Here is a 57,671-nt window from a genome sequence, read left to right on the forward strand (position 1 = left end):
CCCCCCCCGCGGCAAAGTCCTCGGCCGTGGCCGGGTTGTGGTCGACTCCGACGATACGCAGGTTGCGGTCGAGCAGGCCGTCACGGCTGAGGTTGTACAGCGCCGGCATCAGCAGGCGCTTGACCAGGTCGCCGTTGGCGCCGAACAGGAACAAGGTGCATGGCGGCGCCGCGGGGATGGTCGGTTTAGTCATTTAGTCCTTCTTTTTCTCGACGTGGCCGCCGAAGCCCAGGCGCATGGCGGAGAGGATCTTGTCACCGTAGGTGCCCTGCTGCTGGCGCGAGCGGAAACGGGCGAACAGCGCGCTGGACAGCACCGGCACCGGCACGGCCTGTTCGACGGCGGCGTCGATGGTCCAGCGCCCTTCGCCGCTGTCGGACACCGAGCCACTGAATTCGGTCAGTTGCGGGTCGGCGACCAGCGCGTCGGCGGTCAGGTCCAGCAGCCAGGAAGTGACCACGCTGCCGCGGCGCCACACTTCGGCGATTTCGGCCACATTGAGGTCGAAGCGCTGCTCTTCCGGCAACTCCGGGCCACCCTTGCTGCGCAGCAGGTCGAAACCTTCGGCGTAGGCCTGCATCAGGCCGTACTCGATGCCGTTGTGCACCATCTTCACGTAGTGACCGGAGCCGGGCGGGCCAGCGTGGATGTAACCGTGTTCGGCGCGCTCGTGCTCGCCGCTGCGGCCCTGGGTGCGCGGAATGTCGCCGACGCCCGGGGCGAGGGCCTTGAACAGCGGTTCCAGGCGCTCGAACACCTCTTTCTCGCCGCCGATCATCATGCAGTAGCCACGGTCCAGGCCCCACACGCCGCCAGAGGTGCCGACGTCGAGGTAGTGCAGGCCACGCTTGCCCAACTCGGCAGCGCGGCGCACGTCGTCCTTGTAGAAGGTGTTGCCACCATCGATGATGGCGTCGCCCGGCTCGAGCAGGTCGGCCAGTTGCGCGATGGTCTGCTCGGTAATTTCGCCGGCGGGCAGCATGACCCACACCGCGCGCGGCGCCTTGAGTTTCTGCACCAGCGCCCCGAGGTCGTGGGCGCCGACGGCCCCCTCGCCTTCCAGGGTGGTGATGGCTTCGCGGTTGCGATCGTGGACCACAGTGCTGTGACCTGCGCGCATCAGGCGCCTTGCGATATTGCCGCCCATGCGGCCAAGCCCGATGATTCCCAGTTGCATGTGCCGACGCTCCCGTTGGTTTTGCTTTACAACAATTGAAGATTTCAGATTAGTCCAGCGTTCTGGCGTAGGGTTCACCGACGAACGGGGCGACAACGATAAACAAAAAAGTTCCCAAGGGCCTGCAAAGAATTCAGAATGCGCGCCGCGTGAAGCGTCTACGCTTCAAAATGTCACCAGCCATGCGAGGTGTGCCCATGGGAACCCTGATGCCTGCCATTCCCACCCAGACCCTCTATGTCACCGTGCGCCGCGACGAGCTGCGCCAGTTGAAGGATGAGCGCGATCACCTGCGCCAGCAGGTCGCCCAGCTGAACCTGCTGCTCGAGCAGGCCCGTGTGCAAGGCAAGGCCGCCGGCCTCTGATTCACCGCCCCTCTGCGTGGGAGCTGCCAGGCTCCCACCTCGTCACAGCTTCCCTTCCTGATTGCGTTGTGCCGCGTCTGTCGCCAATCCGCTGCGCCTACGCTGGCTAGCCTCATATTTTGCAACAACTCGCCAACGTTTGCGCGGGTAAACCGTCGCGACAAAAATGACCAACGGGTCACTTTCTTTGCGTTTCGTCCCCTACACTCCAGATTCGGCCCGCGTTTTGCTCGGAAAAAGTGACGTAAAAAAGTCGAACTTTCCAAAACACGGGCAGGTCAGGACTTAAGTAGGGCCGACGCAAAAGGACTTCCTCACGCCAGGCCCGCACACCCCAACCAGTCCATACGTCTTTCGGCGGGAATGCCGAGCGTGCCGTGCCTGCGCGCACGAATCTGGGGCAAGGACGCACTACGAAGATGCAACAACGATCAGAGAGCAGACCCACGAGCCAACGCCAAGCAAACAGAACAAGGGACGGAGAGAAGTATGATCAGTGCCGCTGTCGAACCTCACGTAGAGTCATTCAACCCGGATAACCGCGAGCCGCTGCCTGCGTCCCTCGCCCCGACAGTCAAGGCACCCGGCGCGCAGCGCCAGCACAACCCGAACAAGCGCAAGATCCTGTTCGTCACCTCGGAGATTGCCGACCTGGTCAAGACCGGCGGCCTGGGCGACGTGTCCGCTGCCCTGCCCCGTGCCCTGGCGCACCTGCACGATGTGCGCGTGCTGATCCCCGGCTACCGCCAGGTGGTCGAGAGCGACAACCCCATTCACATCGTCGGCGAACTGGGCGGCCACGCCGCGCTGCCGCCGTGCAAGATCGGCCGCATGGATCTGGCCGACGGCCTGGTGATCTATGTGCTGATCTGCCCCGAGCTGTACCAGCGCGACGGCACGCCCTACGGCGCCAACAACGGTCGCGACTGGCCCGACAATCATATCCGCTTCGCCCGCCTGGGCCTGGCCGCCGCGGAAATCGCCGCCGGCGAAGGCATGGCCCACTGGCGCCCCGACCTGGTGCACGCCCACGACTGGCCGGCCGGGCTGGCCCCGGCCTACATGCACTGGCGCGGCCTGAGCACCCCGACCCTGTTCACCATCCACAACCTGGCCTACCAGGGCGTTTACAGCCGTGGCTGCAGCCCGGAACTGGCGATCCCCGACCACGCCATGCAGCAGGAAGGCATGGAGTTCTACGGCAAGCTGTCGTTCCTCAAGGCCGGGCTTGCCTACGCCAGCCACATCACCACGGTCAGCGCTACCTACGCCCGGGAAATCACCACCCCCGAGTTCGGCTGCGGCCTGGACGGTTTCCTCGCCAGCAAGGCCCAGCAGGGGCTGCTCGGCGGCATCCCCAACGGTATCGACGAGAGCTGGGACTCGGCCACCGACCAGCACCTGGACCACAACTTCAGCATCAACGACTGGGACGGCAAGGCTCGCAACGCCGACCAGGTGCGCGCGCTGTTCGGCCTGGAAGCGAGCGAGGGGCCGCTGTTCGCCGTGGTTTCGCGGCTGGTCTACCAGAAAGGCCTGGACCTGACCCTGGGCGTTGCCGACTACATCGTCGAACAAGGCGGCCAGATCGCCATCATCGGCCGTGGCGAACCCGAGGAAGAACAGGCCATGCGCGAACTGGCCCTGCGTCACCCGGGCCGCATCGGCGTGCGCATCGGCTTCAACGAGACCGACGCCCGGCGCATGTTCGCCGGCAGCGACTTCCTGCTGATGCCATCGCGCTACGAGCCCTGCGGCCTGAGCCAGATGTACGCCCAGCGCTTCGGCTCGCTGCCGGTGGCGCGCAACACCGGCGGGCTGGCCGACACCATCGAGAACGGCGTGACCGGTTTCCTGTTCGACGACTCCAGCGTGGACAGCTACCGCGAGGCCCTGGGCCGTGCCTTCTATGTGTACGGCAAGAAGCACCTGCTCAATGCCATGCGCTGCCTGTCGATGACCCAGCCGTTCAACTGGTGCCAGGCGGTGGAACCCTATGCGCGCCTGTACGAAGACCTGGTGAAGCAGACGCAGCACGCCCATTACTGAGCGGAGAGCCGACGATGCACAAGCATGGCGCACAGTTGCTGGACGCCACGTCGGCGCGCTTCGCCCTTTGGGCGCCGGATGCGCGCAGTGTGAGCGTGGCGATCGGCCAGCAGCCGCCCGTGGCACTGCTGCCCGACGACGATGGCTGGTACACCGGCGTCGCCCCCTGCCAAGCGGGCGAACGCTATCAGTTCGTGATCGACGATGAACTGCGGGTGGCCGACCCGGCCTCGCGCTGCCAGCCCGAGGGCGTGCAGGGCCCCAGCGAACTGGTCGACCTGGGCGGCTACCCGTGGCGCCATCCCTGGCAGGGGCGGCCCTGGCACGAGGCGGTAATCCAGGAGCTGCACGTCGGCCTGCTCGACGGCTACGCCGGCGTGGCCAAGGTGCTGCCGCGCCTGGCTGAGCTGGGGGTCAGCGCCATCGAGCTGATGCCGCTGGGGCAGTTCCCTGGCGAGCGCAACTGGGGCTACGACGGCGTGCTGCCGTTCGCCCCGCAGCACAGCTATGGCCGCCCGCAGGACCTGTGCGCGCTGGTCGACGCCGCCCATGGCCAGCGCTTGATGGTGCTGGTGGACGTGGTCTACAACCACTTCGGCCCGGACGGCAATTACCTGCACCGCTACGCCAGCCCGTTCTTCCGCGAAGACCGCCAGACACCGTGGGGCGCGGCCATCGACTTCCGCCGCGCCGAGGTGCGCGAGTTCTTCATCCAGAACGCCCTGATGTGGCTGTGCGACTACCGTTGCGACGGCCTGCGCCTGGACGCGGTGCACGCCATCGACCAGCCGGACTTTCTCGTCGAACTGGCCCAGCGGGTACGCGCCACGGTCGAGCCCGGGCGGCAGGTCTGGCTGGTGCTGGAGAACGAGCACAACCAAGCGACGCTGCTCGAGCAAGGCTTCGACGCGCAGTGGAACGACGACGGCCACAACGCCCTGCACGTACTGCTGACCGGCGAAACCGAGGGCTACTACGCCGATTACAAGGACCGGCCGATCGAGCAGTTGGCGCGCTGCCTGGCCGAGGGCTTCGTGTTCCAGGGCCAGCCCGACCGCCACGGCAGGCCGCGCGGCGAGCCCAGCGGCCACCTGTCGCCCAGCGCGTTCGTGCTGTTCCTGCAGAACCACGACCAGGTCGGCAACCGCGCCCTGGGCGAACGGCTGTCCCGACTCTGCCCGCCGCAGGCGCTGAAGGCCGCCACCACCCTGCTGCTGCTGGCACCGATGATCCCGCTGCTGTTCATGGGCGACGACGACGGCAGCCGCAAGCCGTTCCTGTTCTTCACCGACTTCCACGACGCCTTGGCCGATGCCGTGCGTGAAGGCCGGCGTGGCGAGTTCGCTCATTTCGAGGCCTTCGCCGACCCGCAGAAGCGCGAGCAGATACCCGACCCCAACGCCGAGGCCACCTTCGAGACCTCCAAACCTCGGCAACAGGAGGTGCTGGCCGGCTGGCACGGCCTGTACCAGCAACTGCTCGAACTGCGCAGACGCCATGTCATCCCGCACCTGCCCGGCACCCGCGCCGAGGGCTGCGAGGTACTCGGCGCCAAGGCGCTGACCGCCCGCTGGCGCCTGGGCGACGGCCAGCAACTGCGCATCGACCTGAACCTCGATGCCCAGCCCCAGCCGGTCACCTTGCCGGCCCAGCCCCGCCGCCTGTTCGACAGCAGCGACAACGCCCACCCCGACTCGACGCTCGCCGCGCACAGCTGCGTGGTGAGCCTGCTGCCCCCCGACCAGGAGACGCCATGAGCGCAGAGCCCCTTCACCGCCTGGCCGCCCGGGTGGGCCTGGCCCGCGACTGGATCGATGCCAACAACCGCCCGCAGCAGGTCAGCGATGACGTGCTGCGCCAGGTGCTCGCAGGCCTTGGCCACCCGGCCGGCAATGCTGCCGAGATCGACGCCAGCCTGCGCACCGTGGAGCAGGCCGAAGACAGCGAGCACCTGCCACCGTTGCTGACCGTGGACATCGACCAGCCCCTCGACCTGCAGCGTTACTTCAGCGCCGCCAGCCAGGTGCGCTGCACCCTGGAAGACGGCAGCCAGCGCAGCCTGACCCTGGACGCCCAGGCAAGCCTGCCGGCAGGCTTGCCCCTGGGCTATCACCGCCTGGATATCGATGGCCGGACCTGCACCGTGGCCGTGGCACCGGCGCGTTGCCATGCCCTGCAAGACTGCGTGGAGCAACCCCCACCCCGTTGCTGGGGCCTTGCCGTGCAGCTGTACAGCCTGCGGCGCCCCGGCGATGGCGGCTTTGGCGACTGCCTGGCGCTGGAACAACTGGCGCGCCACGCCGCCGAGCGCGGCGCCGATGCCCTGGCGATCAGCCCGATCCACACCCTGTCGGCCTTCGACCAGCACCACTACAGCCCCTATTCGCCGTCCAGCCGCCTGCTGCTCAATGTGCTCTATGCCAGCCCCGGCGTGGTCTTCGGCGAACGCGAAGTGCGCATGGCCACCGAGGCCTGTGGCCTGCAGGCCACCCTCGAAGCGCTGGAGCAGCACACGCTGGTGGACTGGCCCAGGGCCGCCGAGGCCCGGCTGCGCCTGCTCGAAGCGCTCTACCGGCACTTCAGCCAGGGCGAGCACCCCTTGCGCGCGGACTTCGACAGTTTCCGCGCCAGCGCCGGCGAGCAACTGGAACACCACTGCCGCTTCGAAGTGCTGCAGGCCGAGGCGGTGAGTAGCGGCCTGGGCGCGGACTGGCGCAACTGGCCCAAGGCCTGGCACGACCCCTACGACCCCGAGGTCGAGGCCTTCGCCAACGCCTATCCGGCGCGGGTCGAGTTCCATGCTTTCTGTCAGTGGCTGACCGAGCGCAGCCTGCAACGGGCCCAGGACGCGGCGCGCGGCAACGGCATGGCCGTGGGCCTGATCGCCGACCTGGCAGTGGGCGCCGACGGAGCCGGCAGCCAGGCCTGGAGCCGCCAGGACGAACTGCTGGCTGAACTCAACGTCGGCGCCCCGCCCGATATCCTCAACCGCGCCGGGCAAGACTGGGGCATCTGCGCATTCTCCCCCGAAGGCCTGCGGCGCAACGGCTACCGCGCCTTCATCGAAATGCTGCGGGCCAACCTGGCCCATGCCGGCGGCCTGCGCATCGACCATGTGATGGGCCTGCGCCGCCTGTGGCTGATCCCCCGTGGCGCCAAGCCCAGCGAAGGGGCCTACCTGGAGTATCCGCTGGACGACCTGCTGCGCCTGCTGGCACTGGAGTCGGTGCGACACCAGGCGATCATCCTCGGCGAGGACCTGGGCACCGTGCCCGAGGGCTTGCGCGAGCGCCTGGCCGACAAGGCCGTGCTGGGCATGCGCGTGCTGCCGTTCGAGCAGCAGCAGCCGGGCCGGTTCACGCCGATCCTCGACTGGCCGGACAACGCCCTGGCCACCACCGGCACCCATGACCTGGCTCCGCTCGCCGGCTGGCTGACCAGCCGGGACATCGACTGGAGCCATCGCCTGCAGTTGATCGACGCCGCCACCGAACTGCACTGGCGCCACACCCGGGCCCTGGAGCGCGACGGCCTGCGCCGCACCCTGGAGCAGAACTACGGGCCACTGCGCGACGATTCTGCGCTGATCGACGCGGCGATCCGCTACGTCGGCCATACCCGCGCACCGCTGGTGCTGGTGCCGCTGGAAGACCTGCTGGGCAGCGACGAGCAACCCAACCTGCCCGGCACCACCAGCGGCCATCCCAACTGGCGCCGCCGCTTCAAGGCGCCGGTGCGCGAACTACTGGACGACGAGGACGCCGCCCGGCGCCTGGAACTGCTGGCCCAGGCCCGCGAACAAGCCTGGGAGCGTGACCGATGAAACCCTTGACCGCGACCCTGCGCCTGCAACTGCACAGCGACTTCACCCTCGACCATGCGGTACCGCTGGTGCCCTATTTCGCCCGGCTGGGTATCAGCCACCTGTACGCCTCGCCGATCCTCACCGCCCGCGCAGGCTCGCGCCATGGCTATGACGTGGTCGATCCGACCCGGGTCAATCCCGAACTCGGCGGCGAGGCGGCGCTCGAACGCCTGGTGGCCGCCCTGCGCCAGCATGGCATGGGGCTGATCGTCGACACCGTGTCCAACCACATGGCCGTGGGCGGCGCCGACAACCCCTGGTGGCAGAGCCTGCTGGCCTGGGGCCGGCGCAGCCCCTATGCGGAATTTTTCGATATCCAGTGGCATTCCAGCGACCCGTTGCTGGCCGGCCAGCTGTTGCTGCCGTTCCTCGGCAGCGACTATGGCGCCGCCCTGCACAACGGCGAGATCCCGCTGACCTTCGACGCACAACACGGGCGCTTCGAAGTCGCCCACCATGAGCACCGTTTCCCGATCTGCCCACTGGACTATCCACGCATCCTCGGCCAGGCCGAGGACCCGCGCCTGCAGGCGCTGGCCGCGCATTTCAGCGCCCTCGGCGAGGCGGCCGAGCCGCTGGCCGAGGCCCAGCCGCTACACCGCGAACTGGCGCGCCTGGCCGCCGCCGGCGCGGATCCGCAAGCGGCCCTCGCCGCCTTCGACAGCTGCGGCGAAGCAGGCTTCAAGCGCCTGCACTTGCTGCTCGAGCGCCAGACCTATCGCCTGGCCAGCTGGCGCACCGCCGCCGACGACATCAACTGGCGGCGCTTCTTCGACATCAACGAACTCGGCGGCCTGCGCGTGGAGCGTGCCGTGGTGTTCGAGGCCACCCACGCCAAGCTGTTCGAGCTGATCGAGCGTGGCCTGGTCGATGGCCTGCGCATCGACCATATCGATGGCCTCGCCGATCCGCGCCGCTATTGCCGCAACCTGCGCCGCCGGGTCGATTCGCTGCTGGCGCGACGTCCCGTCGATGCCGCGCTGGCACACTTCCCGATCTACGTGGAAAAGATCCTCGGCACGGGCGAACACCTGCACCGCGACTGGCTCACCGACGGCACCACCGGCTACGAATTCATGAACGAGGTGTCGCTGCTGCAGCACGACCCTGTGGGCGAGCCCACCCTGGACGAACTATGGCGCAACACCAGCGAGCGTCCCGAGTTCCCCGAGGAGGTGCGCATCGCCCGCCACCTGGTGCTCAACGCCAGCCTGGCCGGCGACTGCGAGTCGGTGGCCCAGGCCCTGCTGCAGGTGGCCCGCGACGACCTGATGACCCGCGACCTCACCCTCGGCGCCATTCGCCGGGCGCTGCAGGCGCTGGTCGAGCACTACCCGGTGTATCGCACCTATATCAACGCCTGTGGCCGGCCCGCCGAGGACGAGGCGTTCTTCCAGCAGGCGCTGACCGGCGCGCGCCAGTCGCTGGGGGAAGCCGACTGGCCGCTGCTCGATCAGCTCGAACGCTGGCTTGGCGGCCAACCCTGGCGGCACCTGCCGCCAGGCCGCCCGCGCAAGCACCTGCGCCACGCCTGCGTGCGCTTCCAGCAACTGACCGCCCCGAGCGCCGCCAAGGCCGTGGAAGACACCGCCTTCTATCGATCCGCCCGGCTGCTGTCACGCAACGACGTGGGCTTCGATGCCGAGCGTTTCAGCGCCGATGCGGCCTGGTTCCACAACGAAGCCCTGCGCCGCCTGCACGACTTTCCCGACAACCTGCTGGCCACCGCCACCCACGACCACAAGCGCGGCGAAGACTGCCGCGCGCGGCTGGCCGTGCTCAGCGAACGCGCACCCTGGCTGGCCAGCCGCGTCGAGCACTGGCGCGAGCTGGCCGCGCCGTTGCGCGAGGCACTGGACGATGGGCAGGCGCCAAGCCCCGGCGACGAGCTGCTGCTGTTGCAGACGCTGCTCGGCAGCTGGCCGCTGGACCTCGACCTGCATGCCCCACAAGCCCTGAAGCGCTACTCCGAACGCCTTCGCCAATGGCAATGCAAGGCCCTGCGCGAAGCCAAGCTGCGCAGCAGCTGGGCCGCGCCCAACGAACACTACGAGGCGGCTTGCGCGGCCTATGTCGACGGCCTGCTGCTGGACGAGGAAAACCAGCAGCTGCGCCAGTCCCTGCATGAGGCCGCGCAGCACCTGGCCTGCCCTGGCGCCTTGAACGGCCTGGTGCAGTGCCTGCTGCGCATGACCACCCCCGGCGTGCCGGACCTGTACCAGGGCAACGAGTACTGGGACCTCTCGCTGGTCGACCCGGACAACCGCCGCCCGGTGGACTACCCGGCCAGGCGCGCCAGCCTCGACGACGGCACGCCCCTCGCCGAGCTGCTCGCCCACTGGCGCGATGGCCGCATCAAGCAGGCCCTGGTGGCCCGCGTGCTGGACGCCCGCCAGGCCCATCCCGAGCTGTTCCAGCGCGGCGCCTACCTGCCGCTGAGGGTACAGGGCCGCCACGCCGACCAGGTGCTGGCCTTTGCCCGCCTCGGCCAGGGCGAGCGCGCCGTCATCGTCGTGCCACGGCTGGCCAGCGCCCTGCTGGGCGCGGCCACCACCCCGTTGATCCCGGTTCAGAACTGGGACGATACCCGGCTCGTACTGCCGTTTGCCTTGTCGCCTGCCAACTGTTCGGGACTTTTCGGCGGCGGTGCTGTCACCCCTTCAAGGGAGCTGATGTTGAGCACCGTGCTGGCAGAGTTTCCGGTCAATGTGTTGATTGATCATGCCTAACTGTATTCAGGAGCGTCGTGATGAGTGTCGATGAAAAACGTATTCGCGAGTTCGCCTATCAGATCTGGGAGTCGGAGGGTAAGCCCGAGGGGCGCGAGGAGGAACACTGGGACAAGGCGCGCAAGCTGGCCGAAGCCGAGGCGCTGGCCCCCAAGGCGCCGCCACGCAAGAAGGCAGCAGCCAAGCCCAAGCCACCGGCAGAGCCCAAGGTGGCGGCGTTGCCGGGCGTGAAGCCGGCTGCGGCGGCTAAAAAACCGCGAGCGGCGAAGAAACCTGCCGCTGGCTGAGCCTTTTACAAGCCTGTACCGCCCTCATCGCGGGGCCAGCCCGCTCCCACGCCTCAGTCACTGAGTGCTCGTGCGTGTGAGCGGGCTTGCCCCGCGATGGCCCCCTCTCCCCGGACCATGAGGACCGCCATGAGCCCCCGCACCCCGAAGAAAACCCGCTCCGTCGCCCCATCGCGCATCCGCGAAGGCCTGCCCTTCCCCCTCGGCGCCACCTGGGACGGCCTTGGGGTCAACTTCGCCCTGTTCTCGGCCAACGCCACCAAGGTCGAGCTGTGCCTGTTCGACGCCAGCGGCGAAAACGAAATCGAGCGCATCGAGCTGCCCGAGTACACCGACGAGATCTACCACGGCTACCTGCCCGACGCCCACCCGGGCCTAATTTACGGCTACCGGGTACACGGCCCTTACGAGCCCGAGAACGGCCACCGCTTCAACCCCAACAAGCTGCTGATCGACCCCTATGCCAAGCAATTGGTGGGCACGCTGAAATGGTCCGAGGCGCTGTTCGGCTACACCATCGGCCACCCCGACGGCGACCTGTCGTTCGACGAGCGCGACAGCGCGGCATTCGTGCCCAAGTGCAAGGTCATCGACCCGGCCTTCACTTGGGGCCGCGACCAGCGCGTGTCGATCCCTTGGGAGCGCACCATCATCTACGAGGCCCACACCCGCGGCATCAGCATGCGCCACCCGGCGGTGCCCGAGCACCTGCGCGGCACTTTCGCGGGCCTGGCCAACGACGAGCTGCTGGGCCATATCAAGGAGCTGGGCGTTTCGAGCATCGAGCTGCTGCCGATCCACGCCTTCGTCAACGACCAGCACCTGCTCGACAAGGGCCTGAACAACTACTGGGGCTACAACAGCATCGCCTTCTTCGCCCCCCACCCGCGCTACCTGGCCAGCGGCAAGATCGCCGAGTTCAAGGAGATGGTCGCCCACCTGCACGACGCAGGCCTGGAGGTGATCCTCGACGTGGTCTACAACCACACCGCCGAAGGCAACGAACGCGGCCCGACCCTGTCGATGCGCGGTATCGACAACGCCTCGTACTACCGCCTGATGCCCGACGACCGGCGCTTCTACATCAACGATTCCGGCACCGGCAATACCCTCGACATGAGCCATCCACGGGTGCTGCAACTGGTCACCGATTCGCTGCGCTACTGGGCCGGCGAGATGCACGTGGATGGTTTTCGCTTCGACCTGGCGACCATCCTCGGCCGCTATCACGATGGCTACAGCGAGCGCCACGGCTTCCTCGTCGCCTGTCGCCAGGACCCGATGCTCAGCCAGACCAAGCTGATCGCCGAACCCTGGGACTGCGGGCCGGGCGGCTACCAGGTGGGCAACTTCGCCCCGGGCTGGGCGGAATGGAACGACCGCTTCCGCGACACCGTGCGCAGCTTCTGGAAAGGCGACGAAGGCATGCTCGCCGACTTTGCCGCGCGCATCACCGCCTCGGGCGATCTGTTCAACAACCGCGGCCGGCGCCCCTACGCCTCGGTCAACTTCGTCACCGCCCACGACGGTTTCACCTTGCGCGACCTGGTGTCGTACAACGACAAGCACAATGAGGACAACGACGAGAACAACCAGGACGGCACCGACAACAACCTGTCGTGGAACTGCGGTGTCGAAGGCCCCACCGACGACCCGGCGATCAACGCCCTGCGCATGCGCCAGATGCGCAACTACTTCGCCACCCTGCTGCTGGCCCAGGGCACGCCGATGATCGTTGCCGGCGACGAGTTCAGCCGCACCCAGCACGGCAACAACAACGCCTACTGCCAGGACAGCGAGATCGGTTGGGTGAACTGGGACCTGGACGAAGACGGCCAGGCGCTGATGGCCTTCGTCAAGCGCCTGACCCGGCTGCGCCTGGCCTATCCGATCCTGCGGCGCTCGCGCTTCCTGGTCGGCGACTACAACGAGGCGATCGGGGTCAAGGACGTCACCTGGCTGGCTCCGGACGCCAGCGAGATGACCGTCGAGCAGTGGGAAGATCCGCACGGGCGTTGCCTGGGCATGCTGATGGATGGCCGCGCCCAGGTCAGTGGCATCGCCCGGCCCGGCGCCGAGGCGACCATGCTGTTGATCGTCAACGCCTACCACGACGTCGTGCCGTTCACCCTGCCGGCGGTGCCGGAGGGCGACTACTGGAGCTGCCTGGTCGACACCGACCGGCCCGAGCTGCGCAAGGCGCAGCACCTGGCGTTCGACACCGTGTTCGAGGTCAAGGGGCGGTCGTTGCTGCTGATGGTGTTGCAGCGAGAAGAGGACTGAACCCGAAACAGGAAGTCCTGTCCTAGACTGTGTCGAGCCAGTTGAACCTGGGGCTGCTGCGCAGCCCTCATTGAACAGGAGCGGTCGTGAACCTCGAAGCCGGCAGTCCAGGTTTCGCCAGCGTCAGCCAGGCCCCGGCCGTGCACCGGGTCAAGGTGCTGACGGTCAACACCCACAAGGGCTTCACCGCCTTCAACCGACGCTTCATCCTGCCGGAGCTGCGCGAGGCGGTGCGCAGCACTGGTGCTGACATCGTGTTCCTCCAGGAGGTACTCGGCAGCCACGACCGTCACGCCGCGCGCTACCCCGGCTGGCCCCAGACTTCGCAGTACGAATTCCTCGCCGACAGCATGTGGAGCGACTTCGCCTACGGCCGCAACGCGGTCTACCCCGACGGCCACCACGGCAACGCGCTGCTGTCCAAGTACCCGATCATCGAGCACCGCAACCTCGACGTGTCGATTACCGGCCCCGAGCGCCGCGGCCTGTTGCACTGCGTGCTGGACGTACCCGGCCAGCGCCAGGTGCATGCGATCTGCGTGCACCTGTCATTGCTCGAACGGCACCGGCAGAAGCAATTGCACCTGCTGCGCCAACTGCTCGACGCCCTGCCCGCCGACGCCCCGGTGATCATCGCCGGCGACTTCAACGACTGGCAGCTGCGCGGCAACCGCACCCTGCGCCTGCACCGCGACCTGCACGAGGCGTTCGAGCGCCACCATGGCCTGCTCGCCCGCACCTACCCCGCCCGCCTGCCCCTGCTGCGCCTGGACCGCGTGTACCTGCGCAATGCCGACAGCCACGCGCCGAGAATCCTCGGCAACAAGCCTTGGACCCACCTGTCCGATCACCTGCCGCTGGCGGTGGAAGTGCGGTTGTAGCAACGATTCGGCATAGCCACGCGGCGGGAAATCACCATTGTCGATATACCGGCTTGAAACTTGTCATTATTCAACAAGTTAACTAGTCAAACAGGAGTGTCGCGATCATTTCACGCTTTCTTGACGCAAGCGCCGTCCTCTCCTTAGCTGAACAGTAATCACCAGATGGAAAATCTCGTGCCGGGCCTCTAGCTCGCGCCCTCGTGCGCGTTCCAAGAAGCTGGCGCGCTGGTTTGAGTCGCCCCTGTTCTTGTCGTACAGCTCGTGACATCAGGCCAGGTATCGGGCTGTTTACTTCACACAACAACAGGAGATCCGCCATGAAAAGCACCTCGAATCCCTCGCGCTTCGACGCTTTTTTCTGTGCGGTTTCCACGTCGCTGCTCCTGGCAACCCCGGTGGAAACCTTCGCGTTCGAACTGCAGGAGGGCGAACCCTTCGCCCCCTTCCTGGCGCAGCCCGAGGTGCCGCGACTATCGCTCGACCCGGTCAGCGCCAGCGGCCTGAGCCAGGGCATGCTCAACGCCTTTTCCGAACGCATGGGCGAGCGCCACGGCCAACTCGACAACGAACACATCGCCAGCCAGTGGGCGCAGTTCTTCCCCGGCACGCCGCGCCAGGGCGCCCAGCCACCGGCACAGGTGGAGGCACCCAGCCAGCAGATGGTGATCGGCCCGGACCTGTTCGTGCGTGAAACCAACGCGGGCAATGTGCACCGCGCGGGCATCTTCGTCGGCCACAACAACCTGCAGAGCACCTTCAACGGCATGCGCCCGCTGCTTGGCGACAAGCAGCGCAACGCGGTCAACCTCAGTGGCGAAAGCCTCGGCGTGTACTGGAGCATGACTCACGAGCAGGGCTGGCACGTGGACGCCGTGGCCATGGGCACGCGCATCGACGTCAACGGCCGCTCCCAGGCCGGCCAGCGCCTCGACGACAGCGGCCACGCGATGACCTTCTCGGTGGAGGGCGGTTTCCCCATCGGCCTGGGCGCCGGCTGGGTGATCGAGCCCCAGGCGCAGTTGATCAACCAGCAGTTCTTCCCCGGCAGCCAGGTGCAGGAAGAAACCCTGCAGGCCTTCGATAGCCAACCCAGCTGGAGCGGCCGGGTCGGTGCCAAGCTGTCGGCGCGCTACGAGGTGCGTGGCATGCCCATCGAACCCTATGTGCGCACCAACGTCTGGTACGACTTCAGCAACGCCGACCCGGTGAAGCTGGACCAGGTGGACAAGATCTCCAGCTCGCGCAGCGCCGCCACGGTGGAACTGGGGTTGGGCCTGGTGGCCCGGGTGACGCCGAACGTGGCGCTGTTCGTCAGCGCCGACTACAGCTCCGATGTGGATGACAATGACCTGAATGGGCTGATCGGCAGCCTTGGCGTGCGGATGCGCTGGTAGGCAGGCTCGGCCTCATGGCCGGCAAGCCGGCTCCCACAGGGATAGCATTCTGTGGCAGCCGGCTTGCCGGCGATGAGGCCAGGACAGTCGACACATCAGGCCGGCTTCATCACCAGCACCCCCAACGGAGGCAGGTTCAGCGCCAGCGACAATGGCTGGCCATGGCTGGGGAGCTCATCGGCGACCACCGCCCCGAGATTGCCCACGTTCGACCCAGCATACAGCTCGGCGTCGCTGTTGAGCAGCTCCACCCAGTGCTCACCAAACGGCACGCCGATGCGGTAGCCCTCGCGCGGCACCGGGGTGAAGTTGGCCACCACCAGCAACGGCTCGCCCTGGCTGCTCCAGCGCAACCAGGCATACACGCTGTTGTGCGCATCGTCACCGATCAGCCACTGGAAGCCCTGGGGCTGGCAGTCCTGCTCGTGCAGCGCGGGCAGGTCGCGGTACAGGCGGTTGAGGTCGGCCACCAGCTTCTGCACGCCCTGGTGCTCGGAGTACTGCAGCAGGTACCAGTCCAGCTGCTGGTCGTGGTTCCATTCGCGCCACTGGCCGAACTCGCAGCCCATGAACAGCAGTTTCTTGCCCGGATGGGTCCACATGAACGTCAGGTACGCCCGCAGGTTGGCGAACTTCTGCCAACGATCGCCGGGCATCTTGTCGATCAGCGAATGCTTGCCGTGCACCACTTCGTCGTGGGAAATGGGCAGGATGAAGTGCTCGGAATAGGCGTAGATCAGCCCGAAACTCATCTCGTTGTGATGATAGGTGCGGTGGATCGGGTCGTTCTGGATATAGTGCAGGGTGTCGTGCATCCAGCCCATGTTCCACTTGTAGGCGAAGCCCAGGCCGCCCTGCTGCACCGGCTGGCTGACGCCGGGCCAGGCGGTGGATTCCTCGGCGATAATCAGCGCGCCTGGTGCTTCATGGGCGGCGACGCTGTTGAGGTGGCGGATGAAGTCGATGGCCTCGAGGTTCTCGCGCCCGCCGTGGCGGTTGGGCACCCATTCGCCGGCCTTGCGCGAGTAGTCGCGGTAGAGCATCGAGGCCACCGCGTCCACGCGCAGGCCATCGATATGGAAGTGCTTGAGCCAGTGCAGCGCCGAGGCCAGCATGAAACCGCGCACCTCGTTGCGGCCGAGGTTGTAGATCAGCGTGTTCCAGTCCTGGTGAAAGCCTTCCAGGGGGTTGTCGTATTCGTACAGGGCGGTGCCGTCGAAACGCGCCAGGCCATGCTCGTCGGTGGGGAAATGCGCCGGCACCCAATCGAGGATCACGCCGATGCCGCCCTGGTGGCAGGCGTCGATGAAGAAGGCGAAGTCTTCGGCGCTGCCATAGCGCGAGGTCGGGGCGAACAGCGACAGCGGCTGATAGCCCCAGGAGCCGCCGAAGGGGTGCTCCATGATCGGCATCAGCTCGATATGGGTAAAGCCCAGTTCCTGCACGTAAGGCACCAGGCGCTCGGCCAGTTCACGCCAGTTGTAGTAGCGGGCGACCTCGCCGGCGTCGTCCAGCTCGCAGCGCCAGGAGCCGGCGTGCAGCTCGTAGATCGACAGCGGCGCACTGTAGGCGTGGCGCTGGGCCCTGTGTTCCAGCCAATGGCCATCGCGCCATTCGTGGGCCAGGGCGCCGGCCACCTTGGACGCGGTGCTCGGCGGCAGTTCGGTGGCGCGGGCCAGGGGGTCGGCCTTGAGGGGCAGCACGCCGTCCTGGCCGAGCACTTCGAACTTGTAGGTCTCGCCCACGCCGAGGCGCGGCACGAACAGCTCCCACACCCCGGCGCCATGGCGCAGGCGCATGGGGTGGCGGCGGCCATCCCAGTTGTTGAATTCGCCCACCACCGACACCCGTCGGGCATTCGGCGCCCAGACCGAGAAGCACACCCCGGCAACCCCATCCACCTCGGTCGGCTGGGCGCCGAAACGCCCGGACAGGTCGCGGTGGTTGCCCTCGGCAAACAGGTACATGTCCATCTCGCCCAACTGCGGGCCGAAGCTGTAAGGGTCCTCGGTGACCTGTTCGCCGCCGGCCCAGCCGATCTGCAGCAGGTAGGGGGCCGCCTGGTCCAGGTGCGCGGTGAACAGCCCGGGCACGCCACCCTGGCGCATCTCGGCGAGTACCCGGCCGTCGTCGCGGGCCAGCACGCGCACGCTCAGGGCACTGGGCAGGAAGGCCCGGATGAACTGGCCGCCCGCACCATCAGGGTGCGGGCCGAGTACGGCGAACGGGTCGGCGTGCTCGGCGCGGGCCAGGGCATCGAAGTCCCGTTGCCGAAGGCCGCCGTTGTCACGCGTGGTTGCATTCATTTATGACTCTCCCCAGGTACTGATCAGTCCATGCAGGCCATGCAAAGGCACGGCCAGCCAACTTGGCCGGTTCTCGGCTTCATAGGTAATTTCGTAGGCGGCCTTCTCCAGGCAGAACAGCTCCAGTGCGGCGCGCTCGCCCTCGGCCTGCTGCCAGGCGTGGGGCATGGCGGCGGTGGCCAACCCGTAGGCTTCGACGAAGGCATGGCGCGACTGGTGCAGGTACTGCCGGGCGACCCGCTGCCGGGCCTGGCGCGCCGCCTCGGAGAGGTCTACCGCCGAGGCGCTGCGCAGGATCATCGCAGCAGCATAGTCGAAGGAGCGCAGCACACCGCTGACATCCTTGTACGGGCTGTGTTTGGCCCGACGTTCATCCAGCGGCCGCGCCGGCTCGCCCTCGAAATCGATCAGGTAGGCGTCGCCCTGTACCACCAGTACCTGGCCCAGGTGCAGGTCGCCGTGCACCCGCATCAGCAGCCCGCCCTGTGCCTGGCGGGCGAGATTGTCGACATGCTGCTGCAGGCCTTCGCGCTGTTGCTGCAGGTCGTCGACCAGGGCCTGGCTGTCACTGTCGAGGGTGTCACGGTGTTGGGCGAGCAGGTCGAGGGCATGGCTCAGCTCGGCACTGATCTGGCGGCTCCAACGCTCGCTGTCGCGGGCGTCGCTCGGGCGTGAACGGAACGCTTCGTCGTCGCTCGGCGCGGCCAGCAGCAGGTGCATCTCGCCCAGGCGCTGGCCGAGCAAGGCGGCAAAACCGGTCAGCTCGGCCAGGGCATCAGTGTGCGCCTCCTGCTCAATGCTGGCGGGTTCCATCTGGTCGCGGATCGCCCGTTCCAGGGTGTTCTGCGTCCAGTCCCAGGCATCGCCCTGGTTGCTCAGGTAGCCTTGGGCGATCATCAGCAGGTGCGACTGCTCGCTGTCGTCCACGCGGCTGACCCAGGCCAGCAACGGAGAGATATTGGCAAAGCCGGCGGCGGTCAGGTAGGCGCTCATTTCCAGCTCTGGGTGAATGCCCGGATTGACCCGGCGAATCAATTTGAGCACCAGGCTGCCACCGACTACCACCGAGCTGTTGGACTGCTCGGCGCTCAGGTAGCGCACCTCGCTCTGCTCATCGAGCTGCAGCGCGGCCAACTGCTCAGTGCTGTGGAAGCGCAACTCGCCCAGGCCATCGCCACAGGCCAACCGCAGGCCGTCCTGGCAGCCCTGGAGCACAGCGCGAATGAAGGGTTCGAGCACGAAGGCATCGGTGATCAGCCCCACCTGCCGCCCACGGCGTACCCGCGACAGCGCCAACTGCTGGGGCAGCGCGGCATTGATCTGCTCCTCCGGCAGCAGGCCGAAGGGCAGTTGGTAGTGGGTGACCACGCCTTCGCTGTGCACCTCCAGTTCGCCAAGCAGCACCGGCAACGCCGGGGTGGCCATGCGCACGCCATAGCGCAGGCGGACCTGGTCGATCGGCCCTTCCTTGCCGGCGAACCAGCGGCGCTTGGGCAGGTACTGCGGCAGGATCGCTGCCTGCAACGTCTCGCGGGCCGGCGACTCGAGCAGTTCCTCCATGCGCTTGCGCAACACCAGGGTGGTCAACTCGGGCAGGCCCTCGCTGGGCTGGATATGCCAGCTGGGCATGCGGTCGTGGCTGGCCAGCAGGAACCAGTAGAAGCCATAGGGCGGCAACGTCAGCAGGAACGGCAGCTGGCCGATGGGCGGGAAGGCGCTGCCGCCAAGCATCTCCACCGGCACCTTGTCGGCGTACTGCGACAGCTCCAGCTCGGCGGCCTGGGCGGCCCGCGAGACGTTGGCCACGCACAGCACGATCTCGACGTTGCCCTCGGCATCGGTGTATTCGCGGATATAGGCCAGCACCCGCCGGTTGCTCGGCGTGAGCATCTTCAGGCTGCCGCGACCAAAGGCCTTCTGCTGCTTGCGCACCGCCAGCAGGCGGCGATTCCAGTTGAGCAGCGAATGCGGGTCGTGGGCCTGGGCCTCGACGTTGATCGTCTGGTAGCCGTACAGCGGATCCATGATCGGCGGCAGCACCAGGCGCTGCGGGTCGGCGCGGGAGAAGCCGCCATTGCGATCCGGCGACCATTGCATGGGGGTGCGCACACCATCGCGGTCGCCCAGGTAGATGTTGTCGCCCATGCCCAGTTCATCACCGTAGTACAGCGTTGGCGTGCCGGGCATCGACAGCAGCAGGCTGGTGAGCAGCTCGATACGCCGCCGGTCGCGTTGCAGCAGCGGCGCCAGGCGCCGGCGAATCCCCAGGTTGATGCGGGCGCGGCGGTCCTCGGCGTAGTAGTTCCACAGGTAGTCGCGCTCGCGGTCGGTGACCATCTCCAGGGTCAGCTCATCGTGGTTGCGCAGGAAGATCGCCCATTGGCAGTTGGCCGGGATCTCCGGGGTCTGGCGCAGGATGTCGGTGATCGGGAAGCGGTCTTCCATGGCCAGGGCCATGTACATGCGCGGCATCAGCGGGAAGTGGAAGGCCATGTGGCATTCGTCGCCATCGCCCTCGCCGAAGTACGGGCGGGTGTCCTCGGGCCACTGGTTGGCCTCGGCCAGGAGCATGCGGTCGGGGTAGTTGGCGTCGATTTCGGCGCGGATCGCCTTGAGCACCACATGGGTCTCGGGGAGGTTCTCGTTGTTGGTGCCGTCGCGCTCGATCAGGTAGGGGATGGCGTCCAGGCGCAGGCCGTCGACGCCGATGTCGAGCCAGAAGCGCATCACCCCGATCACCGCCTTGAGCACCTGCGGGTTGTCGAAGTTGAGGTCCGGCTGGTGCGAATAGAAGCGGTGCCAGAAGTACTGGCCGGCCACTGGGTCCCAGGTCCAGTTGGACTTCTCGGTGTCGAGGAAGATGATCCGCGTGCCGTCGTACTTCTGGTCATCGTCCGACCACACGTAGAAGTCCCGGGCCTTGCTGCCAGGCTTGGCATGCCGGGCGCGCTGGAACCAGGGGTGCTGGTCGGAGGTGTGGTTGATGACCAGCTCGGTGATCACCCGCAGGCCGCGCTTGTGCGCCTCGGCGATGAAGCGCCTGGCGTCGGCCATGCTGCCGTAGTCCGGGTGCACGGCCTTGTACTCGGCGATGTCGTAGCCGTCGTCGCGCCGTGGCGAGGGGTAGAACGGCAGCAACCAGAGGGTGTTGACGCCCAGTTCGGCGATGTAGTCGAGCTTGCCGATCAGGCCTGCGAAATCGCCGATGCCGTCGTTGTTCGCGTCGAAGAACGATTTCACGTGCAGTTGGTAGATCACCGCGTCCTTGTACCACAGCGGATCGTCGATGAAGGCTGCCGGGCGGGAACGCTTGGCCATTGGGGACTCCTTTGTGTCCGAGGGTTCAGCTTGAAGCCCATCGCGGGGCTAGCGCGATTTCTCGATGCGCCAGATACCGAACGGCTGGTGCCACGGCTCGATGCGCATCCACTGGGTCTTGCCATGCCAGGTCCAGCGCTGGCCGTTCATCAGGTCCTCGCCCTGGGTATCGGCGCTATCGTCCAGCCCCAGCTCCCATAGCGGCAACTCGAAGCTGGCCTCCTGGGCGTTGTGCGGGTCGAGGCTGATGGCCACGAGGATGAAGTTGTCGCGCTCGGGAGTGCGCTTGGCGAAGTAGAGAATGTTGTCGTTCCAGCAGTTGAGGAACACCACCCCCAGGTGAGTCTGCAGGGCGCGGTTCTGTCGGCGGATGCGGTTGAGCTGGGCGATCTCGGCAACGATGTTGCCGGGCTGGGTGAAGTCCCGGGGGCGGATCTCGTACTTCTCCGAGTCCAGGTACTCCTCCTTGCCCGGCAGCGGTGTGCCCTCGCACAGTTCGAAGCCCGAATACATGCCCCACAATCCCGAACCCATGGTCGCCAGCGCCGCGCGGATCAGAAAGCCCGCCCGCCCGGAGGTCTGCAGGAAGAAGGGGTTGATGTCCGGAGTATTGACGAAGAAATTGGGTCGGTAGCACTGGCTCCACGGCGGCTGGTTGAGCTCCTCGAAGTATTCGAGCAGCTCCTGCTTGCTGTTGCGCCAAGTGAAGTAGGTGTAGCTCTGCGCGTAGCCGACCTTGCCCAGGCGCGCCATCATCGCCGGGCGGGTGAAGGCTTCGGCGAGGAAGATCACCTCGGGGTGCTGGCTGCGCACATTGGCGATCAGCCATTGCCAGAACGGCAGCGGCTTGGTGTGCGGGTTGTCGACGCGGAAGGTCTTCACCCCCTCCTCGACCCAGCCGACCACCACGTCGCGCAGCGCCAGCCACAGGCTCGGCACCGCCTCGGGGGCGTAGAAGTCGACGTTGACGATGTCCTGGTATTTCTTCGGCGGGTTTTCCGCGTAGCGGATGGTGCCGTCGGGGCGCCAGCTGAACCAGCCGGGGTGCTCCTGCAGCCAGGGGTGGTCCTGGGAGCACTGGATGGCGAAGTCCAGGGCGATTTCCAGGCCGTGCTCGGCGGCGGCGGCGACCAGGCGGCGGAAGTCCTCGCGGCTGCCCAGCTGCGGGTGGATGGCATCGTGCCCGCCTTCGGGGCTGCCGATGGCATAAGGGCTTCCGGGGTCGCCGGGCTCGGCCTGCAAGGCGTTGTTGCGGCCCTTACGGTGCTTCATACCGATGGGGTGGATCGGCGGGAAATACAGCACGTCGAAGCCCATGTCGCGGATCATCGGCAGGCGCTGGTGCACATCATCGAAGGTGCCGTGGCGTTCGGGGTCGTCGGTGACCGAGCGCGGGAACAGCTCATACCAGCTGGCGAACTGGGCCGCCTCGCGGTCCACGTCCAGCGGGAATTCGCGGCTGCGGGTGAGGTAGCTGCGGTGCTCGGCCTCCCCCATCAGGCGTGCGGCGTCTGGGTGCAGCAACAATTTCACCTGTTCATCCACCGGCAAGCCCGGCAGGCGCTGCTGCAACTGCGCCAGTTGCTCTCGCAGCAAGCCGTCGCTGCGTTCGATGCCCTTGCCCAGCAGCAGGCGGCCCTCCTCCAGTTCCAGCTTTACCTCCACGCCGGCGGCATACTTCTTCTCCAGGTCATGGCAATAGGTGGCCCAGGGGTCGATCCAGGCCTCGATGCTGAACAGGTGCAGGCCCAGCTCGGCAGGCGTGAAGTCGGCCAGCCACAGGTCGTTGCCCGGCGAATGCATGGCCACGCAGTGCCAGCGCCGGCTGTGGGCCTGGCGCCAGTGCAGGGTCACGGCCAGGCGATCGTGGCCGTCGGTGTAGACCTTGGCGCCCACATCGACCTTGTGACCGCGCACGGCCTTGGCGGCGAAGGTGCCGCCGTCGAGCACCGGGCTTGCGTCCTCGATCACGATACGCGGCGCCAGCAGGGCCTGGGACAGGCTGATGGCCTGGTCCGGGTGATCACCTGCCATCGGCACGCTTTCGAACGGCTCGTTACCAGACATCGACCTTGCTCCCCTGGGCTGGTGGCGGTAAGGGTTCAGAGCCGTGCGCAAGCGCGAGGGTTCAAAAAAAATGAGCGCAGGGCGCAGGCTTGGGTCAAAGCCTGCGACACCTCTTCATTCATCCCGCGAGGCCAGGCCCATGAACATTCCCATTCCACCGGAGACACCCGACCCGAACATCGACGACCCGACCTTGCCGCCGCCGGTGCCTGAGGAGGACCCGGACGAGCTGCCGATCAAGCCGACCGTGCCGCCGACGGTGGGCGACCCGCCAAGCCAGGAGCCGCCGGTGAAAGCTTGAGGATAGACAAGACTGCGCAAATCTGACCGCCTTGGCCGGCCTCGTCGCGGGGCCGGCATTCACAGCACAAACCTGGCTCAACCGCACCTGGCATTTCTACCAGTAGCACCTGCCCGCAAAGCCACGTACAGAGAAGCACCACCCTTTGACGATCCCTTGGCATGCGCTCACGCCTCTACATCGCCTTCCACCTGCAATGGCTCCTCTCCTGCTTCCTGGAACAGAGCCTGCACAACATCCGCCCCGGCATCGCCCTGGACGAACTGGGCGCCGACAGCTTCGATTTAGTGGAGTTGCAGGCTATCATGGAGGAAACCTTCGGCATCGTCATCGCTGAGCCCTTGCGAACCTACGTCACCTTCGCCGAACTGGTCGACCTGATCTACAAGACCATGGCTAACCCCCCAGCTCCTCCACACTGATCTCGCGCATGCGAAACTTCTGCACCTTCCCCGTCACCGTCATCGGGAATTCCTCGACAAAGCGGAAATGCCGTGGCGCCTTGAAATGTGCCAGCCGCGCCTTGCACCACTGCTGCAGCTCATCCGCCGTGGCGCTGTGCCCCGGGTGCAGGCGAATCCACGCCACCACTTCCTCGCCGTACTTGCTGCACGGAATCCCCACCACCTGCGCCTCGGCCACCGCCGGGTGGGTATGGAAGAACTCCTCCAGCTCGCGCGGATAGATGTTCTCGCCGCCGCGAATGATCATGTCCTTGTTGCGTCCGACGATGCGCACGTAACCGGCTTCGTCCATCACCGCCAGGTCGCCGCTGTGCATCCAGCCGGCCGGATCGATGGCGTCATGGGTGGCCTGGAGGTTGTCCCAGTAGCCGAGCATCACGCTATAGCCGCGGGTGCACAGCTCGCCGATCTCGCCTTGTGCGACGATGCGCCCGTCGGCATCCACCAGCTTGGTCTCCAGGTGCGGCTGGGTGCGGCCCACGGTGGTCACGCGCAGTTCCAGGCCATCGTCGGGGCCGGTCTGCAGCGACACCGGGCTGGTCTCGGTCATGCCGTAGGCGATCTGCACCTCGGCCATGTGCAACTGGTCGATCACCTTGCGCATCACCTCGATCGGGCAGGTGGCGCCGGCCATGATGCCGCTGCGCAGGGTGGAAAGGTCCATGGCCTGGCGTGACGGATGGTCGAGCATGGCGATGAACATGGTCGGCACGCCATAGAGGATGCTGGCACGCTCCTCGGCCACGGCGCGCAGGGTCAGCTCCGGGTCGAAGGCGTCGTTGGGGTAGACCATGGTGCTGCCGTGAGTGATGCAGCCGAGGTTGGCCATGACCATGCCGAAGCAGTGGTAAAGCGGCACCGGGATCACCATGCGGTCGCGCTCGGTTAGGCCCAGGCTCTGGCCGACCATGTAGCCGTTGTTGAGGATGTTGTAGTGGCTCAGGGTCGCGCCCTTGGGCGCGCCGGTGGTGCCGGAGGTGTACTGGATGTTCACCGGCTGGTCGAACTGCAGGCCCTGCTGTCGCGCCTGATAGGCGTCAACCTCGACCGCCCCTGCCCGCCCGGCCAGCGCGGCCCAGGGCAGGAAACCCGAGGGCGGCTCGGCGGCCAGGCTGATCACGCCGCGCAGGTCGGGCAGGCGTTCGCTGGTCAGTTCGCCCAATGCGTGGGTGGCCAGATCCGGCACCAGTTCCTGCACCATCGCGTGGTAGTCGGAAGTCTTGAAGGCACCGGCGCACACCAGCCAGCGGCAGCCGGACTGGCGCAGCACGTATTCCAGCTCGCCCACCCGGTAGGCTGGGTTGATGTTGACCAGGATCGCGCCGACCTTGGCGGTGGCCAGCTGCAGGATGCACCACTGGGCGCAGTTGGGCGCCCAGATACCGACCCGCTCACCCACCTCCACCCCAAGCGCCATCAGCGCCCGGGCCTGCACATCGACCTCGGCGGCCAGCTCGCGCCAGCTGTAGCGCAGGCCCTGGTGGCGCACCACCAGCGCCTCGCGCTCGCCGTGGCGGGCGACGGTGGCATCGAAGGCCTGGCCGATGGTCAGGGTCAGCAAGGGGTGGTCCTGACGGCCGCGGGTATAGCTTGGTTGAGGCATGGTGATCCCTTCTTGTGGTTGTTCTGGGCATGACTGAAGCAGGCGGCAAATACTCTGGCGCAGATTTACGTTTACGTAAAGGTGATGATCCGATTGACAGCCCCGGAAGGCAGGTTTACGTTAACGTCAACCACGAGCACCGACCCTGTGGGAGCGGGCTTGCCCGCGATGAGGCCGGACCAGACAACATCGCTGGCCGTTCTGACGGGCATCGTGGGCAAGCCCGCTCCCACAGGGTCGGTGCAGTACCTCGAATTTCAAGAACAAGAAGGTGCCCACATGCATTACCCCAGCCTGAACTTCGCCCTGGGCGAGACCATCGACATGCTCCGCGACCAGGTGCGCACCTTCGTTGCCGCCGAACTGGCGCCGCGCGCCGCGCAGATCGACCATGACAACCTGTTCCCTGCCGACATGTGGCGCAAGTTCGGCGACATGGGCCTGCTGGGCATCACCGTGCCGGAAGAATACGGCGGCGCCGGCCTGGGCTACCTGGCCCACGTGGTGTCGATGGAAGAAATCAGCCGGGGTTCGGCATCGGTAGCCCTGTCCTACGGCGCCCACTCCAACCTGTGCGTCAACCAGATCAACCGCAACGGCACTCACGAGCAGAAGCTCAAATACCTGCCCAAGCTGATCAGCGGCGAGCATATCGGCGCCCTGGCCATGAGCGAGCCCAACGCCGGCTCCGACGTGGTGTCGATGAAGCTGCGTGCCGAAAAGCGCGGCGACCGCTACGTGCTCAACGGCAGCAAGACCTGGATCACCAACGGCCCCGACGCCAACACCTACGTGATCTACGCCAAGACCGACCTGGACAAGGGCCCCCACGGCATCACCGCGTTCATTGTCGAGCGCGACTGGAAAGGCTTCAGCCGCAGCAACAAGTTCGACAAGCTCGGCATGCGCGGCTCCAACACCTGCGAACTGTTCTTCGATGACGTCGAAGTGCCGCAAGAAAACATCCTCGGCCAGCTCAACGGCGGCGTGCGCGTGCTGATGAGCGGCCTGGACTACGAGCGCGTGGTGCTGTCGGGCGGCCCGACCGGCATCATGCAGAGCTGCATGGACCTCGTCGTCCCGTACATCCACGACCGCAAGCAGTTCGGCCAGAGCATCGGCGAATTCCAGCTGATCCAGGGCAAGATCGCCGACATGTACACCCAGCTCAATGCCAGCCGCGCCTACCTGTACGCCGTGGCCCAGGCCTGCGACCGCGCTGAGACCACTCGCAAGGACGCCGCCGGGGTCATCCTCTACACCGCCGAACGCGCCACGCAGATGGCCCTGGAAGCGATCCAGATCCTCGGCGGCAACGGCTACATCAATGAATTCCCGGCTGGCCGCCTGTTGCGCGACGCCAAGCTGTACGAGATCGGCGCCGGCACCAGCGAGATCCGCCGGATGCTGATCGGCCGCGAACTGTTCAACGAAACCCGCTGAGCATAAGGAACGGGCGCACATGGCTACCCTGCACACCCAGATCAACCCGCGCTCGGCGGAATTCGCCGCCAACAGCGCGGCCATGCTCGAACAGGTCCAGGCCCTGCGCGGCCTGCTCGCCCAGGTCAGTCAGGGCGGCGGGCCGAAGGCCCAGGAGCGGCATACCTCGCGGGGCAAGCTGCTGCCTCGCGAGCGTATCGACCGCCTGCTCGACCCGGGCTCGGCGTTCCTCGAGATCGGCCAGCTGGCCGCCCATGAGGTGTACGGCGAAGACGTGCCCGCCGCGGGCGTAATCGCCGGCATCGGCCGCGTCGAAGGCGTGGAGTGCATGATCGTGGCCAACGATGCCACGGTCAAAGGCGGCTCCTACTACCCGCTGACCGTGAAGAAACACCTGCGCGCCCAGACCATCGCCCTGCAGAACCGCCTGCCATGCATCTACCTGGTGGACTCCGGCGGCGCAAACCTGCCACGCCAGGACGAAGTGTTCCCCGACCGCGAGCACTTCGGGCGGATCTTCTTCAACCAGGCCAACATGAGTGCCCTGGGCATCCCGCAGATCGCCGTGGTGATGGGTTCGTGCACCGCCGGTGGTGCCTACGTGCCGGCCATGGCCGACGAAGCGATCATGGTGCGCCAGCAGGCGACCATCTTCCTCGCCGGCCCGCCCCTGGTGAAGGCCGCGACCGGCGAGGTGGTCAGCGCAGAGGACCTCGGCGGCGCCGACGTGCACTGCCGCACCAGCGGCGTGGCCGACCACTATGCCGACAACGACGAGCACGCCCTGGCCATCGCCCGGCGCAGTGTCGCCAACCTCAACTGGCACAAGCAGGGCAAGCTGCAGTGCCAGGCGCCGATTGCACCGTTGTATGGCGCAGAAGAGCTGTACGGCGTGGTTCCGGCAGACGCCAAGCAACCGTTCGACGTGCGCGAGGTGATCGCCCGTCTGGTCGATGGCTCGGTGTTCGATGAGTTCAAGGCGCTGTTCGGCACCACCCTGGTGTGCGGCTTCGCCCACCTGCACGGCTACCCGGTGGCGATCCTGGCCAACAACGGCATCCTCTTTGCCGAAGCTGCGCAGAAAGGTGCGCACTTCATCGAACTGGCCTGCCAGCGCGGCATCCCGCTGCTGTTCCTGCAGAACATCACCGGTTTCATGGTCGGCAAGAAGTACGAGGAAGGCGGCATCGCCAAGCATGGCGCCAAGCTGGTGACCGCGGTGGCCTGCGCCCAGGTGCCGAAGTTCACGGTGATCATCGGTGGCAGCTTCGGCGCCGGCAACTACGGCATGTGCGGCCGCGCCTACGACCCGCGCTTCCTGTGGATGTGGCCCAACGCCCGCATCGGCGTGATGGGCGCCGAGCAGGCCGCTGGCGTGCTGGCCCAGGTCAAGCGCGAGCAGAGCGAGCGCAGCGGCGAGGTGTTCAGCAGCGAAGACGAGAAGAAGCTCAAGCAGCCGATCCTCGACCAGTACGAGCGCCAGGGCCACCCCTACTACTCCAGCGCCCGGCTGTGGGACGACGGTGTCATCGACCCGGCGCAGACCCGCGACGTGCTCGGCCTGGCGTTGTCCGCCGCGCTGAACGCCCCGATCGAACAGAGCCGCTTCGGCATTTTCCGGATGTGACCCATGAGCGAATTCGCCACCCTTGAACTGGTCAAGGACCCTCGCGGCTTCGCCACCCTGTGGCTGAGCCGGGAAGACAAGAACAACGCCTTCAACGCGCAGATGATCCGCGAGCTGATCGTCGCCATCGACCAGCTGGGCGAGGACGCCAGCCTGCGCTTCGTGGTGCTGCGCGGCCGTGGCCGGCACTTCAGTGCCGGCGCGGACCTTGCCTGGATGCAGCAGTCGGCGCAGCTGGACTTCAACACCAACCTGGACGACGCCCATGAGCTGGGCGAGCTGATGTACGCCCTGCACCGGCTCAAAGTGCCGACCCTGGCCGTGGTCCAGGGCGCGGCCTTTGGCGGCGCGCTGGGGCTGATCAGCTGCTGCGACATGGCCATCGGTGCCGAAGACGCGCAGCTGTGCCTGTCGGAGGTGCGCATCGGCCTGGCGCCGGCGGTGATCAGCCCGTTCGTGGTCAAGGCCATCGGCGAGCGCGCCGCCCGCCGCTACGCCCTCACCGCCGAGCGTTTCAGCGGCGTGCGCGCCCGCGACCTGGGCCTGCTGGCCGAGGTGTATCCGGCCGCCGAACTGGACGCCCAGGTCGAGGCCTGGGTCGACAACCTGCTGCACAACAGCCCGCAGGCGCTGCGCGCCACCAAGGACCTGTTGCGCGAAGTGGATGACGGCGAGCTGAGCCCGGCCCTGCGCCGCTACTGCGAGAACACCATCGCCCGCATCCGCGTCAGCGCCGAAGGCCAGGAGGGCCTGCGCGCCTTCCTGGAAAAACGCCGCCCTGCCTGGCAAGACAACAAGGAACCGCGCCCATGAGCCGACCCACGCTGACCACCCTGCTGGTCGCCAACCGCGGCGAGATCGCCTGCCGGGTGATGCGCACCGCCAAGGCCATGGGCCTGACCACCGTGGCCGTGCACAGCGCCACCGACCGCGACGCGCGCCACAGCCGCGAGGCTGATATCCGCGTCGACCTCGGTGGCAGCAAGGCCGCCGACAGCTACCTGGTGATCGACAAGCTGCTCGCCGCCGCCAAGGCCAGCGGCGCCCAGGCGATCCACCCGGGCTATGGCTTCCTGTCCGAAAACGCCGGTTTCGCCCGCGCCATCGAACAGGCCGGGTTGATCTTCCTCGGCCCACCGGCCAGCGCCATCGACGCCATGGGCAGCAAGTCGGCGGCCAAGGCGCTGATGGAAGCCGCCGGGGTGCCGCTGGTGCCGGGCTACCACGGTGAGGCCCAGGATCTGGAAACCTTCCGCGCCGCCGCCGAGCGCATCGGCTACCCGGTGCTGCTCAAGGCCAGCGCCGGCGGCGGCGGCAAGGGCATGAAGGTGGTCGAGGAGGAAAGCCAGCTGGCCGACGCCCTCGCCTCGGCGCAACGTGAAGCGCAGTCGTCGTTCGGCGATGCGCGGATGTTGGTCGAGAAATACGTGCTCAAGCCGCGTCATGTGGAGATCCAGGTGTTCGCCGACCAGCACGGCCACTGCCTGTACCTCAACGAGCGTGACTGCTCGATCCAGCGCCGCCACCAGAAAGTGGTCGAGGAGGCCCCGGCGCCGGGCCTGTCCCCCGAGCTGCGCAAGGCCATGGGCGAAGCTGCGGTACGCGCCGCCCAGGCCATCGGATATGTGGGCGCCGGTACCGTGGAGTTCCTGCTCGATGCCCGCGGCGAGTTCTTCTTCATGGAGATGAACACCCGCCTGCAGGTGGAGCATCCGGTCACCGAGGCCATCACCGGGCTCGACCTGGTGGCCTGGCAGATCCGCGTGGCCTGCGGCGAGCCGCTGCCTTTGACTCAAGAGCAGGTGCCGCTGATCGGCCATGCCATCGAGGTGCGGCTGTACGCGGAGGATCCGGCCAACGAATTCCTCCCGGCCACCGGTACCCTGGCGCTGTACCGCGAGTCGGCGCCGGGCGAAGGCCGCCGGGTGGACAGCGGCGTCAGCGAGGGCGACGTGGTATCGCCGTTCTACGATCCGATGCTGGGCAAGCTGATTGCCTGGGGCCAGGACCGCGAACAGGCGCGCCTGCGACTGCTGGCGATGCTCGATGAGTTCGCCATTGGCGGGCTGAAGACCAACATTGCCTTCCTGCGCCGCATCCTGGCGCACCCGGCGTTTGCCGAGGCGGAGCTGGACACTGGGTTCATTCCGCGTCACCAGGATGTGTTGCTACCCCCGCCACAGGCGCTGCCGGCGCAGTTCTGGGAGGCCGCCGCCGAAGCCTGGCTGCAAGGTGAGCCAGCGCAACTGCGCCAGGACGACCCTGCCTCGCCCTGGACCTTGCGCGATGGCCTGCGCCTGGGGCTGCCGGCACGCAGCAGCCTGCACCTGCAATGCGACGGACATGAGCAAGCGGTGGCTCTGGAGCGTAGTGCGCCTTCGACTTATCGCCTGGAGGGAGAGCAACTGTGCCATGACCACGACGGTCTGCGCCGTCGTTACCTGGCGGTTCGCCGGGGCGACACGCTGTACCTGCAGTGGCAGGGCGAATTGCACGCCGTGAGTGTCCATGACCCGATCGCTGCGGCGGAAGCCAGCCACAGCCACCAGGGCGGGCTGGGGGCGCCGATGAACGGCAGTATCGTGCGGGTGCTGGTGGAGCCGGGGCAGGTGGTCGAGGCCGGTACCGCGCTGGTGGTGCTGGAGGCGATGAAGATGGAGCACAGCATCCGGGCGCCCCATGATGGGACGGTGAAGGCGCTGTTCTGTCAGGAGGGGGATATGGTCAGCGAAGGTACGTTGCTGGTGGAGTTGGAGACGCTGTAATGGCGGCGAAGTATTCGCCGAAATTGTTGTTTCGCCCATGAATTATTTACGGCGCTTTTCCTCTGCGACAAAGAACTCCGATGCCAGGCTTCTGGCACCGGAGTTCTCCCACTAATAAGTCACCTAACTGCATTGCGGCATCAGCCACGACTGACCTTCAAAGTGAAAGACGTTTTGGTTGAAGTGCTGGAGCAGATGTAACTCCAAGTGGCGCCACCCGACAAAGTGCGAGTATCGTAACAATCGATATTATTGCCATGTATTGACTGCAGGTAGACGGAATATTCGCTAGTTGATTCTTTCGCCATTTTTGAGATATCGAGACGGTTGCCGGTTTTTGCATCGACCAGGATATAGGCGTGCCCAGTACCTTCGGCAACGTAAAGGTAACCGAGGTCGGTCGTATAGACGCGCGCGTCGTCGATAGCGTAGTAAAGCTTGAAACAGGGCTGGCCGTTGACTTCGGTATGGCAGTAATACAGCCGCGTTTCATCGTCCCAGACATCGGTCGCGCACAGGTACGAAGTTGGCGTATTAACGATGCCTTCCAAAGACTGTATGTCGCCACGTTTCATTTTCGCAGTCCCAGCCATGCCGGACTTATGCTCCAGGTACGTAAAGTTCACCAATGCTCCCTTATTTGTAAAAAGCGAAGCTTTGATACTGACTCCACTTGGCTTAGCCATGACGTCCTGCTCCTGAGATAAGTAATGGAGACTTGAGAGTATGCTCAGGGCCTGAGTGAGTCACCTGGCAAAAATACCAGGTGTCGATAGACGTAGATACTTCATGCTTCAAACCAGTGAAATCAGTTTGGCGCTCGCTTTTTGCAAGCGTGTGCAAGCTATTAGGTGCCCAAATTGCAGTCGTCCCAGAGGCTACAAAATGCCATGCATCCGCACCACGACACCCAGGAATTCACACCCGTGCTCGCATAACACCGTCGGATACGATGTATTGAGCGGCCTGAGCATCCGCTGCCCGCCTTCCTCGATCAACTCCCTGAGCACCGCCGGCCGGCCCGGCTGCCGAGCCACCACCAGCCTGCCCGGCGTCACCTCGACCCCTGCATCCACCAGCACCCGCATGCCCATCGGTACGCTCCTGCCACTGGCGGCGTTCATCGAATCATTCTCGACCGGCAACCAGAATGCGTTGCCTGCGGGCATGTAGTCGGTCAACTCGTGGACTTCACAGGATTGCGGCAGAGGCCCGTCCAGATCGGCCCAGCTCAGCACTGGAAAGCGAAAACTGGCATGGCGCAAGGCATTGACCGAAAGCGGCCGTTCCACGGCATAGACACCCCTGGTCTCGCGAACCGTGGCATCACGCTCGACCACCATCACCCGCGCTTCGAGGTACACCAGCCCGAGCTTTTCCAGCTTCTCGTTGACTGTCACCAGCGTGGGCCTGCGTGTGCCACGCAGCCAATGGCCGACACCGCCTTGGGTCATGCCCAGGCGTTCGGCCAGTTGATGCTGCTTGAGGTTGTGCTCGCGCTGGTAGCGCGACAGAAATTCGATCCAGTTTTCCATGGCTGTGAACGATACGGACTGGATGAACGGCATCAATACACATTCTGAATTATCTCAGAACTCAAAAATAATACAAATTGACCTACTATCAGCGCTCATTGTCCTCGAAGGGATTTCACAGGAGCAGTCATGAGCAATTCGACAAAAGAAGAAACAGATCTCGACGAAGAAGCAGCCCGCCGCGCCCTCGATTTCTACCTCAACCCCACTCCCACGCCCCGCGACCTGGAGCGTTCACTGTGGACCCTGCGCGAAGGCGTCAGCGACGCCCAGGCCAGCGAGCACGCCATGGCCCTGCTGCGCTGCGCCTCGGCCACGGCACAGGAAACCGGCAACCACCTGCAGGGCACGACACGGGAAGTGGTGTTTGCGCTGATGCACATGATCAACATGGCCCGCGCCCTGCTGGAGCAGCGCCACGCCATGGAAAAGGCATCGATCTGAAGGGAGAACGTGATAGCCGACGAACGGCAAAAGCCCCGATTGCCGGGGACGAGGAGTGCGTCAGGAATATTTTTTTAGCCGATCGCTGAAAAATCATTTGACTGGCAAATGATAACGATTATTATTGCACTCAGCAGGTCGCGAGACCCGCTGGATAACCTGCAACGTCCTCAGGTCGGACGCTCAGATTATCTCCTCATCAGGCTAATCACGGTTTTTGACCCGGCTTTTTGCCGGGTCATTTTTTTTGGCTCTTCAGGCTAATGAAGATCGTTTAATGGCCGTGATGATAGCAAAAGTGTGTCAGCTCGTGAATGCTCATTACAAATCTTTGCGGAATCAGCACTTGAGAATCAATCTCGTTTAGCCTAAGCTGGCTCCGCATCAAGGAAGATGCCCCCACCCCTTTCCTTATGAGCAAGGAGCTGTCCATGACCCGCCTGCTGCTGCCCCTCGAGCACGATCCGCGCCCTGCCGAACTGCACGCTGAAGACGCGCTGCTGCATGCACTCAAGCGCTTGCCGCGCCGGGTCCAGCAAGTCTTCCTGCTCAACCGCCTCGACCAGCAGAGCTTCGCCGCCATCGCCGAGCGCCTGGACCTGCCACTGATCAGCATCGAGCGCCACATGAACCAGGCCCTGCAGACCGCCCGCGCGCCCGGCGACGCGCTGGCCAGCATCGCCGGCCAATGGTACGTGCGCCTGCAAAGCCCGCAGGTGACCGCCAGCGAACGCATCGATTTCCGCCGCTGGCTGGATGCCGACCCCGACCACCTGCGCGCCTTCCACGAAACCGAACTGCGCTGGCGCAGCCTGCTCGTCCCGGCGCGGCAATTGGGCCATGACGGCTGGTACCGGCAAGGACGCGCGGCGCTGTCGCTGGGTGGCTGTTCGATTGCCGTCGGGCTTGGTGTTGCTGCGCTTGTGGCGCTGGGGCTACTGACCTGATTCGCAGGGGCGGACTCATCCACGACTGCGTCAATTAACCTGCGCACCCGCACCACCAGGCGGTGTAGAGTACGGTCACAACAACGCCAACAGGAGGCTGGCAATGACCGTGACGCTCTCCCCGCTGCACATCGACTGCGATTTCGACTCCGGCAACATCCTGGTCCTGGACGCCAGCGACCCTGCCCACGTCCACCTGAACATCCGCAAGGACAGTCACAGCGACCACTTCCAGTGGTTCCATTTCAAGGCCAGCGGCCTGACTCCGGGCCAGGTCCATCGCTTCAGCCTGGACAACGCCCACCAGTCCTCCTACAAGAACGCCTGGACCGGCTACCACGCCGTGGCCTCGTACGACCAGCAGACCTGGTTCCGCGTGCCCAGCCAGTTCGACGGCAAGGCCCTGAACTTCGACTTCAAGGCCGAACAGCCACAAGCCTGGTTCGCCTACTTCGAGCCCTACCCCCGTGCACGCCACAACCAGTTGATCGAGCGCGCCAAACAGATCCCCGGCGTCGAACTGCTGGCCAGCGGGCGCAGCGTGCAGGGTCGGGATATCCCGCTGCTGCGCGCAGGCAACAGCGCGACCGGCAAGCGCAAGCTGTGGATCATCGCCCAGCAGCACCCGGGCGAGCACATGGCCGAATGGTTCATGGAAGGTGTGATCGACGCCCTCGAAGCCAACGGCCCGGTCATCCAGCAACTGCTGGCCAAGGCCGACCTGTACCTGATCCCCAACATGAACCCGGACGGCGCCTTCCTCGGCCACCTGCGCACCAACTTCAAGGGCAAGGACCTCAACCGCGCCTGGCAGGACGCCAGCGTCGAACTGAGCCCCGAGGTGTTCTTCGCCCAGAGCCAGATGAAGCTGCATGGCGTGGACGCGTTCATCGATGCCCATGGCGACGAGGAGATCCCCCATGTGTTCACCGCGGCCTGCGAGGGCAACCCTGGCTACACGCCGCGCATCGCCAAGCTGGAAGAGCAGTTCCGCAGCACCCTGTGCAGCCTGACCCCGGACTTCCAGACGAAGTACGGCTATACCCGCGACGAACCGGGCCAGGCCAACATGACCCTGGCGTGCAATGCCGTGGGCCAGGCTCACGACTGCCTGTCGCTAACCCTGGAGATGCCGTTCAAGGATCATGACGATGCGCCGAATCCGCGCACCGGCTGGTCGGGTGAGCGCTCCAAGGCGCTGGCCGGGGCGGTGCTTGAGACGTTGCTGAAGATGGTCGGCGATCTGCGCTGAGCTACGCCAGCATTCAAAACTGCACATCCAGAATCACGCTGTCGGTATAGGTCGCCGCCGGCGGCGTGGCCTGGTCGGTGTACACCTTGGCGTTGTAGTTGAACACCTGGCTGCCCGTGCCGGTCCCCGCCCCGGGGTTCACCTCGGCATCGCTGCTCGAACGCCGCGCCGCGCCCACCGAGCCCCAGCGCACCACGCCTGCGCTCTTGAAGATGTCGTAGGCCAGGTAGTTGTTGGCACTGGACTTCATCCGCCGCCGCCCGCCCGACACATTCTGTCCGTCGTCCAGCCCCACCGTGTAGTTGCTGCCCTTGGTGCACGACACGCTCAGGCTCTGGTTCACCGTGCCGAACCCGGCCACCACCGGTGCGCTGGCGAAGCTGATATTGGGCGTGGTGATCTGGCAGTCGTTGCTTACCGTCAGGCTGACGTTCAGGGTCTTGCTGCCACTGCCGATGTCGCGCCCCAGGCAGATATTGCCGATGCCGATGCCCGAGCAGTAGTTCCAGCTCCAGGCGACGGTCAGCGTTTCCTGGTACAGGCCCGCGGCGACGTTGCTGCCGATCTGTGTACGCAGGTAGAGCGGTACCGACTTGGGCGTCGGGCCATTGAGCAGACCGAGCAGGTCGAGGATGCCATTGCGGGCAAAGTCGAAGGCAACGCCTCGGGTGATCGGGTAGTTGACGCTGTTGTCGGCGTACAACGTGTAGTTGATAACATCGCCGGTCGGGCCAACCAGGCCACCGGAGGCTGGCGTGATGGTTGCGTAGAAGTGGTCGTTGCTGGCCAGCAGGCTGAGCAGCGAACCGGTGCACTGCAAGCCGGAATTGGTGCTCGAGGCAGTCTGCACTGTAGTACGTACCAGCGTCGAATTGACGGTGCCGAACGCCGCCGGCGTGGTGGCCACCGACGAACACAGCGCCCAGGCCGGGCATGGCGCCAGCAACAGGCCAAACAGCAGGCCGTACCGTCGAACATTCACTGGCACACCAGCGGACCGATCAACGGGATCGGCCCCTCCCCTTCAGGCAGGTCGAACGCCACCTGGCACTGCCCGCCGTCGGCCTTGTCCACCTGCAGGCGATTGTGCGGCGCCAGGTTTTCCAGGTAGACCAGCCCATCCCAGCCCACCACCGCCTCGACGCCGCTTTCCTGGTGGCGTACCCGGCTGCCCAGCTTGAGCTCCTGCTGATTGCCGTCGACCAACACCAGGCTCGCCGCCAGCACACGCTTGAGCGGGAATTCCAGCAGGTAGCCGCTGCCGCGGCGCACGGCAACGCGCTGCTCCACCTGCGGCGCCAGCACATCGGCGGGCAGGTCCATGGGGTCGATCTCGTACTTGCCGCGGTAATAGCCGCTGCTGTAGGGCACCAGCAAGTGGCCATTGCGGTCGGTGCGACCGATCTGCTGGTTCTCGTAGCGCACCGGCACGTCGGCGTAGCCGCTGGTGCTGACCACCACAAAGGCGTCGTCGATGCAGTTGGCGGCGAACAGCCCCGCATCCATCAGCACCAGCGAACCGCTGGCGTCGGCCCAGCGGGTCATCTCCCCGCTGCTGCCGTAGGCGCCCACCTGCAACTGCACCGACTGCAGGCGCCAGGTCAGGTCGGCCTGGCGGTAGTCGTCGCGGTTACCGCCGGTGGCGTAGCCCAGGTTGTAACCCACACCACCGCCCACCGGCACTGCCTGGCTGTAGTTGACCCGCTGCAGGTCCTGGCCGTCCTTGCTGCGCTCGGCGCTGAAAGCCAGGGTGCCGCGCAGGTCGAAGGGGATCACCAGTTGCGCCTGCACCGCCCACTGGCTGTCACCGACCTCGCGGTTGGCCGACAGGTACAGGCTGCTGTTGCGCCACAGCGGCTTGCTCCAGCTGAGGTTGATCAGCCGCGTGCGCGTGCCGTCACCGGCGCGCACATCGAAGTAGCCGGCACCTAGGCTGCCGTAACTGTCCAGGTTCAGGCTCAGGGTCGCCTGCTCGCTGCGCTGGCTCAGGCGCGTGTAGGGGCTGTCGACCCGCGACAGGTCGGCGTAGTCGCCATGGCGCTGCACACGCTGGTAGTTGAAGCCGATGCGCCGGCTGTTGTACTGGTAGCCCAGCGCCAGCTGCTGGCCTGTATCGCCTTCGAAGCGACTCTGGGTCACGGCCGCGTTGAGCACGCCGAAGGTTGCCAGACGCAGGTTGCCACCCAGGCCGCCGAGCATCAGCGACTCGGCGCTCTCGGCATGGGTTTCCACGGTGAAATAATCGGACAACCCGTGGCGCAGGGTCGCCGAGGCCACACCCGGGCCATAGGCGAAATCGCGCACGGCGTAGTCGCGGCGCAGGCTGCCGGCGGCCACCGAGAAGTCCGACAGGCCTTTGGCCAACAGGCTGCTGGTGACATAGAACGGCAAGGTCGTCGACACCTGCCGACCCAGGGCATCGGTGGTGACCACCACCGCTTCGCCGGCGCCATTGATGAACGGCACGTTGGTCAGGGTGTAGGGGCCGGGCTGCAATTCGGTGCTGCTGCTCTTGTAGCCGTTGATGAACAGGTCCAGCGAGGTCGGCACGGCGGCTTCGCCGGCAAAGGCCGGCAGCGGATAGGTGACCAGGTCGGGACGGGCGCCGAAGTCGCGGGACAGTTGCAGGCCGCCCACGCGCACCGAGGTGGTCCAGGGCAGCGCGCCGGTCACCAGGTCGCCGGCCTCATAGGTGAGCAGGCGCTGCTCGTCGGTGTAGCGGAAGGTGGTGTCGTAGCGCAGGAAGCCCTGCCGGCCCTGAGCCTGGGCGCCATTGAACGACTGGCGCCACTGCCCGGTGGTGGAAAAGGTGCCCCAGTCGTCGAACAGCCGCAGTTCGTTCCAGGCGGCCAGGTAGCTGCCGCCCTCATCGGTGTCGTTGAGGTAGGCGTCATAGTTGAGCAAGGCGCCGAAGCTGCTGCGGGCGTCGCTGGCCGGGTACAGGTTGCGCTCACCGACCTGTTGGTCGGGCAGCCAGGCCGGCGGCACCTGCAGCAGCAGGCGCTGGTTCTGGCTGTCGTAGTAGCTGTGCAGGCCAGAGATATCGTCCAGGGCCACCTCGCCTTGAGGCTCGCCCGGCAGCCTGACGCCCGCCTCGCGCAGCACCTCGCTGGCCAGGTACAGCCGCCCGGCGCGCTGCTGCACCGGCACAAGCTCAGCCTTGGCCACCTGGTTCACCAGCAGGTCGAGGTACAGCGTGGCGTCGGCGATGGCGGCATGTTCCGAGGGCGGCGGCGGCAGCTCGTCGGCCACGCCCAGGCCGGGCCCCAGCACCGCCAGACCCAGCCACAACCGGTGCGTTGCCACCCGCACCCAGCTCACACACGATTTCCAACCATTGCCGGGTCCTCCCTGGCCCCTGTGATCCGTTCAAGCGTGGTTCATTGCCCCTGTTTGATGGCCTGCGCCACATCCTGGCCGTTGACCCGCCCTTTCAGCACGCTGGCAGCACCCGGCGTGGCCGGTGCCGGCCAGCGCATGCTGGCGCCGGGCAACACATAGCCGAGCAGCCCTTCGACCAATGGCCTGTCCTGGCCAGCCTGCTGCAGCACCACGTCGGTCAGGCGCGCATGCACAGGCCCGGTGTTGCGCAGCTCGACATAGGGCTTGCCCTGTACCGTCACCGCGCGCCAGCTCAACTGCGGCTTGCCCACGCCCTCGGCGCTGCGCTTGCCTTCCGGGTCGGGCTTGCCCCACAGCCCTTCGCCGTAGACGAACAGCGGCACCGAATAACGCATCTGCAGGCGGATCGCCGCCTTCGGCCCTTCGCTGGCGGCATCAGCCGGCAGTGGTGACGGTATTTCGTCGATGATGATGCGGTACGCCTGCTCCTGGCCCGCGGGCGAACTGCCCGTACGGGTCAGGCGGATCAGTTGCTTCTGCCCCGCCGGGATATTGGCCACCGGCGGGCTGCCGATGATCTCGCGCTGGGCCTGGAACTGCTCCTGGTACTCGCCCTGGCGCCAGGCAAACACCCGCACCTGTAGGCTGGCTGGCGCCGTGCCGCGGTTTTCCAGCCACAGCGCACCGGCCTTCTGGTCGGCCTCCAGCACCGGGTCGATCGGCCAGATCAACACCGAAGTAGCCGCGAAAGCCGGTGCGCTGGCCAACAGCAGCAGCCCGATGATTCCACGCGCCCAGTTAGCGCCTGCCCCCATGCCCCTCTCCTTCTCTGTTATCCGCAGTGGCCTTTCACCAGGTCACCGTCACTTGCACGACATCGGTATAGGTTCCTGCTGGCAAGGTGCCGGTCAGGGTGGTACGGCCATAGACCGGCAGTTTGATCGCGGTCGGATCGCTGTAGCTCACCGCCACGCTGCTGCCAATGCCCAGGCTCTGGCTGAACGCGGCGTCGCGGTAAAGCTGGTAGGCCAGCAATTGCGTACCGCCCGAGCGCTTGAGATTGCGCGTGCCGCTGGCGCTGTTCTGGCCGCCGTCCAGGCTCATGCTCAGGGCCACGCCGGGGGTGCACTGGAAAGTCACCGTGCTGCCGCCGAGCGAGGTGCTCAGGGTGGCCGTGGACAGTGCCGAGCTGGTGCCGTAGTCGAGCACGCCATAGGCCGTCACGCCGCCCACCACCAGGCAGCCGGCGACGATCTGCGCCGTCACCTGGAAGGTGCTGGTGGTGACCGCGTGGGCGCCCTGGGTCAACGTCAGGCACAAGCCGACCGCCAGTAGCCGCGCAGTGCCTGGCATGGCTCAGAAACTCAGTTCGACCGCCACCGTATCGGTGTACACCCCGGCCGGCAGGCCGGCTTTACCCCGGGCCTGGCCATACAGGTTGACGGTCTGCGCCACGCCGGTGCTGGTCGGCAGGGTGATGGTGCCGTCGATCGCCAACAGCTGGGTGTGCCCGGCATCGGTGTAGAAGTCGTAGGGCACGAAATTGCCCGCGCCATCGGCCAAGGCCCGGGTCCCGCCGGCGGACTGCGAGTCATGGGCGCCGGCACGCACCTTGATCGTCGGCACCGTGCCTGCCGAGCAGAGAATGCTCATGGCCCCGCCACCACCGCCGAGCACCTGGCCATTGGCGGTGGTGAACAGTGAATCCTGGGTGCCGAAGTTGAGGCTGCCGAAATTCAGCCCGGAGGTGCCGCCGCTGCCGTTGACCTGGCAGGCGGCGGTCAGGGTCAGGGTCGAGCTGATGGTGCCGGTCACGGTGGCGGCCTGGGCCTGGGCCGCCAGGGCGAGGCCAAGGCCGGCGAGGATGCAGCGGGTGAGGTGCTTGGGCATTGCAATCTCCTTGCGTGTTACCAGTCCAGGGTCACCCTGAGGGTGTCGCGATACAGCCCGGCGGCCAGCGCACGCGGTTGCGCGACCACCACGCCGTAGATGGGCACGGGCACTTGCTGGGTACTGCTGATGGTGAAGGTACGGGCCTGGCCGATGCCGTAGCGGCTGTTGCCACCCGGGTCGATGGCCAGCTGGTAGGGAATGAGTTCGCGGCCATTGCTCAGGCGGCGCACGCCGTCACTGCCGTTCTGCCCGCCATTGATGCGCACGCTGAAGGCGCGTACCTGGGGCGAACAGCTGATCTGCAGGCTGCCCTCGCCTCCGGCCTCGTCGACACGGCTGGTCAGGGGTTGGTCCCAGGTCGGCCCCCGCGCACCGAAGTCCATCAACCCCGGGTTGCCCAGGGTGGCCGGTTGCGGGTCGCTGCTGATCTGGCAGGCAGCACTGATCACCAGGCGCGCCTGGATGAAGCCAGTGGTGGTGCCGTGGGCCGCGCCACTGGGCAACAGCAGCGGGCCAAGGGTGAGCAGCAGGATCGAACCACGGTGCAGCACGTCCATGAGCATGAAGCCTCCCTACCAGGTGACCGTGACTTTGAGCAGGTCGGCATACAGGCCAGCGCGGGGCACCCAGGCCAGCTTGTCGATCCGTGCGTAGAGGGGAAGCTCCACCGAGCCGCTGTCCGGCACCCGCGCCGATTGCGCAGCGTCCACCGCCAGCGGCTGGCGCCAGGCGGCGTCGCGGTAGAGACGATAGGGAATCGGTCGGGCCTGGACATCGCGGCTTGCCAGGTAGCGCAGTTCGCCGATGCCGCCGTGCTGGCCGGCATCGACACGCACCTGGTACGGGGTATCGGGGTTGCACTCCAGCCGCGGCGAGCGCTGGGCCAGCAGCACGCCACTCAGCGGCGCACCAGGACCATCCAGGCGCGCCGCGCTGCCCAGGTCGATGCGCCCCAGCGCCTGCGGGCCGGCATCGCGTTGCTGGTTGACCAGCATGCACCCGCGCTGCACGCGCACCTGCACTTCGACGAGAAAATCCGCTGCCATGGCGTTGCCACTCAACCACAGGCCCAACAGCATGGCCACAAAGCGCTCCGTCACCTGTCAGTCCTTCCTGTATAGGTTGAACTTGAGCGTAGCAGCGCGATTGGATCCGGGCCGGGCAAGCCCTACCCCTCTTTGGCATTAATGAAAATGACAGAGTTGGGGGCTGTGCAGTCCATTGCGTGGATTGCGCAGGAGGGGCGTGACACGATTAAATTTTCTCGTCTGGTAACGAAACCCCTGCGCCTGGCACCTTTCAAAACAACCAGATCCCGGCAAAGCGACCGGCATTCTGATACCGTTCACCAGCAACATCCTGTGCAATACGCATGCGCCATGCGTGGACGGACCCTACAGGAGAGTCCCGTGACGACCGAACAGACCTCGCTCGAGCAGGCCATCGAGCGCTGTGCCCAGGAACCGATCCAGGTTCCGGGCAGCATTCAGCCACAGGGTTTCCTGTTGGTGCTGGACGAGACCGACCTGCGTATTCTCCAGGCCAGCGAGAATGCCGAGCGCTGGCTGGGCGTACCTGCCCGCGCGCTGGCGGGCCAGTCCTTCGCCGAGCTGGTCAGCGCCAGCTTCGACCTGCGCGCCCGCCTGGCCAACCTGCCGGACGACGAGATCTTCCCGTTTCACATCGGCGACACACGCCTGCACGACGGTGCGCCTTGGCAAGCGCCGCTGCGGGTCCTGGCCCACCGCCACGACCAGGTGCTGATCCTCGAACTGGAACCGCACCGCGGTGCTGCGCAGGGTCGCGAAAAGGACAACTACTACCCGCTGGTCCGCGCCTTCGTCAGCACCCTGCACCAGGTCACCAGCATCGACGAGTTGCTGCTGCAGTCCGTGCGCCAGATCAAACGCATCACCGGCTTTGGCCGGGTCAAGGCCTACCGCTTCGACAGCGAGGGCACCGGCACGGTCCTGGCCGAGGACGCCGACCCCGGCTACCCGAGCTACCTGGGGCTGTGCTTCCCGGCTTCGGACATCCCGCGCCAGGCCCGCGAGCTGTACCGAATCAACCGCATCAGGGTGATCGAGGACGCCAACTACCAGCCCTCGCCCCTGGTGCCGGCCAGCAATCCGCGTACCGGCAAGGCCCTGGACATGAGCTTCGCCTCGCTGCGCAGCGTATCGCCGGTGCACCTGCAGTACATGCGCAACATGGGCACCCTGGCGTCGATGTCGTTGTCCATCGTGGTCGATGACCAGCTATGGGGCCTCGTGTCCTGTCACCATGACCAGCCAAGGCCGGTGGATTTCCAGACCCGCACCGCCTGCGAACTACTGGCCAATGTGCTGTCGTTGCAGATCGAGGCCATCGAGTCCCACGACAGCACGCGCCAGCTGCTCGACTTGCGCCAGCGCATCGTGCGCATGCTCGGCTCGATGGCCGACCACGACAGTGTCAGCGATGGCCTGCTCGCCCAACCCGAAGTGATGCTGCAGTTCGCCGGGGCCTCGGGGGCGGCGATCATCAGCGCCGAGCGCTGCGACCTGATCGGCGTCACCCCGCCGGCGGCGCTGGTCAATGCCCTGGCGCACTGGCTGGCACGGCGTGACGGCGAGGCGGTGTTCCATACCGACAATGTTCACCGTGACATCGATGAGCTGCCCGAGCTGGCCCGACATGCCGCCGGGGTGATGGCAGTCGCGATCTCGCAGATTCATTCGCACTATCTTGTATGGTTCCGGCCCGAGCAGGCCCACACGGTGAACTGGGCGGGCCGGCCGGAGAAGTCTGTCGGTCCGCAGGGCAATCTCAACCCACGGCACAGCTTCGAGCGCTGGCAGCAGGAAGTGCGCGGTTTCAGTGCGCCTTGGCACCCGCTGATCGTCGAAGGCGTATTGGAGTTGCGCGGCGCGGTGCTCGGCATCGTCTTGCGCAAGGCCGAGGAGCTGGCACAGCTGGCCAACGAGCTGAAGCGCTCGAACAAGGAACTCGAAGCGTTTTCCTACAGCGTGTCCCACGACCTGCGTGCTCCGCTGCGGCACATCGCCGGCTACAGCGAACTGCTCGGCGAAATTGAGGGTGAGCAGCTCTCCGAGCGCGGCAAGCGCTTCCTCGGCCATATCGAGGATGCCGCGCAGTTCGCTGGCTCCCTGGTGGACAACCTGCTCAACTTCTCGCAGATGGGCCGTTCGGCGCTGCGCCTGTCCGACGTCGACCTCAATACCCTGGCCGACACCATCCGCACGGAGCTGGAGCCGGACTATGCCGGGCGCGACATCGTCTGGGAAATCGCCGACCTGCCCAAGGTGATCGCCGACCCGGCCTTCATCAACATGGTCCTGCACAACCTGATCGCCAATGCCATCAAGTACACCCGTGGCCGCGCCCCCGCGCGCATCGAGATCGGCGCAGTGCGTCACCGGCACGAGCTCGAGTTCTATGTGCGCGACAATGGCGTGGGCTTCGACATGGCCTATGTCGACAAGCTATTCGGCGTGTTCCAGCGCCTGCACCGCATGGAAGAGTTCGAAGGCACCGGGATCGGCTTGGCCAGCGTGCGCCGCATCATCGAGCGCCACGATGGCCGGGTGTGGGCCGAGGGCCGCATCAACCAGGGTGCCAGCTTCCACTTCACCCTGCCACTCAACCCAAAGTCTGCCTGAGGCCGGACATCATGCTCAAACCTATCCTGCTGGTCGAAGACAACCCCAGAGACCTCGAACTGACCCTGCTCGCCCTTGAGCGCAGCCAACTGGCCAACGAGGTGGTCGTGGTGCGCGACGGCGCCGATGCGCTGGACTACCTGCTGCGGCGCAACGCCTTTGCCGGACGTGACGGCGGCAACCCGGCAGTGATGCTGCTGGACCTGAAGCTGCCCAAGATCGATGGCCTGGAAGTACTCAAGGTGGTGCGCGAAACCGCCGAGTTGCGCAGCATCCCCATCGTCATGCTGACGTCCTCGCGCGAGGGGCCGGACCTGAGCCGGGCCTATGAGCTCGGGGTCAATGCCTATGTGGTCAAGCCTGTGGAGTTCAAGGAGTTCGTCACCGCCATATCCGACCTTGGCATGTTCTGGGCGGTGCTCAACGAGCCACCACCCGGTTCGCTGCGCCTGAACCGTCGCGGCAGCAACTGAGGCGGACACGATGCAGCTTACTCCGCTGAAACTGCTGATGGTCGAAGACAGCGCCATGGATGCCGAGCTGATCCTGGTGCGCCTCGAGCGCAGCGGGTTTCAGGTGCAATCACGGCTGGTGTTCGACCATGTCGGTGCCGAGCACGCCCTGGGCGAGTCCTCGTACGACCTGATCCTGTGCGATTGCGTACTGCCGAGCTCCTCCGGCGCCGATGTGCTGGCCATCGCCCAACGCCTGGCGCCACACATCCCGTTCATCTTCCTCTCCGGCATCTACGGCGAAGAGCACGCGGTGGAGATGATCCGCCTCGGCGCCACCGACTACGTCCTGAAGAAGAACCTGCCACTGCTGCCCAAGGCCGTGCGCCGGGCGCTGACCGAAGTACATGAACGCCAACGCCGACGCCGCGCCGAAGAGGCACTGGCCGAGGCGGAGGCGCGTGCCCGCATCGCCATCGATGCCGCCGGCATGGGCACCTGGGACTACCGCCCGCAGGACGGGCAGTTGGTCTGGGACGACCGCTGCAAGATGCTGTTCGGCCTGCCCAGCGACACCCGGATGACAATCGAGGTGTTCTACGCCGGCATCCACCCCGACGACCAATCCCGTGTGCGTGACGCCGTCGAGCAGGCCATGCGCCCTGATAGCGATGGCCATTACCGGGCCGAGTTCCGTATCGCGCAACCCGGCGCACTGGAACCGCGCTGGCTGCTCTCCACCGGCCAGACCCAACTCGTCGACGGCCTGTGCGTACGTTTTTCCGGGGTGCTGCAGGACATCCACCAGCAGCGCCAGGCCACCCGAGCGCTGGAGCAACTCAACGAGATGCTCGGCGAGCGGGTCGAGCGCCGCACCCGCGAGCGCGACCGCGCCTGGGAACTGTCCCAGGACCTGCTGGCGGTACTCAACAAGGACCTGACCCCAGTAGCCCTCAACCCGGCCTGGGAAGCCGCGCTGGGCTTTCCCCGTGAGCGGTTGGCGCAGATCTCGCTGCTGCAGCTGCTGCCGGAAGCCGACCAGGAAACCTTCCTCACCGAGCTGGCCGCGCTCTCCCAGGGGCGCACCAGCGCCCGCTTCGTCGGCCGCATCCTGCATGCCGAAGGCCAGCAGCGCTGGCTGTCGTGGGTGGTGGTGCCGGACGACAACCTGCTGCATGTGGTTGCCCGCGACATCTCCAGCGAACGCGAGGCGGTGCTGGACCTGGCCGAGGCCAACGAACGCCTGCGTGAACAGATCGCCGAACGCGAACGCATCGAGGCCGCGCTGCAGCAGATGCAGCGCCTGGAAGCGGTGGGCCAGCTCACCGCCGGAGTGGCGCACGACTTCAACAACCTGCTGACGGTGATCCTCACCGGTGCCAGCTTCCTGCAGAACGACCTGGACAAAGGCCTGCTGGACAAGGCACACAAGCGCCTGCAGCACATTCGCGAGGCCGGCGAGCGCGGGGCCAAGCTGACCAGCCAGTTGCTGGCGTTTTCGCGCAAGCAACGCCTGGAGCCGGTGCCGTTGAACCTCAACCGCACGCTGGCGGGGCTGGAGGAACTGCTGCGCCGCACCCTGGGTGGCAGCGTCGCAGTGCGCCTGGAGCTCGATGCTGGGCTATGGCAAGCCCTGACCGACCCGACCCAGACCGAAATGATCATCCTCAACCTGGCGATCAACGCCCGCGACGCCATGCCCGAGGGCGGGCAGCTGACCCTGGCCACGCGCAACACCCGGGTCAACACCCACCCACAACGCCCGGAGGACCCGGAGCCCGGCGAGTATGTGGTACTGAGCATCCGCGACAGTGGCTGCGGCATGAGCGAGGAAGTGCTGGCCAAAGCCTTCGAGCCGTTCTTCACCACCAAGGACATCGGCAAGGGTTCGGGCCTGGGGCTGGCGCAGGTGTTCGGCTTCGCCAAACAGATCGGCGGTGGCGTGCGCATTGATACAACGCCAGGCCGCGGCACGTTGGTCAGTGTCTACCTGCCAGCGGTGAAAGCCCGTGCCGATGCGCTCACGGCAGGCGAGGACGATGTGCGTCCGCTTTTCGCCCGAGGGACCGAGCGTCACATCCTGCTGGTCGACGACGACCATCTGGTGCGCGAGATGATCGGTGACCTGCTGCAGCGCCAGGGCTACGAGGTACACCAGGCGCACAACGGTAAGCAGGCCATGGCCCTGCTCGACGAACGCATAGACCTGCTGCTCACCGATTTCGCCATGCCGGAGTTCAATGGTGCCCAACTGGCACTGGCGGCCCGCGAGCGCTTTCCGCACCTGCCCGTGGTGTTCCTCACCGGTTACGCCCAACTGCAAGGGCTGGAGTTGCCGGGATGCCAGGTGGTGCAGAAACCGGTGCACGAACACATCCTCGCCCAGGTGCTGGCCGAGTCGCTGGAAAACAGGTAGGCAGAAACGAAAAAATCGCCTAAAGGCGATTGAGGAGAGAATACAGCTTGAAAATGGCAGGGGCGGCTGGATTCGAACCAACGCATGGCAGGATCAAAACCTGCTGCCTTACCGCTTGGCGACGCCCCTGTATCGGATCTGGCGAATGACTGATCACCGCCTCACTGACAACCCCTGGCAGCTCCGTGTGTTGCTGCTCGGGAATGGCCGGCACTTTAACAACCTTTTTTCGAGGTGGGAAGCTTTTTTTTAAAAAAAACGCAGGAAAACAGCAGGTTAGTTCTGTCAGCTCGCTTTCGAGAGGGTTCTCGCGGCGCATCCGACAACCGCTCGTCGCAATTCCACCGCCTCGCTTCAACACAATCGCATTCCTCCCTTCAAATCAGATAGAGCCCATCGGCGCATCACAAGGAGGACGCCATGCCCGTTTCCCATGACCTCTACCAGGACCTGCACTACCCACGCGAAATCGTCCAGCAGCGCCGCCAGCAAGACCCGCAGCTCGACCGTCTGCTGGACGAGTACATGGACATCGACAACCAGGTGCTGGCCGCCGAATCGATCTCGGCAGGCAACTTTGTGGAAGAAGACTTGCGCCATCTCAAGGAGCGTCGTCTGGCGGTCAAGTACATGATCGAGCGCCGACTCGAGCACAGGACCTGACCTATCGCTTTTCGCGATCATTGCTCGGCAGATGCATCGCGCCAGCAGCGCTCCGTCAACCTGGTGGATGTGCTGTACGACCTGCTGGTGATCGCCAACCAGGCCCTGGACAGAAGCCTGGGCGGCGCCATCACCGGTCTGATGAGTACACGCAGCCGCCTGGGGCAGTTGCATCAGCAGGGGCCAGCCTGAGCCAGCTTGATGAGGCCACTATTGTCTAGAGTGAAATCGGAGCAACGCCGAGATCACCCATGAACAGTGTTCCGCACTCGTGCCGCCGCCACAGCCTCGCCCTCATCCCCCGCAGCGTCTGGGCCCTGGGTTTTGTCTCGCTACTGATGGACATCTCTTCGGAGATGATCCACGCCCTACTCCCGCTATACATGGTCAGCGTACTCGGCACCTCGGTGCTGGCCGTCGGCCTGATCGAAGGTATCGCCGAGGCGACGGCGGCGTTTACCAAGGTGTTCTCCGGCACCCTCAGCGACCGCCTGGGCAAGCGCAAGCTGCTGACGGTGATCGGCTACGGCCTGGCTGCCGTGACCAAGCCGGTGTTCCCGCTAGCCCCTGGGCTGGAATGGCTGACCGCTGCGCGTTTTCTCGACCGTGTCGGCAAGGGCATCCGTGGCGCGCCGAGGGATGCGCTGATTGCCGATGTCACTCCCGCCCAACTGCGCGGCGCAGCATTCGGCCTGCGCCAGGCGCTGGATACGGTCGGGGCCTTTTTCGGGCCATTGCTGGCGATCCTGTTGATGTGGTTGACCGCGGGCCACTTCCAGACGGTTTTCTGGGTGGCGGTAATCCCCGCATTTATGGCGCTCTATGTGTTGATCGCCTTCGTTCGCGAGCCCGACAAACCCGCAGCGACAAGTGCGCGCGCCGCTCCCCTGGCATTGCGTGAGCTGACCCGGCTGGGCATCCGTTACTGGCGCCTGGTCATGCTAGCCACGCTGTTCACCCTGGCGCGCTTCAGCGAGGCCTTTCTGCTGCTGCGCGCTCAGGCGCTGGGCCTTGCGGCACTGTGGGCGCCAGCCGTGCTGGTGCTGATGTCGCTGGCATATGCACTGTCGGCCTACCCTGCCGGCGCACTCTCCGACCGGATGGGGAGACAGGGTGTGTTGATGGTCGGGCTGGCCCTGCTGGTAATGGCCGATCTGCTGCTGGCCTGGATTCCGGGCCTACCCGGCGTGGTGCTGGGAGTTACCCTGTGGGGACTGCACATGGGCTTTACCCAGGGCGTGTTCAGCGCCCTGATCGCCGACAGCGCGCCCGAGGCGCTGCGCGGGACTGCGTTCGGCGTGTTCTACCTGGTGACCGGGGTGGCGTTGCTGGCAGCAAGTGTACTGGCCGGTGGTTTGTGGGACTGGGTGGGGCATCGGGCGACGTTCATGGTGGGGGGCGGGTTCGCTCTGGTCACGCTGGCAGGACTGTGGTTTACCCGGCGATAAAGCTGGCAGGACCAATCTCATTGCCTGGACTGGCGCCATCGCGGGGCAAGCTCACTCAAGGATGCGGGCGGCCTGGAATCACGGGGTCATGGCTGACGGCTGCGGCTCCAGGAGCGACCAGCCCCCCTGCCCGTCCACCTCCAGGCGATGGGAATGGAACGCCGCCAGGGTGCTGCGGTGCCCGACGCTGACCAGCAGCGTCGCCGGCAACTGCTCACGCAGCAGCGAATACAACGCATGCTCCAGCCCTTCGTCCATCGCCGAGGTGGACTCGTCGAGGAACACCACCTGCGGCCGGTTGAACAGCACCCGGGAAAACGCCAGGCGCTGCTGTTCGCCCAGTGACAAGATGCGCGACCAGTCACGCGGCTCGTCCAGTCGCTCGGCCAGGTGGGCAAGATTGACCTGGCGCAGGGCCTGTTGCATGCGCGCATCGTCCCCAGGCGCGCCCTGCGCCGGATAGGCGATGGCAGTACGCAGGTCACCCAACGGCAGGTACGGACGTTGCGAGAGGAACAGCGCCTGCGTCCCCAACGGCCGCCTGACCTCACCGTCGGCATGGGGCCACAGGCCCGCCAGGGCGCGCAGCAAGGTGGTCTTGCCGCTGCCCGAAGGTCCCTTGATCAGCAGTGCCTGGCCGCTGTGCAGGTTCAGGTCGAGATCGGTGATCAGCGCGTGGCCGTCGGGCCGACGCACCTGCAAGCCATGGATGCCCAGCGCATGCGCCTGGTCCACGGTGGTCACCCGTGGCAACTCACTGGCCTGCTGATTGGCATCGAGAAACCCGGTCAGACGGTCGAGGGTGGCACGATACCGGGCGAAGGTGTCGTAAGACTCACGGAAGAACGACAGTGAATCCTGCACTTGGCCGAAGGCCTGGGCGGTCTGCATCACATCGCCGAGCTTGATCGCACCACTGAAAAAGCGCGGCGCCTGGAGGATGAACGGGAACACCACCGCCACCTGGCTTACACCCAGGTTGAACCCGCTGAACTTGAGGTTCCGGAATACCAGGGCCCAGGCGTTGCCAATCAAGGCGAAGAAACGCCCGAGCAAGGTGCCGCGCTCCACCTGCGCGCCCTGGTAGAAGGCGATGTTCTCGGCGTTCTCGCGCAAGCGCATGAGCGCGTAGCGGAAGTTGGCGGTGAGTTTTTCGTTGAGGAAATTCAGGCGGATCAGTGGCTGGCCGAGGCGAAAGGCGATCCAGGTGGCGATCAGCACATAGATGTAAACGGCAAACACCATCGCCCGGGGGATTTCGACGCCGGCCACGGCCAGTGGCGCCGACAGGCCCCAGAGAATGCCGGTGAACGCCACCAGCGACACCACCGCGCCAACCGCCCCCAGCGCCAGGGAAAGGGAACCGGTGACGAAGTTGTTCACGTCCAGCTCGATACGCTGGTCGGGGTTGTCCACGGGCTCTGCGAGAAACTGCCCACGGTAGTAGGCATCGCCGTGCATCCAATCGGCGGTCAGGCGCTCGGTGAGCCACACCCGCCAGCGGATGTTGAAGGCCTGGGTCACATAGAAGGTGACCAGCGAACGCAGTACATGGATGGTCGCCAGCACCGCGAACACCCCGAGCATGTACCAGAACGCCGTCTGGTCCAGGGCCTGCAAGGCGCTATAGAAACCGTTGTACCAGAACGAAAACAGCACGTTCAGGCGCACCGCGAACAACGTCAGCACCAGCAGCAGGGCGAAGGCCAGCAGCGGGCGCCAGCTGCGGCGCCAACTGAAATAAGGTCCGGCCAGGTGCCAGAACTGAGCACCCCAGCGAGTGCAGCGCACCGCCAGGAAGGCGGCGGCGATGAAGCAGCCAAGGGTGACCAACGAGGCGATCGCCAGCCAGCTCAGGCTCGCTTGCAGGGCCTGGTGCCAGTTCATGTCCATGGTGGGCTTCCGTCAGGGTGTTTTTGCGAGCGTAGCACCGGCTATTCGTTGACCCTGCGAACATGACGGACATTTCATCCAGGCCATGCGCTGCGCCAACATCTGTGCAGGACGTGTCCGGGCGCGGATAATCGCGGCACCGCCACTGCAGAACCAAGCCATGAACATTCGTCTTGCTTCGACCAATCGCTCCAATGAGCCGATGCGCCGCTTGCTGGAGCGCCAGCGCTTCGTCGCAAGCGGTGTAGTCGAAAACCTCGACGAAGGGGATCCGGAGCAGATCTATTGCTGGAGATTGGATCAAAGTGGGCGCCCGCCGGCGGCCACAGGGCACCGCTGACGCGGCGCATCGCCGGCAAGCCCGCTCCCACAACGACCGCATCAGCCTCAAGCCATGCGCCATCCTGCGGGAGCAGGCGAGCTACGCCAAAGCCTCCCGCACCTTGGGGTCGAGCCCCTCGCCTGCGTGGGCCTCGATCCACGCCAGCAACTGCCGGCGCATGGCCGGCGTCCAGAAGCTCTGCAGATGCTGCTTCACCCCCTGCACCGCCTTGGCATGATCCGGCTCACTGTCGAAGTAATGGGCGATCTGGTTGGCCATCTTCACCAGGTTGTTACTGCTCATCGGCGCACCTCCGCCTTTTCCGCCTGACGCCGCTCCTTGAGCAAGCGCCGCTGCTCGTCGCTGAAGCTCTGGTAGCGTTTCTGCCATTCCGACGGCTGGAACACCTTCACCACCTCCACAGCGGTGACCTTGTATTCCGGGCAGTTGGTGGCCCAGTCGGAGTTGTCGGTGGTGATCACGTTGGCCCCCGACTCGGGGAAGTGGAAGGTGGTGTACACCACCCCCGGCGCCACTCGGCTGCTGACCCTGGCGCGCAGTACGCTCTGCCCGGCGCGGCTGCCCACGCCCACCCAATCGCCGTCGGCGATGCCACGACTCTCGGCGTCGCTGGGGTGGATCTCCAGGCGGTCCTCGTCGTGCCAGGCGACGTTGCTGGTGCGCCGGGTCTGCGCGCCGACGTTGTACTGGCTGAGGATGCGCCCGGTGGTCAGCAGCAGCGGGTAGCGGCTGTTGACCTTCTCATCGGTGGGCACATAACCGGTGAGCATGAAGCGCCCCTTGCCGCGCACGAACTGCTCGATGTGCATGGTAGGCGTGCCGTCGGGGGCGGCGTCGTTGCATGGCCACTGCAGGCTGCCGTGGCGGTCGAGCTCGGCATAGCTGACCCGGCGGAAGGTCGGGGTCAGGCGGGCGATTTCGTCCATGATCTGCGACGGATGCTGGTAGTCCATGTGATAGCCCAGGGCGTCGGCCAAGGCCAGGGTCGCCTCCCAGTCGGCCTTGCCGGCCAGCGGTTCCATCACCTTGCGCACCCGCGAGATGCGCCGCTCGGCATTGGTGAAGGTGCCATCCTTTTCAAGGAACGAGCTGCCCGGCAGGAACACATGGGCGAACTTGGCTGTCTCGTTGAGGAAGATGTCCTGCACCACCACGCATTCCATCGCCAACAGCGCGGCGGTGACGTGCTGGGTGTTGGGGTCGCTCTGGGCGATATCCTCACCCTGGCAGTACAGCGCCTTGAAGCTGCCGTCCAGCGCAGCTTCGAACATGTTGGGTATGCGCAGGCCCGGGTCGGGCTGCAGGGTCACGCCCCAGGCCTGCTCGAACTCGGCGCGCACGCTTTCGTTGGAGATATGCCGGTAGCCGGGCAACTCGTGGGGGAACGAGCCCATGTCGCACGAGCCCTGCACGTTGTTCTGCCCGCGCAGCGGGTTCACCCCCACCCCTTCGCGGCCGATGTTGCCGGTGGCCATGGCCAGGTTGGCGATGCCCATTACCGCGGTGCTGCCCTGGCTGTGCTCGGTCACGCCCAGGCCATAGTAGATCGCCGCATTGCCGCCGGTGGCGTACAGCCGGGCGGCGGCGCGGATCTGCTCGGCAGGCACGCCGCACAGAGGGCCAAGCACTTCAGGCGCATTGTCGGGCTGGGCGACGAAATCGCGCCAGCGCGCGAAGTCCTCGGTTTCGCAGCGGGCATCGATGAAGCGCTGGTCGAGCAGGCCCTCGCAGACGATCACATGGGCCAGGGCGTTAAGCATGGCCACGTTGGTACCCGGACGCAGTTGCAGGTGCAGTTCGGCGCGGGCATGGGGCGCATCGACCAGGTCGATACGCCGCGGGTCGATGACGATCAATCGCGCGCCCTGGCGCAAGCGGCGCTTGAGCTGCGAGCCGAACACCGGGTGCGCGTCGGTGGGGTTGGCGCCGATCACCAGCACCACGTCGGCCTGCATCACCGAGTCGAAGCTCTGGGTGCCGGCGGACTCACCCAGGGTCTGCTTGAGGCCGTAACCGGTTGGCGAATGGCAGACCCGCGCGCAGGTGTCGACGTTGTTGTTGCCGAAGGCCGTGCGCACCAGTTTCTGCACCAGGTACGCCTCTTCGTTGGTGCAGCGGCTGGAGGTGATCCCACCGATCGAATCTCGTCCGTACTTGAGCTGGATGCGCCGCAACTCGCTGGCGGCATAGGTGACCGCCTCGTCCCAGCTGACCTCTTGCCACGGGTCCTCCAGGCGCTTGCGAATCATCGGCTTGGTGATGCGGTCCGGGTGCGTGGCATAACCCCAGGCGAAGCGGCCCTTGACGCAGGCATGGCCGTGGTTGGCGCCGCCATTCTTGTCCGGGACCATGCGCACCAGCTGGTCGCCCTTCATCTCGGCGCGGAACGAGCAGCCCACGCCGCAATAGGCACAGGTGGTGATCACCGCGCGCTCGGGCTGGCCGAGCTGGATCAGGCTTTTCTCGCTCAGGGTCGCCGTCGGGCAGGCCTGCACGCAGGCGCCACAGGACACGCATTCGGAGCTGAGGAAATCGTCACCGCCGGCCGCCGCCACCCGCGAGTCGAAACCGCGCCCGGTGATGGTCAGGGCGAAGGTGCCCTGGATGTCTTCGCAGGCACGCACGCAGCGGCTGCAGACGATGCACTTGCTCGGCTCGTAGTCGAAGTACGGGTTGGAAATGTCCTTGTGTTCGTCCAGGTGATTGGCGCCGTCGTAGCCATACCGCACCTCGCGCAGGCCGACCTGGCCGACGACAGTCTGCAACTCGCAGTTGCCGTTGGCCGAACAGGTCAGGCAGTCCAGCGGATGGTCGGAGATATACAGTTCCATCACGTTGCGGCGCAGGTCGGCCAGGCGTGGCGTCTGCGTGCGCACCACCATGCCCTCGCCTACAGGCGTGGTACAGGACGCCGGGTAGCCGCGCATGCCATCGATCTCGACCATGCACATGCGGCACGAGCCGAAGGCCTCGAGGCTGTCGGTGGCGCACAGTTTGGGGATGCTGGTGCCGAGCATGGCCGCGGCGCGCATCACCGAGGTGCCGGCGGGCACGCTGATCGAACGGCCGTCGATGACCAGGCTGACCTGCACCTCGCTGAGGCGTTGCGGGGTACCCAGGTCGAGGTCGCTGCCGGGGTCGAAGTAATTGATCATTGCGCGGCCTCCAGGCCGAAATCGGCGGGGAAGTGCTTGAGGGCGCTGACCACCGGGTACGGGGTCATCCCGCCCATGGCGCACAGCGAGCCGTATTGCATCGTGTCGCACAGGTCGCGCAGCAACCCCGCCTGGCTTTCGCGGTAGGCCGGGTCGGTGCTGGCGATCAGTCGGTCGACCACTTCCACGCCGCGGGTCGAACCGATCCGGCACGGCGTGCACTTGCCGCAGGATTCTTCGGCGCAGAACTGCAGGGCGAAGCGGGCCATGCCGGCCATGTTGAGGGTGTCGTCGGCCAGTACCACGCCGCCATGACCGAGCATCGCGCCAATGGCGGCGAAGGCCTCGTAGTCCAGCGGCGTGTCGAACTGTTCAGGCGGCACCCAGGCACCCAGCGGACCGCCGACCTGTGCCGCCTTGATCGGCCGGCCACTGGCGGTGCCGCCACCATAACCTTCCACCAGCTCGCGCAAGGTCAGGCCGAAAGCGCGCTCCACCAACCCACCCTGGCGGATATTGCCGGCCAGCTGGAACGGCAAGGTGCCGAGCGAGCGGCCCATGCCGAAGTCGCGGTAATAGGCCGCGCCCTTGGCCAGGATGATCGGTACCGAGGCCAGGGTGAGCACGTTGTGCACCAGCGTCGGTTGGCCGAACAGGCCCTCCAGCGCCGGCAACGGCGGCTTGGCCCGGACGATGCCACGCTTGCCCTCCAGGGACTCGAGCAGCGCGGTTTCCTCGCCACAGATATAGGCGCCCGCGCCGACCCGCACCTCGAGGTCGAAGGCCACGCCGCTGCCGGCGACATCCAGGTAACCGGCCTCGCGGGCCAGCAGGATCGCCTCGTTGAGCGCGCGCACCGCATCGGGGTACTCCGAGCGCACATAGATGTAGCCCTTGCTTGCCCCCACGGCGAGGCCGGCGATGATCATGCCCTCGATCAGCAGGAACGGGTCGCCCTCCATCAGCATACGGTCGGCGAAGGTACCGGAGTCGCCCTCGTCGGCATTGCACACCACGTACTTCTGCACAGCCGGCGCCTGGCGCACGGTGCGCCACTTGATGCCCGCCGGGAAGGCCGCGCCACCTCGGCCACGCAGGCCAGAATCGAGCACCGCCGCGACCACTTCGTCGCCGTCCAGCAAGGTGGCCTGGCGCAGCCCCTCGAAGCCACCGTTGGCGTGGTAGTCATCCAGCGACAGTGGCCGGGTGATACCGGCGCGGGCGAACAACAGACGCTGCTGGGTTTTCAGGTAGGGAATGTCCTCGACCGGCCCCAGCGCCAGCGCATGGCCGGCGTGGTCGCCCGCCAGGGCATCGAGCAGGCCCGGGACATCCTCAGGTGTGACCGGCCCGAAGCCCAGCCGGCCTTGCGCGGTGTCCAGCTCTACCAGCGGCTCTAGCCAATACAAGCCACGGGAGCTGGTACGCTTGATGCGTATCGGCAGGTTGCGCTGCGCCGCCTCGCGGGCGACCGCATCGGCCACTTGGTCGGCACCGACTGCAAGGGCCAGCGAATCACAGGAGATGCACAGGTTCAACATGCCTTCACCTCCTCTCGGCAGCTCGCCACCAGCGCCCGCAGGCGTTCCGGGGTGACGCGGGCGTGGAGCTGGCCATCAAGCTCCAACGCCGGCGAGCAGGCACAGGCACCCAGGCAGTACACCGGACGCAGGTCGAGCGCACCGTCTTCGCTGCGGCCGTGATCATCCAGCCCGAGCTGCTCGCGCAATTGCGCGGCCAGCGCCTCGGCGCCACGGCTCTGGCAGGACTCGGCGCGGCACAGGCGCAGGGTATGGCGGGCCGGCGGCGTGGTACGGAAATCGTGGTAGAAGCTGAGCACCCCGCGCACCTCGGCCTGGCTGAGGTTGAGGGCATGGGCGATCTCGGCGACGGCGATGCCGGGGATGTAGCCGGCGCCGGCCTGGATGGCGTGGAGAATCGGCAACAAGGCGCCGGGGGTGTCCTTTTCACGGGCCAGGACACGCTGGATCAACGGCAGGTGGTTCAACTCATCAGGCATACAGCAGACCTCGGCAACCCGGCCCGGCCCTGATCGCGGGCCAGTGTCCGGCGGTGTTCAGCTGCGGTGCGCCGGCCGCGTCACGGTGGCGGCAGGCCAGGCACCCTCCTTGCCTGTGGCCATGCGTCTTGCTGCGCGCGGTCCACGGGCATCCTCAGAGCATGGCAGCTATTGCGCGAAGAGGTTGTGCGCGGGCGACCCGGCGCGTCCTGAAACCGACCATTGGAGGGCCCCCGCATAGGCAGCCCTGACACTCAGTCCACGACCACATGCGGCAGGAACCGCGAGCTGTCCTTGGTGATCAGGGTGTCGTCTTCACGAATGCCGATCCCCGAGGCCAGATCACCGACCACCCAAGAACCGATCAGGGTGTAGCTGTCACCGAACTTCGGCAAAGGTGCGAAACCTTGCAGGATATACGGCGCATCATCGTAGGGCCCGTCCTCGAACACCCGCTGGTCATCGGTGGTGCGAATGTCCACATTCGCTCCCTCGCGGGAGAAATACGGCTTGCGCACCCAGCCCTTGGGCACTGGCCGCCGGGGATCTTCGTCGAGGAAGGCCGGCAACAGGTTCGGGTGGCCCTCATGCCATTCCCACAACAACGGCAGGATGCCCTTGTTGGAGATCAGCGACTTCCACGCTGGCTCGACGAACTGGGTATCGCAACCGGCGATGGCCTGGCCGAAGTCCTCGTGGAAGATATGCTCCCAGGCGTGCAGCTTGAACAGGCGCGGGATCGGTCGGCCTTCGAGGTCGACGAAACGCCCCTCGTCGTTCAGGCCGATATCCTCCAGGTCGATATGCCGGGTGCTGATACCCACGTGCCCGGCCATCTTGCGCAGGAAATCCGTGGTGCCGCGGTCCTCGATCGAGCCGCCGATGGCCGAGAAGTAGAACGGGCTTTCACGTTCGAAGGCGGCAAAAGCCCGCACCAGGTCTTCAGCCAGAGTGTTGAACTGGCTGGCATGGGCCGGCAGCACGCCGCGCTCGATCTGCTGCTCAAGCCAGATCAGCTGGAACGCTGCGGCTTCGTACAGCGAGGTCGGCGTGTCGTAGTTGGCCTCGATCAGCTTGGCCGGGCCCGTGCCGTCGTAGCTGAAGTCGAAACGCCCGTAGAGGTGCGGATGCCCCTCCTTCCACGAACGGCGCACCAAGTCGAAGAACGCCGGCGGAATCGCCAGGCGGGTCATCAGCGCTTCGCTGTCGACGATGCGCGTCACCGCGTCCAGGCACATCGCGTGCAGCTCTTGGGTGGGCGCCTCCAGGTCACGGCTGA

45 protein-coding genes, 1 tRNA gene and 1 pseudogene (1 of these 47 running past the window's edge) are annotated in these 57,671 nt (G+C 66.0%); 25 read left to right on the plus strand and 22 right to left on the minus strand.

What is annotated here, in order from left to right; translation table 11 throughout:
• Both ACODS9_RS18155 and gnd read right to left on the minus strand, forming a co-directional pair.
• Positions 1-193 (minus strand): annotated as a pseudogene (locus tag ACODS9_RS18155) (glucose-6-phosphate dehydrogenase); the annotation flags it as partial.
• The gene (gnd, locus tag ACODS9_RS18160) at positions 194-1,213 is read right to left on the minus strand and encodes a phosphogluconate dehydrogenase (NAD(+)-dependent, decarboxylating) (RefSeq protein WP_269451421.1); all 1,020 of its coding nucleotides are present in this window, start codon (positions 1,211-1,213) and stop codon (positions 194-196) included.
• Between the two features lie 161 nt (positions 1,214-1,374).
• On the opposite strand from gnd, the gene ACODS9_RS18165 reads away from it, so the two are divergent.
• From ACODS9_RS18165 to ACODS9_RS18205, 9 genes are all read left to right on the plus strand, one after another.
• Positions 1,375-1,542, plus strand: a complete 168-nt coding sequence (locus ACODS9_RS18165; protein WP_489094421.1) for a DUF6026 family protein — start codon at positions 1,375-1,377, stop codon at positions 1,540-1,542.
• 489 nt (positions 1,543-2,031) lie between these two features.
• Positions 2,032-3,591 (plus strand): glycogen synthase GlgA, encoded by a 1,560-nt coding sequence (gene glgA, locus ACODS9_RS18170; RefSeq protein WP_476258931.1) that lies wholly within the window; start codon positions 2,032-2,034, stop codon positions 3,589-3,591.
• Positions 3,592-3,605: 14 nt separating this feature from the next.
• Positions 3,606-5,348: a malto-oligosyltrehalose trehalohydrolase gene (gene treZ, locus ACODS9_RS18175; RefSeq protein WP_489094422.1), complete on the plus strand. Its 1,743-nt coding sequence runs from the start codon at positions 3,606-3,608 to the stop codon at positions 5,346-5,348.
• Positions 5,345-7,414, plus strand: a complete 2,070-nt coding sequence (malQ, locus tag ACODS9_RS18180) for a 4-alpha-glucanotransferase (protein WP_489094423.1) — start codon at positions 5,345-5,347, stop codon at positions 7,412-7,414. Before treZ ends, malQ begins: the two co-directional genes overlap by 4 nt.
• Positions 7,411-10,185: a malto-oligosyltrehalose synthase gene (locus ACODS9_RS18185; RefSeq protein ID WP_489094424.1), complete on the plus strand. Its 2,775-nt coding sequence runs from the start codon at positions 7,411-7,413 to the stop codon at positions 10,183-10,185. Before malQ ends, ACODS9_RS18185 begins: the two co-directional genes overlap by 4 nt.
• Before the next feature lie 17 nt (positions 10,186-10,202).
• Entirely contained in the window at positions 10,203-10,472 is a 270-nt protein-coding gene (locus tag ACODS9_RS18190; protein ID WP_401105833.1) for a DUF2934 domain-containing protein, read from the plus strand.
• A gap of 129 nt (positions 10,473-10,601) precedes the next feature.
• A complete protein-coding gene (gene glgX, locus ACODS9_RS18195) occupies positions 10,602-12,755 on the plus strand; it encodes a glycogen debranching protein GlgX (RefSeq protein WP_401105831.1) in 2,154 nt (717 codons plus the stop codon).
• Positions 12,756-12,841: 86 nt separating this feature from the next.
• The gene (locus ACODS9_RS18200; protein ID WP_367856544.1) at positions 12,842-13,636 is read left to right on the plus strand and encodes an endonuclease/exonuclease/phosphatase family protein; all 795 of its coding nucleotides are present in this window, start codon (positions 12,842-12,844) and stop codon (positions 13,634-13,636) included.
• Between the two features lie 320 nt (positions 13,637-13,956).
• On the plus strand, positions 13,957-15,033 hold the full coding sequence (locus ACODS9_RS18205) for an autotransporter domain-containing protein (RefSeq protein WP_046856289.1): 1,077 nt from the start codon (positions 13,957-13,959) through the stop codon (positions 15,031-15,033).
• Between the two features lie 95 nt (positions 15,034-15,128).
• Here ACODS9_RS18205 and glgB read toward each other — a convergent pair whose 3' ends face one another.
• Genes glgB through ACODS9_RS18220 form a run of 3 tightly spaced genes read right to left on the minus strand, consistent with a single transcriptional unit; the run spans position 15,129 to position 22,724 of the window.
• The gene (gene glgB, locus ACODS9_RS18210; RefSeq protein ID WP_489094425.1) at positions 15,129-17,339 is read right to left on the minus strand and encodes a 1,4-alpha-glucan branching protein GlgB; all 2,211 of its coding nucleotides are present in this window, start codon (positions 17,337-17,339) and stop codon (positions 15,129-15,131) included.
• Entirely contained in the window at positions 17,340-20,657 is a 3,318-nt protein-coding gene (gene treS, locus ACODS9_RS18215; RefSeq protein ID WP_489094426.1) for a maltose alpha-D-glucosyltransferase, read from the minus strand. It lies immediately after the preceding gene.
• Between the two features lie 48 nt (positions 20,658-20,705).
• Positions 20,706-22,724: an alpha-1,4-glucan--maltose-1-phosphate maltosyltransferase gene (locus ACODS9_RS18220; protein WP_489094427.1), complete on the minus strand. Its 2,019-nt coding sequence runs from the start codon at positions 22,722-22,724 to the stop codon at positions 20,706-20,708.
• A gap of 139 nt (positions 22,725-22,863) precedes the next feature.
• Between ACODS9_RS18220 and ACODS9_RS18225 the strand changes: the two genes are divergently transcribed.
• Positions 22,864-23,025: a hypothetical protein gene (locus tag ACODS9_RS18225; protein WP_167388392.1), complete on the plus strand. Its 162-nt coding sequence runs from the start codon at positions 22,864-22,866 to the stop codon at positions 23,023-23,025.
• A 161-nt stretch (positions 23,026-23,186) separates the two neighbouring features.
• Complete coding sequence (locus ACODS9_RS18230) at positions 23,187-23,447, plus strand: acyl carrier protein (protein ID WP_401105819.1); 261 nt, start codon at positions 23,187-23,189, stop codon at positions 23,445-23,447.
• Here the strand turns inward: ACODS9_RS18230 and ACODS9_RS18235 are convergent.
• Positions 23,422-25,092, minus strand: coding sequence for an AMP-binding protein (locus ACODS9_RS18235; RefSeq protein WP_489094428.1), 1,671 nt, complete (start codon positions 25,090-25,092; stop codon positions 23,422-23,424). The two genes, ACODS9_RS18230 and ACODS9_RS18235, sit on opposite strands and share 26 nt — an antisense overlap.
• 279 nt (positions 25,093-25,371) lie before the next feature.
• On the opposite strand from ACODS9_RS18235, the gene ACODS9_RS18240 reads away from it, so the two are divergent.
• The 4 genes from ACODS9_RS18240 to ACODS9_RS18255 are packed head-to-tail and all read left to right on the plus strand — an operon-like array spanning position 25,372 to position 30,927.
• The gene (locus ACODS9_RS18240) at positions 25,372-26,535 is read left to right on the plus strand and encodes an isovaleryl-CoA dehydrogenase (RefSeq protein WP_023631987.1); all 1,164 of its coding nucleotides are present in this window, start codon (positions 25,372-25,374) and stop codon (positions 26,533-26,535) included.
• Between the two features lie 19 nt (positions 26,536-26,554).
• Positions 26,555-28,162, plus strand: a complete 1,608-nt coding sequence (locus tag ACODS9_RS18245; RefSeq protein WP_038705778.1) for a carboxyl transferase domain-containing protein — start codon at positions 26,555-26,557, stop codon at positions 28,160-28,162.
• A 3-nt stretch (positions 28,163-28,165) separates the two neighbouring features.
• A complete protein-coding gene (locus ACODS9_RS18250; RefSeq protein WP_038705777.1) occupies positions 28,166-28,975 on the plus strand; it encodes a gamma-carboxygeranoyl-CoA hydratase in 810 nt (269 codons plus the stop codon).
• Positions 28,972-30,927: an acetyl/propionyl/methylcrotonyl-CoA carboxylase subunit alpha gene (locus tag ACODS9_RS18255; protein WP_489094429.1), complete on the plus strand. Its 1,956-nt coding sequence runs from the start codon at positions 28,972-28,974 to the stop codon at positions 30,925-30,927. The genes ACODS9_RS18250 and ACODS9_RS18255 overlap by 4 nt, the downstream gene beginning before the upstream one ends.
• Before the next feature lie 140 nt (positions 30,928-31,067).
• Here ACODS9_RS18255 and ACODS9_RS18260 read toward each other — a convergent pair whose 3' ends face one another.
• Complete coding sequence (locus tag ACODS9_RS18260) at positions 31,068-31,613, minus strand: hypothetical protein (protein WP_489094430.1); 546 nt, start codon at positions 31,611-31,613, stop codon at positions 31,068-31,070.
• 192 nt (positions 31,614-31,805) lie between these two features.
• Positions 31,806-32,462: a LexA family protein gene (locus ACODS9_RS18265; protein ID WP_489094451.1), complete on the minus strand. Its 657-nt coding sequence runs from the start codon at positions 32,460-32,462 to the stop codon at positions 31,806-31,808.
• A gap of 129 nt (positions 32,463-32,591) precedes the next feature.
• Here ACODS9_RS18265 and ACODS9_RS18270 point away from each other — a divergent pair, with 129 nt between their 5' ends.
• The 3 genes from ACODS9_RS18270 to ACODS9_RS18280 all read left to right on the plus strand — a co-directional run bounded on the left by ACODS9_RS18270 (position 32,592) and on the right by ACODS9_RS18280 (position 35,105).
• Positions 32,592-32,906 carry a DUF6124 family protein gene (locus ACODS9_RS18270; protein ID WP_401105809.1) on the plus strand — a complete coding sequence of 105 codons (315 nt, stop codon included), beginning with the start codon at positions 32,592-32,594 and terminating at the stop codon, positions 32,904-32,906.
• 431 nt (positions 32,907-33,337) lie between these two features.
• On the plus strand, positions 33,338-33,853 hold the full coding sequence (locus ACODS9_RS18275; RefSeq protein WP_401105808.1) for a DUF4880 domain-containing protein: 516 nt from the start codon (positions 33,338-33,340) through the stop codon (positions 33,851-33,853).
• A gap of 103 nt (positions 33,854-33,956) precedes the next feature.
• Positions 33,957-35,105 carry a M14 family metallopeptidase gene (locus ACODS9_RS18280; RefSeq protein ID WP_489094431.1) on the plus strand — a complete coding sequence of 383 codons (1,149 nt, stop codon included), beginning with the start codon at positions 33,957-33,959 and terminating at the stop codon, positions 35,103-35,105.
• Between the two features lie 13 nt (positions 35,106-35,118).
• Here ACODS9_RS18280 and ACODS9_RS18285 read toward each other — a convergent pair whose 3' ends face one another.
• The 7 genes from ACODS9_RS18285 to ACODS9_RS18315 all read right to left on the minus strand — a co-directional run bounded on the left by ACODS9_RS18285 (position 35,119) and on the right by ACODS9_RS18315 (position 41,440).
• A complete protein-coding gene (locus ACODS9_RS18285; RefSeq protein ID WP_401105804.1) occupies positions 35,119-36,087 on the minus strand; it encodes a Csu type fimbrial protein in 969 nt (322 codons plus the stop codon).
• Positions 36,084-38,417, minus strand: a complete 2,334-nt coding sequence (locus ACODS9_RS18290; protein ID WP_489094452.1) for a fimbria/pilus outer membrane usher protein — start codon at positions 38,415-38,417, stop codon at positions 36,084-36,086. The genes ACODS9_RS18285 and ACODS9_RS18290 overlap by 4 nt, the downstream gene beginning before the upstream one ends.
• Before the next feature lie 68 nt (positions 38,418-38,485).
• The gene (locus ACODS9_RS18295; protein ID WP_489094432.1) at positions 38,486-39,262 is read right to left on the minus strand and encodes a fimbrial biogenesis chaperone; all 777 of its coding nucleotides are present in this window, start codon (positions 39,260-39,262) and stop codon (positions 38,486-38,488) included.
• Positions 39,263-39,296: 34 nt separating this feature from the next.
• A complete protein-coding gene (locus ACODS9_RS18300; RefSeq protein WP_401105800.1) occupies positions 39,297-39,800 on the minus strand; it encodes a Csu type fimbrial protein in 504 nt (167 codons plus the stop codon).
• 3 nt (positions 39,801-39,803) lie between these two features.
• Positions 39,804-40,337 (minus strand): Csu type fimbrial protein, encoded by a 534-nt coding sequence (locus ACODS9_RS18305; protein ID WP_102684532.1) that lies wholly within the window; start codon positions 40,335-40,337, stop codon positions 39,804-39,806.
• Between the two features lie 17 nt (positions 40,338-40,354).
• Positions 40,355-40,888, minus strand: a complete 534-nt coding sequence (locus tag ACODS9_RS18310) for a Csu type fimbrial protein (protein WP_401106023.1) — start codon at positions 40,886-40,888, stop codon at positions 40,355-40,357.
• 24 nt (positions 40,889-40,912) lie between these two features.
• Complete coding sequence (locus ACODS9_RS18315; protein WP_489094433.1) at positions 40,913-41,440, minus strand: Csu type fimbrial protein; 528 nt, start codon at positions 41,438-41,440, stop codon at positions 40,913-40,915.
• 279 nt (positions 41,441-41,719) lie between these two features.
• Between ACODS9_RS18315 and ACODS9_RS18320 the strand changes: the two genes are divergently transcribed.
• The 3 genes from ACODS9_RS18320 to ACODS9_RS18330 are packed head-to-tail and all read left to right on the plus strand — an operon-like array spanning position 41,720 to position 46,870.
• The gene (locus ACODS9_RS18320) at positions 41,720-44,002 is read left to right on the plus strand and encodes an ATP-binding protein (protein ID WP_489094434.1); all 2,283 of its coding nucleotides are present in this window, start codon (positions 41,720-41,722) and stop codon (positions 44,000-44,002) included.
• An 11-nt stretch (positions 44,003-44,013) separates the two neighbouring features.
• Entirely contained in the window at positions 44,014-44,475 is a 462-nt protein-coding gene (locus ACODS9_RS18325; protein WP_046856306.1) for a response regulator, read from the plus strand.
• A 10-nt stretch (positions 44,476-44,485) separates the two neighbouring features.
• Entirely contained in the window at positions 44,486-46,870 is a 2,385-nt protein-coding gene (locus ACODS9_RS18330) for a response regulator (RefSeq protein ID WP_489094435.1), read from the plus strand.
• Positions 46,871-46,924: 54 nt separating this feature from the next.
• On the opposite strand, the gene ACODS9_RS18335 is transcribed toward ACODS9_RS18330, so the two are convergent.
• A tRNA-Gln gene (locus ACODS9_RS18335) sits at positions 46,925-46,999 on the minus strand.
• Positions 47,000-47,290: 291 nt separating this feature from the next.
• On the opposite strand from ACODS9_RS18335, the gene ACODS9_RS18340 reads away from it, so the two are divergent.
• From ACODS9_RS18340 to ACODS9_RS18350, 3 genes are all read left to right on the plus strand, one after another.
• Positions 47,291-47,533 carry a hypothetical protein gene (locus ACODS9_RS18340; RefSeq protein ID WP_489094436.1) on the plus strand — a complete coding sequence of 81 codons (243 nt, stop codon included), beginning with the start codon at positions 47,291-47,293 and terminating at the stop codon, positions 47,531-47,533.
• Positions 47,534-47,596: 63 nt separating this feature from the next.
• Positions 47,597-47,725, plus strand: a complete 129-nt coding sequence (locus ACODS9_RS18345; protein ID WP_489094437.1) for a hypothetical protein — start codon at positions 47,597-47,599, stop codon at positions 47,723-47,725.
• A gap of 59 nt (positions 47,726-47,784) precedes the next feature.
• On the plus strand, positions 47,785-48,981 hold the full coding sequence (locus tag ACODS9_RS18350; RefSeq protein ID WP_489094438.1) for an MFS transporter: 1,197 nt from the start codon (positions 47,785-47,787) through the stop codon (positions 48,979-48,981).
• Positions 48,982-49,059: 78 nt separating this feature from the next.
• Here the strand turns inward: ACODS9_RS18350 and ACODS9_RS18355 are convergent, their stop codons facing one another.
• On the minus strand, positions 49,060-50,874 hold the full coding sequence (locus tag ACODS9_RS18355; protein ID WP_489094439.1) for an ABC transporter ATP-binding protein/permease: 1,815 nt from the start codon (positions 50,872-50,874) through the stop codon (positions 49,060-49,062).
• Between the two features lie 160 nt (positions 50,875-51,034).
• On the opposite strand from ACODS9_RS18355, the gene ACODS9_RS18360 reads away from it, so the two are divergent.
• Positions 51,035-51,214, plus strand: a complete 180-nt coding sequence (locus ACODS9_RS18360) for a hypothetical protein (RefSeq protein WP_401105788.1) — start codon at positions 51,035-51,037, stop codon at positions 51,212-51,214.
• Positions 51,215-51,295: 81 nt separating this feature from the next.
• Here ACODS9_RS18360 and ACODS9_RS18365 read toward each other — a convergent pair whose 3' ends face one another.
• The 5 genes from ACODS9_RS18365 to ACODS9_RS18385 all read right to left on the minus strand — a co-directional run.
• Positions 51,296-51,499 carry a formate dehydrogenase subunit delta gene (locus ACODS9_RS18365; RefSeq protein ID WP_489094440.1) on the minus strand — a complete coding sequence of 68 codons (204 nt, stop codon included), beginning with the start codon at positions 51,497-51,499 and terminating at the stop codon, positions 51,296-51,298.
• Complete coding sequence (fdhF, locus tag ACODS9_RS18370; protein WP_489094441.1) at positions 51,496-54,372, minus strand: formate dehydrogenase subunit alpha; 2,877 nt, start codon at positions 54,370-54,372, stop codon at positions 51,496-51,498. Before fdhF ends, ACODS9_RS18365 begins: the two co-directional genes overlap by 4 nt.
• The gene (locus ACODS9_RS18375) at positions 54,369-55,913 is read right to left on the minus strand and encodes a formate dehydrogenase beta subunit (protein ID WP_489094442.1); all 1,545 of its coding nucleotides are present in this window, start codon (positions 55,911-55,913) and stop codon (positions 54,369-54,371) included. Before ACODS9_RS18375 ends, fdhF begins: the two co-directional genes overlap by 4 nt.
• A complete protein-coding gene (locus ACODS9_RS18380; RefSeq protein WP_046856314.1) occupies positions 55,907-56,392 on the minus strand; it encodes a formate dehydrogenase subunit gamma in 486 nt (161 codons plus the stop codon). The genes ACODS9_RS18375 and ACODS9_RS18380 overlap by 7 nt, the downstream gene beginning before the upstream one ends.
• Before the next feature lie 254 nt (positions 56,393-56,646).
• Positions 56,647-57,671, minus strand: partial view of a glutathionylspermidine synthase family protein gene (locus tag ACODS9_RS18385; RefSeq protein ID WP_489094443.1) — the 3' portion only. Its footprint extends 133 nt past the window's final position; only the last 1,025 of its 1,158 coding nucleotides appear in the window; the start codon falls outside the window, past its right edge — the gene reads right to left on this strand; its stop codon occupies positions 56,647-56,649.

The organism is Pseudomonas sp. FG36 (assembly GCF_057809275.1).

Coding starts and splice junctions, on each gene's coding strand:
- ACODS9_RS18165 (WP_489094421.1), top strand. CDS start 1,375: ATGGGAACCCTGATGCCTGCCATTCCCACCCAGACCCTCTATGTCACC.
- glgA (WP_476258931.1), top strand. CDS start 2,032: ATGATCAGTGCCGCTGTCGAACCTCACGTAGAGTCATTCAACCCGGAT.
- treZ (WP_489094422.1), top strand. CDS start 3,606: ATGCACAAGCATGGCGCACAGTTGCTGGACGCCACGTCGGCGCGCTTC.
- malQ (WP_489094423.1), top strand. CDS start 5,345: ATGAGCGCAGAGCCCCTTCACCGCCTGGCCGCCCGGGTGGGCCTGGCC.
- ACODS9_RS18185 (WP_489094424.1), top strand. CDS start 7,411: ATGAAACCCTTGACCGCGACCCTGCGCCTGCAACTGCACAGCGACTTC.
- glgX (WP_401105831.1), top strand. CDS start 10,602: ATGAGCCCCCGCACCCCGAAGAAAACCCGCTCCGTCGCCCCATCGCGC.
- ACODS9_RS18205 (WP_046856289.1), top strand. CDS start 13,957: ATGAAAAGCACCTCGAATCCCTCGCGCTTCGACGCTTTTTTCTGTGCG.
- glgB (WP_489094425.1), bottom strand. CDS start 17,339: ATGAATGCAACCACGCGTGACAACGGCGGCCTTCGGCAACGGGACTTC.
- treS (WP_489094426.1), bottom strand. CDS start 20,657: ATGGCCAAGCGTTCCCGCCCGGCAGCCTTCATCGACGATCCGCTGTGG.
- ACODS9_RS18220 (WP_489094427.1), bottom strand. CDS start 22,724: ATGTCTGGTAACGAGCCGTTCGAAAGCGTGCCGATGGCAGGTGATCAC.
- ACODS9_RS18225 (WP_167388392.1), top strand. CDS start 22,864: ATGAACATTCCCATTCCACCGGAGACACCCGACCCGAACATCGACGAC.
- ACODS9_RS18230 (WP_401105819.1), top strand. CDS start 23,187: ATGCGCTCACGCCTCTACATCGCCTTCCACCTGCAATGGCTCCTCTCC.
- ACODS9_RS18235 (WP_489094428.1), bottom strand. CDS start 25,092: ATGCCTCAACCAAGCTATACCCGCGGCCGTCAGGACCACCCCTTGCTG.
- ACODS9_RS18240 (WP_023631987.1), top strand. CDS start 25,372: ATGCATTACCCCAGCCTGAACTTCGCCCTGGGCGAGACCATCGACATG.
- ACODS9_RS18245 (WP_038705778.1), top strand. CDS start 26,555: ATGGCTACCCTGCACACCCAGATCAACCCGCGCTCGGCGGAATTCGCC.
- ACODS9_RS18250 (WP_038705777.1), top strand. CDS start 28,166: ATGAGCGAATTCGCCACCCTTGAACTGGTCAAGGACCCTCGCGGCTTC.
- ACODS9_RS18255 (WP_489094429.1), top strand. CDS start 28,972: ATGAGCCGACCCACGCTGACCACCCTGCTGGTCGCCAACCGCGGCGAG.
- ACODS9_RS18260 (WP_489094430.1), bottom strand. CDS start 31,613: ATGGCTAAGCCAAGTGGAGTCAGTATCAAAGCTTCGCTTTTTACAAAT.
- ACODS9_RS18265 (WP_489094451.1), bottom strand. CDS start 32,462: ATGGAAAACTGGATCGAATTTCTGTCGCGCTACCAGCGCGAGCACAAC.
- ACODS9_RS18270 (WP_401105809.1), top strand. CDS start 32,592: ATGAGCAATTCGACAAAAGAAGAAACAGATCTCGACGAAGAAGCAGCC.
- ACODS9_RS18275 (WP_401105808.1), top strand. CDS start 33,338: ATGACCCGCCTGCTGCTGCCCCTCGAGCACGATCCGCGCCCTGCCGAA.
- ACODS9_RS18280 (WP_489094431.1), top strand. CDS start 33,957: ATGACCGTGACGCTCTCCCCGCTGCACATCGACTGCGATTTCGACTCC.
- ACODS9_RS18295 (WP_489094432.1), bottom strand. CDS start 39,262: ATGGGGGCAGGCGCTAACTGGGCGCGTGGAATCATCGGGCTGCTGCTG.
- ACODS9_RS18300 (WP_401105800.1), bottom strand. CDS start 39,800: ATGCCAGGCACTGCGCGGCTACTGGCGGTCGGCTTGTGCCTGACGTTG.
- ACODS9_RS18305 (WP_102684532.1), bottom strand. CDS start 40,337: ATGCCCAAGCACCTCACCCGCTGCATCCTCGCCGGCCTTGGCCTCGCC.
- ACODS9_RS18320 (WP_489094434.1), top strand. CDS start 41,720: ATGCGTGGACGGACCCTACAGGAGAGTCCCGTGACGACCGAACAGACC.
- ACODS9_RS18325 (WP_046856306.1), top strand. CDS start 44,014: ATGCTCAAACCTATCCTGCTGGTCGAAGACAACCCCAGAGACCTCGAA.
- ACODS9_RS18330 (WP_489094435.1), top strand. CDS start 44,486: ATGCAGCTTACTCCGCTGAAACTGCTGATGGTCGAAGACAGCGCCATG.
- ACODS9_RS18340 (WP_489094436.1), top strand. CDS start 47,291: ATGCCCGTTTCCCATGACCTCTACCAGGACCTGCACTACCCACGCGAA.
- ACODS9_RS18350 (WP_489094438.1), top strand. CDS start 47,785: ATGAACAGTGTTCCGCACTCGTGCCGCCGCCACAGCCTCGCCCTCATC.
- ACODS9_RS18355 (WP_489094439.1), bottom strand. CDS start 50,874: ATGGACATGAACTGGCACCAGGCCCTGCAAGCGAGCCTGAGCTGGCTG.
- ACODS9_RS18360 (WP_401105788.1), top strand. CDS start 51,035: ATGAACATTCGTCTTGCTTCGACCAATCGCTCCAATGAGCCGATGCGC.
- ACODS9_RS18365 (WP_489094440.1), bottom strand. CDS start 51,499: ATGAGCAGTAACAACCTGGTGAAGATGGCCAACCAGATCGCCCATTAC.
- fdhF (WP_489094441.1), bottom strand. CDS start 54,372: ATGATCAATTACTTCGACCCCGGCAGCGACCTCGACCTGGGTACCCCG.
- ACODS9_RS18375 (WP_489094442.1), bottom strand. CDS start 55,913: ATGTTGAACCTGTGCATCTCCTGTGATTCGCTGGCCCTTGCAGTCGGT.
- ACODS9_RS18380 (WP_046856314.1), bottom strand. CDS start 56,392: ATGCCTGATGAGTTGAACCACCTGCCGTTGATCCAGCGTGTCCTGGCC.